The following is a 57671-nucleotide window of genomic DNA, read 5'->3' as shown; positions in this document are numbered from 1 at the left end:
CGGCAACCTGGACCAGGCGACGTCCGCGGAGATCATGGTGCTCTTCGAGGAGCTGCACGCCGACGGGCTCACCCTCGTCGTCATCACCCACGACGGAGCCGTCGCCCGGCGCGCCGAGCGGCGCATCCGGCTCGCCGACGGCCGCGTGAGCGAGGTCGGATGACCGACGGGGGGACGCCGCCGTCCGGCACCCGCGGACGGCGATGGTCGCGGCGCCGGTCCCGGCTGCGCGTTCCGACTCGGTTGCGCCGGTCCCGGAGCGCGGTTCCGACGCCGGGCGTCCGGCCGGTCGACCCGGCCGACCGGTTCCGCTTCTCCGACCTCCTCGGCGAGGCGACCGCCGACATCGGCTCCCGTCCCGGGCGCCTGGTGACGACGATCGTCGGCACCGTGCTGGGCATCGCCGCGCTGATCGCCACCATCGGCTTCGCCCAGACCGCCGCCGGCCAGATCGCCCGGCAGTTCGACCGGACCGCCGCCACCCAGCTCGTCGTCACCCCGGCCACCGCGGACACCCGCGGCGGCGCGACCGTCGCCACCGGCGCCCTGCCCTGGGACGCCGTTCCCCGCCTGGAACGGCTGGCCGGCATCGAGGCGGCGGCGCTGCTGGCGGAGGTGCCGTTGCCCCGCGCGGTCATCGCGGCGGTGCCGGTGAACGACCCGTCGCAACCGCCCACGGCGGCACCACCGGTCTACGCGGCCTCCGCCGAGCTGCTGGACACCGTCGGTGGGCACCTGGCCACCGGCCGGTTCCTCGACGCCGGCCACGACGCCCGCGCCGACCGGGTGGTGGTGCTCGGCGCCCGGGCGGCGGACCGGCTGGGCGTCCAGCGGGTCGACACCCAGCCCTCGATCTTCATCGACGGCATCGCCTACGCCGTCCTGGGGATCGTCGACTCGACCGACGTCCGCGCCGAGCTGCTCAACGCGGTGCTGCTGCCCACCGGCACGGCGCGGGCCGACTTCGGCCTGCGCGCCCCCGGCGACGCGCAGGCCCGCATCGCGATCGGCGCCGGACCGCAGCTGCGCACCCAGGCCGCGCTCGCGCTGGCCCCCGACGAGCCGGAGAGCCTCGAGGTCAACGCCCCCCGCGGTCGCTCCGACCTGGGGCAGGACGTGCAGGCCGACGTGAACGGCGTCTTCGTCATCCTCTCGGTCATCGTGCTGCTCGCCGGCGGGGTCGGGATCGCCAACGTGACGATGCTGTCGGTGATGGAGCGCGTCGGCGAGATCGGGCTCCGCCGCGCCATCGGCGCCACCCGGCGGCAGATCGCCGGCCAGTTCGTCGCCGAGTCCGTGGTCATCGGCCTGCTGGGCGGTCTCATCGGGGCCTCGCTCGGCGTCTTCGCCGTCATCGGCATCTCCGTCGTCCGGGACTGGACCCCGGTCATCGACCCCTGGATCGCCGTCGGCGGCGCCCTGCTCGGGGCCGTCCTCGGGCTGGTCGCCGGCGGCCTCCCTGCCCGTCGCGCAGCAGCCATCGAGCCGGTCGACGCCCTGCGCGGAGGCACCTGACCGCACCCCGGGTCGCCCCCGGTGGCGCTCAGTCCTCGATCACGTCCTGGCCCTCCGCCCGCAGCTGCGCCAGGTGCTCGAGCATCCGCTGCAGCACCTCCGGGTCGTGCCCCTGCCAGTCGTCCACCTCGCGGAGGACGCGCAGGGGGTGGCGGGTGCGGTAGGACTGCGTCGGGTTGCCCGGGAACCGCTTGTCGGTCACGTTCGGGTCGTCCTCGAACGGGCCCAGCGGCTCGACGGCGTAGACGCGCCCGCGCTCGCCGCTCCCGGCGAGGGCGGCGGCCAGCTCGGCCCCCCAGACGGCCGTGTCCACGAGCGCGGTGAAGTAGACGTGGTTCGACACCCGGCCGGCGTGGAAGTTCGACCCGCGGCCGGGGACCAGCTCGTCGCCCACCGCCAGGGCCGCCTTCGTCCCGTGGAAGAACGGGCCGACGACGTGCCCGCAGTGGTCGTAGGTCACCGGCTCGTGGCCGCCGCTGCTCTCGCCCATGGCCGGCTCCTCCGCACGTCCGGTCGATGTCCTCCGACGCCCGCCGCAGGAGCTCCGAGCCTCGCACGCCGGTGCCGTGGCCGTCCCGGTCCTCGGCGCTCGACCTTGACGCAGGGTCAGGGCGCGACGCTGCTGCCATGACCACGACACCAGCCATCGAGATCGCCGGGCTCACCAAGAACTACGGCGACTCCACGGTGCTCCGGGGCGTCGACCTGAGCATCCCCGCGGGCACCGTCCCCGCCCTCCTCGGCTCCAACGGCGCAGGCAAGACCACGACCGTGCGGATCCTCTCCACGCTGCTGCGGGCCGACGGCGGAACGGTCGCCGTCAACGGGTTCGACGTCGCGACCCAGCCCGCGCAGGTGCGGGCGTCGATCAGCCTCACCGGGCAGTTCGCCGCCGTCGACGACATCCTCACCGGCCGGGAGGACCTCGTGCTCGTCGCCCACCTACCCGCTGGTCTTCCTGCCGTTCATCTCCTCGGCGTTCGTGCCGACGTCGGGCACGCCCGGCCCGGTGCGCTGGTTCGCCGAGCACAAGCTGGTCACCCCGATCGTGAACACCCTGCGGGGGCTGTTCGCCGAGCAACCGGTCGGCGACGACGGCTGGACCGCCCTCGCCTGATGCGTCGGCCTGCTCCTTGTGGCCTACGTGCTCGCGATGCGCACCTACCGCCGGAAGATCGGCTGAGCACGACGACGAGGGGAGGCGGCGGCACCGTGCTGACCATCAGCCAGCTCGCGTCCTACGCCGGCGTGACGGTGCGCGCGGTGCGGCACCACCACGCCACCGGGCTGCTGCCCGAGCCCGAACGCGACTCCTCCGGGTACCGGCGCTACGACGCCGCAGCCGTCGTCGAGCTCATCCGGATCTGCACCCTCGCCGAGGCGGGCGTGCCGCTGAGACGGGTCCGTGAGCTGCTCGCTGCGGGGGAGGGGAGTTCGCGGCGGCAGTGGCCGACGTCGACCGCCGGCTGCGCGCCGAGATCCGCGACCGCCAGCGGCACCGGGCACGGATCGCGCAGCTCGCGGCCGGGGAGAGCCTGGTGCTGCCACCGGTGGCGGTCGCCTACCTCGACCGGATGCGCGAGCTCGGCTTCCCGGAGCGGCTGGAACAGATCGAGCGGGACAGCTGGATCCTGATCGCGGCCCGGATGCCCGAGCAGGTGCCGGGCATGATGGCGGTCAAGCACGCGCAGATCGACCACCCGACGCTGCGCCGGCTGTTCCGGCTGTTGGAGCAGCGCGGCTGGACCGGCTGGACCAACATCCGCCGCGCCGGCCCGGGAGGCTGACCCGGGCGCGCCGCACGTCAGCGGTGACCGGCCGGCCGGCGGGGCAGACTGTGGCCGTGGGGGAGCGAGTGATGCGATCGTCGGGAGCAACCGGGCGTCCCGCTGTCACCACGCCGCGCGAGCTGGCTGCCGTCGCCCAGCGGTTGTTCGTCGCGGTCGGGTTCGAGGACACGAGCATCGACGACATCGCGCGTGCTGCCGGGATCGGCCGGCGCACCTTCTTCCGCTACTTCGAGAGCAAGGCCGACGTGCTCTTCGTCGAGTCCCCGGCCGAGCTGGCCCGGCTCCAGCAGGGGCTCGCCGCCGCGGACCCCGCCGAGCCCTGCCCGGCCGTGGTGACCCGCGCCGTCCTGGCGGCGCTGGAGCACCCACCGCAGGACCGGGAGTGGGCGCTGCAGCGCGCCCAGCTGATCCTCGGCGTCCCCGCGCTCGCCGCGCACACCGCGGTGGTGCTGTCCCAGTGGTGTCGGGCGGTGACCGAGTTCGCCCGGACGCGCCCGTGCGAGGACCCCTATTACGCGGAGGCCCTGGGGCACGCGGTGGTGGCCGCGACCGTCGCGGCGCACGCGCACTGGACCGCCCGCCCGGAGACCGAGCTCGCCGACGCGCTCCTCGGCATGCTGCGCCTGCTGCTGCCCGCGGAACCGACCAGCCGCTGACGGCGCGGATCCGGTCCGCGCCTGGTCGGACGAGCACCTCGTCCCGTCACGCATTGCCTTTCGGCACCCAGTGCCACTACCGTCGTCGCCGTCTCGTCCGTGACCCAGCTCACCTGGAGGCACCGTGCTCGACGCGACCGACCCGCCGCGGGGACCCCGGCGACGACGCGCCCCGGAGCACGGCTGGGCCGGACGTGCGGCGGTCGGACGACGACCGCACCCCTGAACTCGGCGCCCGAGCGGGGTGCCGGGGATCGATCCCCCGCCGCCAGGCGAGAGACCGGATCCGCCGACGACGACGTCAGAGGAGAAGGACGAATGGGAAAGCTCGAAGGGAAGGTCGCGTTCATCACCGGCGCAGCGCGCGGTCAAGGCCGCAGCCACGCCGTCCGGCTGGCGCAGGAGGGCGCCGACATCATCGCCGTCGACCACCTGCAGGACATGGCCTCGGTCGGCTATCCACAGGCCACCGAGGACGACATGGCCGAGACCGTGCGCCAGGTCGAGGCGCTGGACCGCCGGATCGTCACGACGAAGGCCGACGTGCGCGACACCGCCGCGCTGGCGGCCGCCGTCGACGAGGGGGTGGCGCAGCTCGGCCGGCTCGACATCGTGCTGGCCAACGCCGGCATCGCCAGCTTCGCGCCGGTCGAGGAGCTGACCGACGACATGTGGGACGAGATGATCGGGGTGAACCTGACCGGCGTCTTCAAGACTGTGCGGGCCGCGGTCCCGCACATCCGCGCCGGTGGCCGGGGCGGGGCGATCGTGCTCACCAGCTCCACGGCCGGCATCAAGGGGCTGGCCAACCTGGCGCACTACGTGGCTGCCAAGCACGGTGTGGTCGGGATGATGAAGACGCTGGCCAACGAGCTGGCCCCGGACATGATCCGGGTCAACTCGGTGCACCCGACGTCCGTGAACACGGACATGATCCACAATCCGGAGACCTACGGGCTGTTCCGGCCGGACAAGCCGAAGACCGAGGTGACCCGGGACGAGGCGGCCGAGTCGTTCAGGACGATGAACGCGCTGCCGGTGGAGTGGGTCGAGCCCGTGGACATCAGCAACGCGATCCTCTTCCTCGTCAGCGACGAGGGGCGCTACGTCACCGGGGTGCAGCTGCCGGTCGACGCCGGGGCGGTCATCAAGTGAGCGGGCGGGTCGAGGGCAAGGTCGCCTTCATCACCGGGGCAGCGCGCAGCCAGGGCCGCAGTCACGCCGTACGGCTGGCCCAGGAGGGCGCGGACATCATCGCGGTCGACATCGCCGGACCCGTGGAGTCGATCCGGATGTACCCGCCGGCCACCGAGGGGGACCTGGCCGAGACCGTGCGCCAGGTGGAGGCGCTGGACCGGCGGATCGTCGCCACCAAGGCCGATGTCCGGGACACGGCGGCGCTGAAGGCGGCGGTCGACGACGGGGTGGCCCAGCTCGGCCGGCTGGACATCGTTCTGGGCAACGCCGGGGTGTTCGAGATCCAGCCGGCGCTGGAGCTCACCGATGACGCCTGGCGGGAGATGATCGACGTCAACCTCACCGGCGTGTGGAACACCTGCAAGGTGGCCCTGCCGCACCTGATCGAGGGCGGGCGGGGCGGGGCGATCGTGCTGACCAGCTCGACGGCCGGGCTGAAGGGGACGCCGAACACGATCCACTACACCGCGGCCAAGCACGGTGTCGTGGGGATCATGCGGACCCTGGCCAACGAGTTCGCGCAGCACTCCATCCGGGTCAACACGGTCCACCCCACCGGGGTGGACACGGTGATGATCCAGAACCAGAAGACGTGGGGGCTGTTCGCGCCCGACGACCCGGCACCCAGCCGGGAGAAGGCCGAGCCGATCTTCGCCTCGACCAACGCGCTGCCCGTTCCCTGGGTGGAACCGGTCGACATCTCCAACGCGATCTTGTTCCTCGTCTCCGACGAGGCGCGGTACATCACCGGCGTGACCCTCCCGGTCGACGCCGGCTACACCGTCAAGTGACCGGGGTGGGGACGGTGGCCGCGCGGTCGCCGTCCCCACCGCGGCGGAGCGAGGAGCACGCCCTGCACACGCACCAGCACAGCGACCCCGTGGTCACCGGCAGCCGGGTCACCGGCGACGACGGCACCTCGGTCCGGGCCGTCCGCAGCCGGGTGGCCCGCCACCTGGTGGGCCGGGACCGGGAACTGGACCTGCTGCTGGCCGCGGTCGCCGCCGGCCGGGACGTCCTGCTGGAGGGGCCGCCGGGGACGTCGAAGTCCACGCTGCTGCGGTCGATCACCGCCGAGTGGGGCATCCCCCTGGTGTTCGTCGAGGGCAATGCGGACCTGACGCCCACCCGGCTGGTCGGGCACCACGACCCGGCCCGGGTGCTCCGTGAGGACTACTCACCGGACAACTTCGTCCCCGGGCCGCTGGTCGAGGCGATGCGCACGGGCGGCTTCCTGTACGTGGAGGAGTTCAACCGTGCGCCGGAGGACACGCTCAACACGCTGCTCACCGCGATGGCCGAGCGGCGGATCGCGGTCCCCCGGGTGGGCACCGTGGACGCGGCCCCGAGCTTCCGGGTGATCGCCTCGATGAACCCCTACGACAACGTCGGCACCACCCGGCTGTCGACCTCCGTGCACGACCGGCTGTGCCGGCTGGCGATCGGCTACCAGGACGCCGACGCCGAGCGTGGCATCGTCGGGCGCCGCACCGGCGTCGAGTCCCCCCGGCTGGTCGCCGACGCCGTGGCGCTCACCAGGGCGACCCGGGAGCGGGACGACGTCCGGCAGGGCAGCAGCGTGCGGGGGGCCATCGACACCGCGCTCGTCGCCGCCCAGCTCGCCGCGGTGCGGGAGGTGGCGCTGCCCGACGAGCCCTCGGTGGCGCCGCCACGCGGGCTGCCGGAGGAGTACACGGCCGTCGTCCTGGACGCCCTCCTGCTGGCACTGTCCGGGCGGATCTTCCTCGACGAGACCGTCGAGACGACGCCGGAGGCGGTGCTGCAGGAGATCTGGGCGGACCACTTCCTGCTGCAGCCGGCGGCCGCCGAGCCTGGTTGAAGAGCCGTCGAGGCCGACTCACCGATCACCCGGCGCACCCGGTCCGGCGCTGCTCGCGGCGCGCGGCCGCTGCGCCGGAGGCCCAAGAAGCTGACCGAGCAGCCCGCGCTCTACGAGCCGGCCCGGGGCGGCGGCGGGCTGGCGCTGTCCTCCGGCGACCGCCGGCGGACCCGGACCGGACCATCTCGGCCGGGCGGCACGGCCCCGGGTACGACGGACGAACCGGCCGACCTGATTCCGCTCGCCGACCTGGCCACCGAGACCTCGGTCGACCAGCGCACTCGCGCCCGCGCCCGGGAGATCGCCCGGCGGCTCTCGGTGCCCAGGCCACCGCGGGACCGTCGTCCGCGCCGCGGCGTCGGGGAGCTGACGAGCACGGCCTGGAGCGGCGGCTCGGACGAGCTGGACCTGGAACGGACCCTGGAGGCGATCGCCGGCAACCCGTACCCGGAGGGCACCGACATTGTCGTCCGGGAGCGGGTCAGGCAGCGCCGCTCGGTCGTGCTGGTGGTCGACGTCTCGGGGTCGATGAAGGGGGAGCGGGTGCGCACCGCCGCGGCGATGGTCGGTGCGCTGGCCGGGGAGCTGGCCCGGGACCGGCTCGCGGTGGTGGCGTTCTGGTCCGATGCCGCAGTGCTGGTGCGGATGGAGGAGCAGGTGGCGCCGCTCGAGGTCCTGGACCTGCTGCTGCGCCTGCCGACCCAGGGGCTGACCAACGTGACCTTCGCGTTGGAGACGGCGGCGCGGCAGCTGGCCGGGGTGCCACCGCGGGACGCCCGCGTGCTGTTGCTGTCCGACTGCGTGCACAACGCCGGGCCGGACCCGCGGCTCACCGCCGCCCGGCTGCCCCGGCTGGACGTCCTGCTGGACACCTCCGGGGAGGTGGACGTGGAGCTGGGCCGAGACCTGGCCCGGGCCGGGCGCGGCCGGATCAGCCTGGTGCGCGACCACCGCGCCGCCGCCGCCGCCCTGAGCGCCGTCTTCGCCGGCTGAGCCCACCCCGCCCGCGCCACCGCGGCTGCCGCCGGGCTGCGATGCGGGGGCGGGCGCTCGGGAGGAGGCGTACCGGGAGGTCGACGAACCGGTCGCCGTCCCGGCCGCGGCACGCGGGACGTGCAGTTCGGGGTCGGTCACGTCGTCGGTGCGCAGCAGCGCGACGTCGGTGCGGTGGTCCGTCGACGTCAGCTAGGGCGTCCGGTCGCCCTGCTTCGGCAGCTCGTACACCGCGCGCCGAAGTCCAGCAGCGGCCGGGTGGGCCTGGCCGGGTCGCCGACCTCCGGCCGGCAGACGTCGTACCCGGCGCGGTCCACGTGGCAGCAGCCGGCCGCCGGGCCCGCCAGGGCACCGCTGGGAGCTGACACCTCTCCACCTCCCGCGCCCCGGACCACTCGCTGCCACTGCAGGTCGCAGGTCCGGCCCACGCCGACGCCCTGCTGCCGCGGCGAGGAGCGTGCTGTCCGTGCCGCCGCCCTGGCGGTCCTGGGCGGGCGGGGATCAGCGCCGGAGCGGTCGGGGTGGTGACCCGTGGCGGCTGCCGCCCGAGGTGCCCGGTGACTCAGTCCAGGTCGGTCCGGGCGTCGGCCAGGTAGCTGCGGACCGCCTGCTCGGGAACCCGGAAGGACCGGCCCACGCGCACCGCGGCCAGCTCGCCGCCGTGCACGAGGCGGTACACGGTCATCTTCGAGACGCGCATGATCGCCGCCACCTCGGCCACGGTCAGGAACGCGGCCACCGCGCGGGGGGCGGGCCGCTCGGCCGCCGGTCGCTGGGGCACGGGGCGCTGGGCCTGGGGCTGCACCGGCGCGGGGCGCATCGCCGTCCGGGGGCCCGGGACCACGGGCCGCCCGTGGGGGAGCTGGGTGGGGCGGTGCGCGGCGTGGGCGGTCGGCCGGGGGAGTGCCGGAGCGGGGGAGCGCTGGGGCAGGGTCACGGGGTTCCTCTCGGTGGCGGGTACGGACCGCGGTGCTGGTCGTTGTGACCACGCTGTGCGTCCGCGCTGGGACCGACAGTAGGTGATCGCCCGCCGTTCTGGGGGTGAGATCGGCAACGAGACGAACCGTTCCCGTTCGTCACTTGTTGACCGTGCGTCTGCGGGCGCCCGCAGGGGCCGGTCTTCCGGGGAGCGGAGCAGGGACGCCGCGGTCCCGGCCGGCGTGTGATGCTCACGGCGAGCTCGCTCTTCTCTGCAACGGCGCGGAAGAACAGAGGTGCCCACGTGATGCTCGGACCCCCGGGTCGCCACGGTCGTGCCGCCGGTGGCTGCCGCGGTGCTGCCGGTGGCTGCCGCCGTGCTGCCGGTGGCTCCCGCCGTGCTGCCCGGTGACCGGTCCGCTCCCGGCCGACCGTGACCCGGACGCCGTCGTCCCGGTGTTCTTCCTGTCCGACAGCACCGGGATCAGCGCCGAGACGATGGGCAACGCGCTGCTCATCCAGTTCCCCGACGTGCACTTCGAGCGCACCCTGATCCCGTTCATCTCCACCGTGGAGATGGCCCGCGAGGTGGTCGCCCAGCTCGACGAGGCGATGGCCGGCCCGGTGGCGCCGCTGGTGTTCACCACCGCGGCGCTCGACGAGGTGCGCGAGGAGCTGCTGAAGACCCGGGCCCCGATCATCGACTTCTTCGGCATGCACATGGCCCGGGTGGAGGAGCAGCTGGGCGCCCGCGGGCTGCGCGAGGCCCGGCGGCTGCACGGGGTCGGCGACGTCCGGCGCTACAACGACCGGATGGCGGCGATCGAGTTCGCCATCGAGCACGACGACGGCCTGAGCCCGCGCGGACTGGACCGGGCCGACGTCGTCCTGCTGGCGCCGTCCCGCTGCGGCAAGACCCCGACCGCGATGTACCTGGCGCTGCAGCACGGCCTGTTCGTGGCCAACTACCCGCTGGTCGACGAGGACCTGGAGACCACCGACCTGCCCCGCCCCGTCCGCGACCTGCGCGACCGCTGCTTCGGGCTGACCACCACGGTCTCCCGGCTGAGCCGGGTCCGGCAGGAACGTCGCCCGGACTCGCGGTACGCCTCGGAGGAGCAGTGCCGCTTTGAGCTCCGCCGGGCGACGGCGATCTACGAGACGCACTCCCTGCCCACGGTGGACACCTCGGCGGCCTCCGTCGAGGAGATCGCCGCCGTGGTGATCCAGACCCTGGCCCGACAGCGGCGCGCCGCCGGCCGGGCCACGAACCGCGACCTTCGACGAAGAGGGGCCACCTGATGAGCAGCGAGATCCGTACCGAGGACAACGTGCGCTGGTTCGCCGAGCTGGGGCTGGGCGACCTGGAGGTGGTGGGCGGGAAGAACGCCTCGCTGGGCGAGATGATCTCCCACCTCGCCGACGCCGGGGTCAGCGTCCCCGACGGGTTCGCCACCACCGCCGCGGCGTACCAGCGCTTCCTCGGCGACACCGGGCTGGCCGCCCGGATCGCCGAGCAGCTGCGCACGCTGGACACCGACGACGTCCGGGCGCTGGCCGCGGCCGGGAAGGAGATCCGCCGCGCGGTGGTGGAGCAGCCGTTCCCGCCGGCGCTCGAGGCCGACATCCGGGCGGCGTACGACCAGTTGGCCGGGGACGACGCGGAGGCATCGTTCGCGGTCCGGTCCAGCGCCACGGCCGAGGACCTGCCCGATGCCTCCTTCGCCGGCCAGCAGGAGACGTTCCTCAACGTCCGCGGCGTCGAAGCCGTGCTGCAGGCCGTGCGGGAGGTGTACGCATCCCTCTACAACGACCGGGCGATCGCCTACCGGGTGCACCACGGCTTCGACCACGAGGCGGTGTCGCTGTCGGCCGGTGTGCAGCGGATGGTGCGGTCGGACCTCGGTGCCTCCGGCGTGATGTTCACGATGGACACCGAGTCCGGCTTCCGGGACGCCGTGTTCGTCACCTCGGCCTACGGGCTGGGGGAGGGCGTGGTGCAGGGGGCGGTCAACCCCGACGAGTTCTACGTCTACAAGCCCGCGCTGCGGGCCGGGCGCCCCGCGGTCCTCAAGCGAGGTGTGGGGGAGAAGGCCACGAAGATGGTCTACACCCAGCACGCCGAGGTCGGCCGGACGACGGAGTTCGTCGACGTCGACCCCGCCGACCGGCGGCTGCTGTCCCTCACCGACGACGAGGTCACCGAGCTGGCCCGCCAGGCGCTCAGGATCGAGGAGCACTACGGCCGGCCGATGGACATCGAGTGGGGCAAGGACGGTCGCACCGGCCGGCTGATGATCCTCCAGGCCCGGCCGGAGACCGTGCAGTCCCGCTCCGGGAACACCTCCGCGCGCTACCGGCTCACCGGCACCGGGGACGTCCTGGTCGAGGGGCGGGCGATCGGGCAGAAGATCGGCGCCGGTGCCGTGCGGGTGCTCAGCGACATCGACGAGATGGACTCCTTCGCCGCCGGCGACGTGCTGGTCGCCGACATGACCGACCCGGACTGGGAACCGATCATGAAGCGAGCCTCGGCGATCGTGACCAACCGCGGCGGGCGGACCTGCCACGCGGCGATCATCGCCCGCGAGCTGGGCATCCCCGCCGTCGTGGGCACCGGCACCGCGACCCGTGCGCTGCGCGACGGCGACCCGGTCACCGTGTCCTGCGCCGAGGGCGACACCGGCCTGGTCTACGCCGGGGAGGTGGGCTTCGAGGTGGCGGAGACCGAGCTGGACGCCATGCCGGAGATCCCCACCAAGATCATGATGAACGTCGGCACGCCGGAGCAGGCGTTCGCGTTCTCCCGGCTGCCGAACGCCGGCGTCGGGCTGGCCCGGCTGGAGTTCATCATCAACCGGCAGATCGGCATCCACCCCCGCGCGCTGCTGGAGCTGGAGACCCTCGATGCCCCGCTGCGGGCGCAGATCGAGGAGCGGATCGCCGCCTACCCCTCGGCCCGGGACTTCTTCGTCCAGCGCGTCGCCGAGGGGGTGGCCATGATCGCCGCGGCGTTCGCCCCCGAGCCGGTGATCGTGCGGATGAGCGACTTCAAGTCCAACGAGTACGCCAACCTCCTCGGCGGGGAGCGCTACGAGCCGCACGAGGAGAACCCGATGATCGGGTACCGCGGTGCCTCGCGGTACCTGTCGGCCGACTTCGCCGAGTGCTTCGCCATGGAGTGCGAGGCGCTGCGGTTCGTCCGGGACGCGATGGGCCTGACCAACGTCAAGATCATGATCCCGTTCGTCCGGACCGTCGCGGAGATCGAGGGCGTGGTGCGCCTGCTCGGCGAGCACGGGCTGCGCCGCGGGGAGAACGACCTCTCTGTGGTGATGATGTGCGAGCTGCCGTCCAACGCCCTGCTGGCCGGCGAGTTCCTGGAGCACGTCGACGGCTTCTCGATCGGCTCCAACGACATGACCCAGCTGGTGCTCGGCCTGGACCGCGACTCCGGCCTGGTCGCCGGCGGCTTCGACGAACGCGACCCGGCGGTGCTCGCCGCCCTGGAGATGGCGATCAAGGCCTGCCTGGAGCGCGGGAAGTACGTCGGCATCTGCGGTCAGGGCCCCAGCGACCACCCCGACCTGGCCGAGTGGCTGGTGGCGCAGCGGATCGAGTCGATGTCGCTGAACCCGGACACCGTCGTCGACACCTGGCTGCACCTGGCGAAGACGTCGGGCAGGACGTCGGGCAGGACGTCGGGCACGACCTGACGGGGCAGTCCGGCGCCGTCAGGTCGTGCCCGCTGCTCAGGCCAGCAGCCGCAGCGTCCGTTCCTGCGGCAGGGTCGCGACCGAGGTGCCGATCCGCAGCCGGTAGTCGCCCGGCTCGTACTGCCAGCCGCCGGCCCAGTGGGCCAGGTACCGGGTGGGCACGGCGACGTGGGCGCGCGCGGTCTGCCCGGCCGGGACGTGCACCGCGGCCGAACCGATCAGCCACCGCACCGGACGGTCGACGGCGGAGTCCGGCCGCTCGGCGTAGACCTGCACGACCTCCTTGCCCTCGCGTTCCCCGCGGTTGGCGACCTCGACGGTCACGGTGACGCTCTCGCCCGCCCGGGCCTCGGCGGGGCAGTCGACGCCGGTCAGTTCCAGGGTGGTGTAGCCCCGTCCGCTGCCGAACCAGTACGCCGGCTCCGTGCCGGACCGGAGCCAGGCCCGGTAGCCGATGTGGATGCCCTCGGCGTACTCGACGACGCCGTCGACGGGCGTGCAGTCGAGCACCGGCACGTCGGCCTCGGCCGCGGGCCAGGTGGTGGGCAGCCGGCCGCCCGGCTCGGTGACCCCGAGCAGGACGTCGGCGACCGCGTTGCCGAACTCCTGACCCCCGAACCAGCCGATCAGCAGGCCGGCGACGTCCTCCCGCCACGGCATGAGCACCGGCGCCCCGGCGTTCACCAGCACGACGGTGCGCGGGTTGGCGGCGGCGACGGCGCGGACCAGGTCGTCCTGCCGCCCGGGCAGGGCCAGGGACTCCCGGTCGTAGCCCTCGGACTCCACCACCGAGTTGGTGCCGACGACCACCAGGGCGACGTCGGCGGCCGCTGCCGCCCGGGCCGCCTCGGCGATCAGGGCGTCGGGGTCGGCGTCGGCGGGCTCGGTGCCCAGCCGCAGCGACAGCGCCCGTGCGTTGAAGCCGGTCCGCTCGCTCAGGTCGAGGACCAGCCGGACGTCGAGCGGTGTGCCGGCGGTCAGGCGCACCTCGGCGGAGGCGGTCGGCGGGCTCAGGAACGCCGCGCCGAGGTCGGTGCCGACCGGGGTGAGGGTCTCGTCGACCAGCAGCTCGCCGTCGACGTGGAGCTGCGCGTGCCCCACCAGGGCGCACCCGAGCCGCACCGTGCCCGACTCGGCCGGGGTCCAGCGGGTGCTCAGCTCGTAGGAGGCGGCGGCCTCGATGGGGGCGTCGCCGCCGAAGTACACCAGGTCGCTCGCCCGGCGGTCCTCGCCGAACAGCTCGCTGCCGTCCGCGGCCAGGAACCGGGCGCGCAGCCCCGGTGCACCGCTGACCGGGTTGGTCAGCTGGGACAGCGGCAGCTCGGCCACCCCGCTCTGCACGACCGCGCCGACCGAGTAGCTGACGTCGACGCCCGGGAGGGCCGCGCGGAGCCCGTCCAGCGGGGAGACGGTCGTCTCGGGGACGACGGTCGCGCTCCCGCCGCCCTGGGTGCGCGCGGCCGCCGCGTTGTTGCCGATGACCGCGACCGAGCGCAGCGCGGCGGCGTCCCAGGGGAGGGTCGGGCGCCCGTCGGCGCTGCGGTTCTCCAGCAGCACGGTGCCCTCGGCGGCAGCCTCGCGGGCGAACGCGACCCCGTCCTCCACCCAGACCGGCTCGACCGTCGGCCAGCCGGCCAGCGCCCCGACCCGCTGGGCCAGGGTGAGCAGGCGCAGCACCTTGCGGTCGACGACGGCCTCGTCGATCTCCCCGTCGCGCACCGCGGCGACCAGCGCGTCGCCCCACGGGCCGTCCGGACCGGGCATCACGAGGTCCTGGGAGGCCTTCGCCGACTGGAGGCTGCGGACCGCGGTCCAGTCGCTGATCACGACGCCGTCGAACCCCCACTCGCTGTTCAGCGGTGTCGCCAGCAGCTCGTTCTCGGTGACCGTGGCGCCGTTGACCGAGTTGTACGCGCTCATCACCACCCAGGCGCGGGCCTCGGTGACGGCCTTCTCGACCGCGAGGAGGTACACCTCGCGCAGCGTCCGCTCGTCGACGCGGACGTCGGCGGTGAAGCGGTCGGTCTCGAAGTCGTTGGCGACGTAGTGCTTCGGGGTCGCCCCGACCCCGTTGTCCTGCACCCCGGTGACGTAGGCGGCGGCGAGCTCGCCGGTGAGCACCGGGTCCTCGCTGAAGGCCTCGAAGTGTCGCCCGCCGAGCGGGGAGCGGTGCAGGTTGATGGTGGGGCCGAGCACGACGTCGACGCCCTTGCGCCGGGCCTCCACCGCGGCGGCGGCGCCGAAACGGCGGGCGACGTCGGGGTCCCACGACGAGGCCAGTGCGGTGGCCGAGGGCAGGTTCAGCGACGGGTCACGCTCGTCCCAGAGCTCGCCGCGGACGCCGGAGGGGCCGTCGGAGACCAGGATGCGGCGCAGCCCGATCCGCTCGATCGGCCAGGTGGTCCAGAAGTCGCGGCCGGTGAGCAGCTGGACCTTCTCCTCGAGCGTGAGCGCGGCGAGGGCATCGGTGACGCTCGTGTCGGGACGTACCGGCGTGTTCGTCATGGGATCCGTTCGGTCGGGGCTGCTCGCGCGGGCGGCGACCCGGACGGTGAGGAGGCGGAGGTGCGTGACCTGGCCCACTCTAGGGCACCTACCGAGCGCTCGGTAAGGGCGCGTGTGCACCACCTCCGGCGTCCCGCTCCGAACCCGCCGACGTGGCTCGGTCCAGCGGGTGACGTCACCTACCAACCAGTCGGTAAGTGACGTGCCGCATGGCATGATCCCGGCACGGGGGCTCAGTGCCCGCACATCAGTCCGTCGGCGGCAAGGGGTCCTGCAGTGGTGGCTGAACGCATCGAGGGGCTGCGCCTGCCGCGGACGCAGCGCCGGCAGCAGATCCTGGCCGCGGCGGCCCAGGCCTTCGCCGAGACCGGTTTCCACGGCACCAGCCTGGCCGACGTCGCCACCCGGGTCGGCGTGTCCCAGCCAGGGCTGCTGCACCACTACCCGAACAAGCAGGCCCTCATCCTGGCCGTGCTCGAGGAGCGCGACGAGGTGCAGACCCGCTACCTGGACGAGTACTTCCGGGACGCGGACCCCAGCGTCGTGGACTGGCTGACGGCGCTCTGTGCCCGCAACGCCGACCAGCCCGAGCTCGTGCGGTTGTACACCGTGACGGCGGCCGAGAGCCTGGACCCGGCGCACCCCGCCCACGAGTACTTCCAGGGCAGGTACCAGCGCATCCGGCGCGCCGTCGCCCGCCGGATCGAGCTCGACCAGGAGAAGGGGCGGCTCCCGGCGACGTTGGTCCCCGAAGACCTCGCATCCGAGATGATCGCGTTGATGGACGGTCTGCAGCTGCAGTGGCTCATGCAGCCACCGGTCGACATGTGCGCTCTCCTCGAGCAGTTCCTCCGGCGGTTGGTGGCCGACGGTGCAGGGCGCGAGGGGGAGCGGTCTGATGGCTGAGGGGGCCAGGGTCGGCCAGCGCGCCGACCGCCGGTTCCCCCGGCGGGTCTACGGGACGGGGGCAGAACCGGACCCCCGGTTCAGCCTGGCCAACGAGCGCACCTTCCTGGCCTGGATTCGCACCTCGCTGGCACTGCTGGCGGCCGGGGTGGCGCTGGAGGCGCTCGACCTCCCCATCGCCGAGGGCGTCCGGCTGGCCAGCGCGCTGGTGTTCATCGTCCTCGGCCTGCTCGCGCCCGTGCAGGCGTGGTTCGGCTGGGTGGCGACCGAGCGGGCGCTGCGGCAGTCGAGGCCGCTGCCGTCCCCGCGACTGGGGCTGCTCACCGCGGTGGGCGTCACCGTGGCGGGACTGCTCGTGCTGATCGGGCTCGTCCTCCGGTGACCCGGGCCTCGGGCCGGGTGTTCGACGCCGGCCTCCAGGCCGAGCGCACGGCGCTCGCCTGGCGGCGCACCGCGCTGGCCATGGCGGTCGGCGCCGTCGGCGCCGGCCGGCTCGCCGTGCCGGTGTTCGGCGTCCTCGCGCTGGTGGTCGCGGCGGTCGGGCTGGTCCAGGCCGTCCTCGTCGCCCTGGCCGCGCGCCGCCGCTACCGGGTCGTGCACGAATCGCTGACCACCCGGGGTGACCTCACCGGCGTCCGCCAGGCCGGCGTCCCGATCGCCGCGCTCGCCTGCTCGGGGCTGCTGGTCGGTGCGCTCGCGCTGGGCTTCGTCCTCTTCCGCTGACCGGTCCGGGCGCCCCCTTGGCGCCTTACCGAATGGTCGGTAAGTTGCCTGCGTCACGTCTGCCGGCTCTCGAGCCCGGCGGTCCGCGGCCCCGACGAGGAAGAGGCGATCGCAGTGCAGCGACCGAACGTGCTGTGGATCAGCACCCATGACATCAACCCCCACCTGGGCTGCTACCGGGGCGTGTACCCGGGTGCTGAGTACGCGGTCACACCCCGGCTGGACCGGCTGGCCGCCGAGGGTGTGGTCTACGACAACGTGTTCGCCAGCGCCCCGGTGTGCGCGCCGTCCCGGTCGGCCATCTACACCGGGTGCCACCCGACCTCGATCGGCACGATGCACATGCGCAGCAAGGCGGTGCCCCCGCCCGAGGTGAAGCTGTTCACCGAGTACTTCCGGGCGGCCGGCTACTACACGACGAACAACTGGTTCACCGACTTCCAGGTGCAGACGCCGGGCACGGCGTTCGACGAGTGCAGCACGACGGCGCACTGGCGGAACCGGCCGACCGACGACACCCCGTTCTTCGCCACCTTCCAGGGCATGATCACCCACGAGTCGCAGATCTACCTGGACGACGACGCGTTCGCGGCGCGGACCAGCCGGGTGCGGCCCGAGGACCGGCACGACCCGGCCGAGGCGCCGCTGCCGCCTTACCACCCGGACACCCCGGTGTTCCGGCAGGCATGGGCGCGCTACGCCGATCTGATCACCGAGATGGACCAGTGGGCCGGGGACTTCCTCGACCAACTGGAGGAGGACGGGCTCGCGGAGAACACCGTCGTGGTGTTCTGGAGCGAGCACGGGCTGGGCATGCCCCGGGGGAAGCGCTGGTCCTACGAGAGCGGGCTGCGCGAGCCGCTGATCGTGCGCTGGCCAGGTGTCCTGGCTCCGGGTCAGCGGCGTACCGAGCTGATCCAGCTGATGGACCTGGCGCCCACCATGCTGGAGGTCTGCGGCATCCCGGTGCCCGAGCACATGCAGGCCAAGCCGTTCCTCGACCGGACCGGCGCCTTCCTGACCCAGAACGAGTACGCCTTCGGCGGGCGCGACCGGATGGACGTGCAGGAGGACACCTGCCGCACCGTCCGGGACGCGCGGTACCGCTACATCCGCAACCTGCACCCCGACCGCTCCGGCATGCAGCACTGCGAGTACCCCGACCACCTCGCCACCTGGGCGGAGTTCCGCCGGCTGCACTCGCTGGAGGGCAACCGGCTGGCCACGGGGCAGGTGCCCGACGTGCTCACCCCGCTGCAGCGGTCGGTGGTGGCGGCCAGCAAGCCCGCCGAGGAGCTGTACGACCTGCAGGAGGACCCGCACGAGACGGTGAACTTGGCCGGCGACCCGGCGCACCGGGAGGTGCTCGACCGGCTCCGGGCAGCACTGGACGGCTGGATCGAGGAGTACGGCGACCTGGGTCAGGTACCCGAGGACGAGCTGATCGAGCAGTGGCGCCCGGGTGGGCAGCTGCGACCCACGGCGGCGCCGGACGTCGTGGTGCGCGACGGGCGGCTCGAGGTCAGTTGTGCCACGCCCGGTGCGTCCATCGGGTGGACCACCGACCCTGCGACCGAGCCGGCGCCGCCGGCCTTCCTCGCCGCCGCCATCGGCTCACCGGAGCAGGACAACCGGTACTGGCGGCTCTACAGCGGACCGGTGGACCTGCCAGCCGGTACGGAGGTCTGGGTCCGCGCATGGCGGCTCGGTCATGCGCCGAGCGAGGACGTCGCCGTCCCGGCGACCTGACGCGCCTCAGATAACGGTTCGGTGACATCGGCGTGAGAAGTCGATGACCTCTTGCCCCTTACCGAATGCTCGGTAAGTTAGCTGCGTCACGTGGTTCCCGTCACGTCGGACCCGTGCCCGCTGCGCCATCCGGGGAGTCGTCGCTCGACACCCGGGCCCAGAACTCAGTGAGGAGTCTGTCCATGCGCAAGTCCACCAGCACCCGTCCACGCCGGACCGGGGTCGCCGCCCTGGCTCTGACGTCGTTGCTGGCCGCCGGCTGCCAGTCCGCGGTCGAGCAGGCCGACGACGCGGCCGCCTCGGGCGACGGGGAAGCCACCTGCCAGCAGGGCGGCACTCTCGTCGCCGCCGCCAACACGCCCCCGGAGATCAGCCGTGTGCTCTCCCAGAGCGCGACCAACCTGCTCTGGGTCCGCGGCGTCTTCGAGCCGCTCATCAACGTGGACACCACGGACCTGGACAACCCCACGCCGGCGCTGGCCACCGACTGGGAGATCAGCGAGGACGGCCTGTCGGCGGTCCTCCAGCTGCGCGAAGGGGTCACCTTCCACACCGGCCGGCCGTTCACCGCCGACGACGTGGTCTTCACCGTCCAGAAGGCGATGGAGCCGGCGACCGTCTCCGACGTGAAGTCGATCCTCGCGAACTGGACCGTCGAGGCCACCGGCGAGCACGAGGTCACCATCACCTCGACCACGCCGCTGACCGACACCCTGGCCAGCACGCTGGCGCTGACCCCCATCGTCGACTCCGAGACCTACGACGGCCTGGCCGACGGCTCGCAGGTCGTCGGCACGGGTCCGTACCAGGTGGACAGCTACACGCCCGGCGCCGACATGGCGCTGACACCCTTCGCCGACTACTGGGGTGACGAGGGGCCGTACCTGGACCGCATCGAGATCACGATCATCCCCGACTCGACCGCCCAGGTCTCGGCCGCACGCTCCGGCCGCACGCAGATCTCCTACGGGCTCACCGTGCAGGACGCCCTCTCGATCACCGAGGGCAACGACCAGTTCGAGCTGTTCGACACCGTCTACGGCACGTACCCGATCGTCCTGGACGGCATCGAGGACCAGACCGTCCGGCAGGCCATCGGATACGCCATCGACCGTGAGCGGATCAACGAGCAGGTGTTCGGCGGTCTCGGTTCGACCGACGGCCTCTACTGGGCACCGGGCTCGGCCAGCTACCCCGAGGACCTCGCCAACGCCTACGAGTACGACCCGGACCGCGCCCGGCAGATGATCGAGGAGGCCGGCGCCGCCGGCATGGAGGTGCCCATCACCACCATCAACATCCCGGTCCTCGCGGCCGAGTACGAGATCATCGCCAACAACCTCACCGAGGTGGGCCTCAACCCGACGCTGAACGCGCTGGCGCCGCCGGACTACCAGCAGCGCCTGTCCAGTGGCTCGGGTGGCACGTACCTGTCGCTGCGCGGCATCAACGGTTCGCCGGCCTTCCTCCTGCAGACCAACGCCGACCTCCGCCTGGAGGGGGCGCACCGGCAGTTCAGCACCCCCGAGTACGAGGAGCTGGCCCAGGCGGTCATCCAGGCCAGCAGCGAGGAGCAGAGCGTCGAGGCGGTGCGCGAGCTGACCGAGTACATGAACGACCAGGCGTTCCTGCACCCGCTGGTGTCGCAGTCGGGTGTCGCGGTGCAGACCGCCGACGTCCAGGACGTGGACGTGGCGATCGGTGGCTGGATCCCGACGAGGACCTGCTTCACCGAGTGAGCGACCGTCCTGGCCGGGTGGGCGCCTGCGTCGGTGGCCACCGGCAGCGCGCACCCGGCCAGGACCACCGCTCTGCGGTCCGGACGTCTTCCGATCCCGATGAGGAGTGCATTCGTGAGCAAGCCCGCAGCCGCCACCAGTCCAGGTGGCGGACGGAGCCATCCGGCCCCAGGTGGCCGAGGGGACGTGCCGGCCGTCGTGCAGCCGACGTCGCAGGGCACCGCCGCCGTCCGTCGGTCCGACGTGGGTCGGGTCTGCTGACGTGATCCGCTTCCTGATCAGGAGGATCCCGTCGGTCGCGCTGGTGCTGGTCGCCACCAGTGTGATCGCCTTCCTCCTGCCACGACTGGTGCCCGGCGACCCCGCCGCGGTCGTCGCCGGCCCGGACGCGTCGGCGGAGACCATCGCGGCGATCCGTACCGAGCTGGGGTTGGACCGCCCGCTGGTCAGCCAGTACTTCGACTGGATCGGCGGTGTCCTCACCGGTGACCTGGGGGAGTCCCTGCGCTTCAACCGGCCGGTGGCCGAGCTGATCGGCGACCGGCTGGCCAGCACGCTGGAGCTGGCCCTGCTGTCGGGCCTGTTCCTGATCGTGTTCGGCATCGGGTTGGGGGTGCTGGCCGGTTCCGCCCGTGCCCGGTGGGCGCGGGTGCTGGTGGAGGGGACCAACACCGGCCTGCTGGCCGCCCCGCCGTTCCTGGTCGGCCTGCTGTTCATCCTGCTGTTCGGCGTCGCCTTCCGGCTGCTCCCCACCAGCGGTGAGGTCTCGCTGCTGGAGGACCCGGGCATCGGGATCCAGTACCTGGTGCTCCCTGCGCTGGCCCTGGCCCTGCCGATGTCGGCGGGGGTGGCCCGGCTGGTGCAGACCCGGATGCTGGCGATCCGCCAGGAGGAGTTCATCGACCTGGCGGTGAGCAAGGGCGTGCCGCCGCGGCGGATCAGCCTGCGGCACGTGCTGCGCAACAGCCTCGGCCCCGCGGTGGTGGCGATCGGCACACGGTTCGGTGACCTGCTCGCCGGGGCGGTGGTGATCGAGGCGATCTTCGCCCGCAACGGACTGGGCCAACTGGCGGTCTCCGGGGCGCAGACCGCCGACTACACCGTCGTCCAGGTGCTCATCGTCTTCGCGGTCTTCATCGCCGTCGCCGGCCAGCTCCTCACCGAGATCGTGCTGGCCGCTCTCGACCCCCGAGTCCGATTGGGCTGATCGACATGACCAAGGCAATCGACACGTCGAGCAACGGACCCGGCGACCTCGCCGGGGACCCCGGCTCGGGACCGGTCCCCACCACGCACCCCGGGCGCCGTCGGCGCCGCACCGGTGGCGGCGCATGGTCGCGGTACGCCAGCGCGCTTCGCACCCCGAAGGGGATCGCCGCCGCCGTGCTGCTGATCCTGCTGGTGGGGGTGGCGGTGCTGGCGCCGGTCATCTTCCCCGGCGGGTACGACCAGCAGGGCCGGGGCGCCCTGGCCGGGCCCTCGGGGAGCCACCTGCTGGGCACCGACGAGTTCGGCCGGGACATCCTGACCCGCACCATCTACGGCCTGCGGACCGACCTCTCGCTGATTCTCACCGCGGTGCCGGTCAGCATGGTGATCGGCACGGCGCTGGGGCTGTCCGGGTACCTGTCCAAGACGCTGGGGTCGGTGACGCAGCGGGTGCTGGACATCATCCTCGGCTTCCCCGGGCTCATCCTCGGCATCATGATCGTGCTGGTCATCGGCACCGGGTGGCTGGCGCTCTTCCTGGCCATCGTCGTCGCCGGGCTGCCCGGCTTCGGCCGCATGGCCCGCGCCGGACTGCTGAGCGAGGAGCAGCGGGAGTACGTGATGGCCGCCCGTGTGCTCGGGGTCAAGCGGTCCACGGTGATGACCCGGCACATCCTGCCCAACGTGGTCGACCCGCTGCTGGTCCAGGCGTCGGTGTTCATGGTGGTCGCCATCTTCATCGAGGCCGGCCTGTCCATCGTCGGCCTGGGCATCAACCCACCGAACCCCTCGCTGGGCGCGATGCTCAACGTCGGTGCCCGGTACGTGCAGACGCTCCCGACCTACGTCATCGGCCCGGGCGTCATGCTGCTGCTGCTGGCGCTGGCCTTCACCCTCCTGTCCGACGCTCTCAACCAGGTGGCGAACCGGCGATGACCCTCTCCTCCAAGCACTCGGGCGCCACCGCGGTGGGCGCCCCCGCCGTCGGGGCCCCAGCTGATGGCGCACCCGGCACCGACGCCCTGCTCGACGTGCGCGGTCTGCGCACGGAGTTCCGCACCGCCGAAGGGGTGGTGCGGGCGGTCAACGACGTGAGCTTCTCGGTGCGCCCCGGCCAGGTCGTCGGCATCGTCGGGGAGTCCGGCTCGGGCAAGTCGGTCACCGCCCGGTCGATCCTGCGGATGGTGCGGTCGCCGGGGCAGATCACCGCAGGGGAGGTCCACTACCGCGGCACCGACCTGCTGACCCTGGACGACAAGCGGATGCGGGAGCTGCGGGGTGAGGAGATCGCCATGGTCTTCCAGGACCCGCAGTCGGCGCTGAACCCGGTGATGACGGTCGGCGACCAGATCGCCGAGGCGCTCATCGTGCACGGCACCGACAAGAAGCAGGCCCGCGCCCGGGCCCGCGAGCTCCTGGGGCAGGTCGGCATCCCCGACGTCGACCGGCGGTTGGACGAGTACCCGCACCAGTTCTCCGGCGGCATGCGCCAGCGGGTGGTCATCGCCGTCGCGCTGGCCAGCAAGCCCTCGCTGCTGATCGCCGACGAACCGACCACCGCCCTGGACGTCACCATCCAGGCACAGATCCTGCGGCTGCTGGGGCAGTTGCGCGACGAGCTCGGGATCGCGGTCATCATGATCACGCACGACATGGGCGTGGTCGCGGAGATGTGCGACGACGTCGTCGTCATGTACGGCGGGCGGGTCATGGAACGCGGGCCGGTGGAGACGATCTTCCGCCGTCCGCAGCTGCCCTACACCGCCGACCTGCTCGCCGCGATGCCGCGCATCGACGAGCAGTCCGCCGGCCGCCGGCTGCCGGCGATCCCCGGATCGCCGCCCGACCCGGCGCACCTGCCGCCGGGGTGCCCGTTCCAGCCGCGCTGCCGGCTGGCCGAGGACGTCTGCGCCGAGCGGGTCCCCGAGCTGCTGCCGCGGGAAGGTGAACGACACCTGGCCGCCTGCCACGTCACCCAGCGCGGGACGGAGATCCCGCCGCTGAGGGCGGACGACGCAGCCGGGTCGGCCCGGAACAGCGAGTCGAGGCCGCTGCTCCGGATCGAGGACCTGAAGGTCGACGTCGCGGGGGACAAGCGCAGCCTGTTCCGCAAGCACGAACCGGTCTACGCGGTGGCAGGGGTCAGCCTCACGGTCTCCAGCGGCGAGACGCTGGGGCTGGTCGGTGAGTCCGGCTGCGGGAAGTCCACGCTGGCCCGCACCATCGTCGGGATCAACCCCGCTGCCTCCGGATCGATCCAGGTCGGCGAGCACGTCGTCGGGTCCAAGGAGGGCGCCGGGTCCCAAGCGCTGCGGGAGACCGTCCAGTACGTCTTCCAGGACCCCTACGCCTCGCTCAACCCCCGGCGCACCATCCGCCAGTCGCTGGAGGAGGCGCTCGCGGTCCGTGGGGTGCCGACCGCGGAGCGAGGAGACGAGGCCCGTGTCCTGGTCGAGCGGGTCGGCCTGCACGAGCGGCACCTCGACCGCTACCCGCACGCCTTCTCGGGCGGGCAGCGCCAGCGGGTCGGCATCGCCCGTGCGCTGGCGGCGCGGCCGAAGTTGCTCATCCTGGACGAGCCGGTGTCGGCCCTGGACGTCTCGATCCAGGCGCAGATCATCAACCTGCTGGAGTCGCTGCGCGACGAGTTCGACCTGGGTTACCTGTTCATCGCCCACGACCTGTCGGTGGTCCGCCACCTGTCCGACCGGGTGGTCGTCATGTACCTCGGGTCGTTCGTCGAGATGGGCGACGCGGAGGCGGTGTACAGCAACCCCCAGCACCCGTACACCGCGGCGCTGCTGGCGTCCTCGCCCGTCCCGGACACCGCCGAGCGGGACCGGGAGCGGATCGTGCTGGGCGGGGACCTGCCCAGCCCGAAGAACCCTCCGTCGGGCTGCCGGTTCCGCACCCGGTGCCCGATCGGCCCGCTCGCGCACCCCGACCGCACGATCTGCATCGAGCAGGCACCGGCGTTGGAGCCGACCCCGACCGGCCAGCTGGCCGCCTGCCACTTCGCGGGGGAGCTGTCCCGCGCGGGGGCGCCGGCGTGACCGGCTCCTGCTGCGCCCCGGCCCGGGGGGCGGACTCCGCACCCCCGGGCCGCCCGGCGCCGGGTCCCGCCCCCGGGGTCGCTCCGGCGGGCACCGTGGTGGGGCAGGAGGCGATGGTGCACCTGCCCGGCGGTGCCTTCCGGATGGGGACGACCGACACGGACGGCTTCCCCTCCGACGGGGAGGGGCCGGTGCGTGAGGTCGAGCTGTCCCCTTTCCTGATCGACCGGTACGCCGTCCGCAACGACGAGTTCGCCACCTTCGTCGAGGCCACCGGGTACGTGACCGAGGCCGAGCGGTTCGGGTGGTCGTACGTATTCGCCGGCTTCCTCCCCGGCGAGCTGCGCCGGATCTCCCCGCGCCCGGACATCACGCCGTGGTGGGCGGCGGTCACCGGCGCCGACTGGCGCCGGCCGGAGGGGCCGGGCAGCTCGCTGGACGACCGAGGCGACCACCCGGTGGTCCACGTGTCCTGGGACGACGCGGTCGCCTACGCCACCTGGGCGGGCAAGCGGCTGCCGACCGAGGCGGAGTGGGAGTACGCGGCCCGGGGTGGGCACGACCAGCGGCGCTACCCCTGGGGGGACGAGCTCACCCCGGGCGGGGAGCACCGGGCGAACATCTGGCAGGGCCGCTTCCCGGTGAAGAACACCGCCGAGGACGGCTTCGCCGGCACCGCCCCGGTCCACGCCTTCCCGCCCAATGACTTCGGGCTGTTCAACACCGCCGGCAACGTGTGGGAGTGGTGCGCCGACTGGTGGGGGACCGACCACCCGACCGGCCGGGTCCGCGACCCGGCCGGGCCGGCGGCCGGCCCCGGCAAGGTCATGCGCGGCGGTTCCTACCTCTGCCACGACAGCTACTGCAACCGCTACCGGGTGGCCGCCCGTACCCGCAACGAGCTCGGCAGCGCCGGCGGGAACACCGGCTTCCGCTGCGCCCGCGACGCCGGCTGAGCCGGCGCGTCGCCCGAAGCCCCAGTGTCCGAACCGAACCGTCCCGGAGGCGACCCATGCGCATCATCTACATCGACGTCGACACCCTGCGCGCCGACCACACCACCCCCTACGGCTACGCCCGGCCCACCACGCCCAACCTGCAGGCGCTGGCCGACCGAGGGGTCACCTTCGACCGCTACTACTGCTCGGACTCCCCGTGCCTGCCCTCGCGTACGGCGCTGACCAGCGGCCAGTTCGGCATCAGCAACGGGGTCATCGGGCACTTCGGGGAGGCCGCCCGGTACCGGCTGGACTCCGGCCACCGGCCGCACCCCGAACGCCCGCTGCTGGGCCAGCGGCTCGGTGACCACGGCTGGTACACCGCGGCGGTCTCGATGTTCGCCGAGCGCCACCGGGCGTACCACTTCCTCGGCAACTTCCGGGAGTCGATCCGCGCCACCAACGAGATCAACGACGAGGACGGCAGCGCGATCAACCGGGTGGGGCTGGACTGGATCCGCCGCCACGCCGACGAGGACGACTGGTACCTGCACCTGACCTACTGGGAGCCGCACACCCCCTACCTCACCGAGCCCGGCTGGACGGAGAAGGCCGCCGCCTCGGGCCCGCCGCCGGCCTGGCCGGACCAGGCTGCGATCGACGGCCACCAGGAGGTCTACGGCCCGCGCAGCGCGGTCGACCTGCACTACAGCGTCGTCCCGCAGAAGTCGCCCACGCCGCACAACGCACCGGACCAGATCCGCACCCGGGCGGACTTCGAGCACCTGATCAACGGCTTCGACGGCACGATCATGTACTGGGACCAGCTGTTCGGGGAGCTGCTGGCGACGCTGGACGAGCTCGGCATCGCCGACGAGACGGCGATCATCGTCAGCGCCGACCACGGCGAGTCCTTCGGCGAGAACGGGTCCTACGGCGAGCACGGCCACGCCAACGAGGCGGTGCTGCGCCTGCCCCTGGTCGTCTACTGGCCCGGCGTCACCGACGACCTGCCCGAGTCGGCCCGGCACTGCGACAGCCTGCTCTACAACATCGACCTGGCTCCCACGCTGTGCGACCTGCTCGGCGTCCCGATCCCCTCTGGCTGGCAGGGCACCTCCTTCGCCGGTGCGGTGCGGGGGGAGGAGATCGGTTCGCGGGAGTACCTGGTGCTCGGCCAGGGGGCGCACACCTACCAGCGCGCGGTGCGCACCCGCGACCACATGTACATCCGCACGTACCACCCGGGCTGCATGAAGGTGGACTGGGAGCAGCTCTACGACGTCACCACCGACCCGCACCTGACCCGCAACCTGGTCGAGGAGCAGCCGGAGCTGGCGGGGACGATGCGCACCCACCTGGCCGAGTGGTGGCACACCTACGCCGGCCGGCCCGGCGCGCTGCCGGATCCGATGCAGACCACGCTGCAGGTGGGGCCGACGTACTACAACGACCCGGTCATGTACGCCGAGCACCTCCGCGCGACCGGACGTGCGCACCTGGCCGACGACCTCGAGCAGCAGCTGGCCACGGCCGTGGGCGCGACCCCGGTCTCCTGGCACGCCTCGGAGCAGTCCTGGACGCCGGAGCGCCGGGTCCGCATGGCGCGGATGTTCGCCCAGCGCGACGACGAGCTCGACTGAGCGGCCGCCCCGGCTCCGTGACCCTCGCAACGACGCCAGAGAGAAGCACTCCGATGCCCCGCCCGGATCTGCATGCCCTGATCGCCCGGCTCGACCTCAAGGCCAAGGTGCGGCTGCTCACCGGCAGCACGATGTACGGCCTGCACGCCGAGGAGGACATCGGCCTCGCCGAGATCCACCTGTCCGACGGGCCGACCGGGGTGCGCGGGCTGACCTTCACCAGCGGGCCCCCGGTGACGCTCTTCCCGAACGCGTCGCTGCTCGCCTCGGCGTGGAGCGACGAGGTGCTGCACGAGACCGGGCGGCTGCTCGCCGAGGAGGCCCGGGCGCAGGACGTCCACGTGGTGCTCGGCCCGACGATCAACCTGCACCGGAGCCTGCTGGGCGGCCGCCTCTTCGAGGCGTTCTCGGAGGACCCCTACCTCTCCGGCCGGCTGGCCACCGCCTATGTGCGGGGCCTGCAGGAGCAGGGCATCGGGGCCTGCCTGAAGCACGTCGTCGCCAACGAGTCCGAGACCGAACGGCACTCGGTGGACAGCGTGGTGGACGAGGCCACGCTGCGCGAGGTCTACCTGCTGCCGTTCGAGATGGCCGTCGCCGACGCCCAGCCGTGGTCGGTCATGGCTGCCTACAACCGGGTGAACGGGGTGTCCGCGACCGAGCACGACGGGCTGCTGAACGGCGTCGTCAAGGGGGAGTGGGCCTACGACGGGCTGGTCGTCTCCGACTGGTTCGCCACCCGGAGCACCGCGGCCTCGGCCAACGGCGGGCTGGACCTGGTCATGCCCGGACCGGTCGGGCCGTGGGGTGATGCCCTGGTGGCAGCGGTCTCGGCGGGAGAGGTGGCGGAGCGGATCGTCGACGAGCACCTGCACCGGCTGCTGCTGCTGGCCGAGCGCGTGAAGGCCCTGGGGGCGCCCCGGCCGGTGGTCGCCGAGCTGCCCCGGCCGGACAGCGACCTGCGCCGCGAGCAGCTCACCCGGCTGGCGGCCCAGGGCATGACCCTGGTCCGCAACGAGCGGGCCACCCTGCCCCTCGAGCGTGGGACCACGGTGGCGCTCATCGGACGGCACGCGATCGACACCGTCTGCATGGGCGGCGGATCAGCCCAGGTGAGGGCGGTGCACCAGGTGAGCATCGCCGACGGGCTCACCTCGTCGCTGGGGTCCGCGGTGAACGTCCTCGACGGTGTCGAGGTGCGCAGCCGGGCAGTGGCGGCCCGGGCCGGGACGGTGCTCGACCCGACCAGCGGCGAGAGCGGCGTGCACCTGCTGCTGCTGGGTGCCGACGGCGAGCTGATCGAGGAGCGGCACGAGCGGACGGCCACCAGCATGATCGGTGTCGACGACGACCTGCCGGCGCCGGTGACCGAGGCCCGTTTCCGGGCGGTGGTCCCGCACGGTGGCGAGATGCAGCTCGGCGCCCTCGGGGTCGGCAACTGGCGGTTCGCCGTGGCCGGCACCCCGGTCGGGGGCTTCCAGCTCCGGCTGTCGACGGAGGACGCCGGCGAAGCGATCCTCCGGCCGCCGTCGGGCACCGTCCTGGCCGAGGTGCCCGACGGCGCGCTGGTCGAGGCCACCGTCGACCTGCGCACGGCCAGCGGGCTGGGCCGACCGGGGCGGATGGCGGGAGCCGGGCTGTTCGGCCTGGTCGCCGGCCCCGCGCCGCGCGACCGCGACGTGGTGCTCCGCGAGGCGGCGGACGCCGCCCGGGGGGCCGACGTCGCCGTGGTCGTCGTCGGGATGACCGAGGAGCAGGAGACCGAGTCGGTCGACAAGTCGACCCTCGCGCTGCCCGGCGAGCAGGACGCCCTGGTCCGGGCGGTGGCTGCCGCGGCCCGGCGCACCGTGGTCGTGGTCAACTCCGCGACCCCCGTGCTGATGCCGTGGATCGAGGAGGTGGACGCCGTGCTCGTCGCCGGGCTGCCCGGGCAGGAGGCCGGCCACGCGGTCGCCGCGGTGCTGCTGGGCGACCGCGAGCCCGCCGGCCGGCTGGTCTCCACCTGGCCGGTCGCGGACGGCGCAGCCCCGGCCTGGTCGGTGACGCCGGTCGACGGCCGGCTGGTCTACGCCGAGGGAGCCTTCCTGGGCCACCGCGGGCACGCCGCCGGCCGGGCGCCGGTGCCGCTGTTCTGGTTCGGGCACGGCCTGGGCTACGGGGACTGGGAGTACTCGGACGCGCGGCTGGTGGCCGGCGCCGAGCGCCCCGGCGTCGCGGTCACCGTGACCAACACCGGTCTGCGGCGGAGCCGGGAGGTGGTGCAGGTCTACCTGCAGCCGGCCGACCCCGAGCAACCGGTCCGGCTGGCCGGCTGGCAGGCGGTGATCGTCGAACCGGGGGAGAGCCGGACCGTGGAGGTGCCGACCGACCTGCGGATGTGGCGCCGGTGGGACGTTGCCACGGGGGACTGGGACCTGCTGCCCGCGGCCGGTCAACTCGTGCTCGCCCGCGGCCTGGGCGACGTCCGCGCGCGGCTGGCCCTCTCGTGAGCGCGGACAGCGCGCCCAGGGTCGCGACCACCTCGGGCACCGTCGTCGGGGTCCAGCGCGACACCGGCGCAGCGTTCCTGGGCATCCCGTACGCGCAGCCGCCGGTCGGGCCGCTCCGCTTCGCCGCACCGGTGCCCGTGGCGCCGTGGGACGGGGAGCGGGCGGCTACCGAGATCGGGCCGACGCCACAGCGGCGCCCGTTCCGAGCGGTCACCATGGTCCCGGAACGGTCGGTGCCCGGGGACGACACCCTGAGCCTGAACGTCTTCACACCGGCGCCCGGAGAGCCCGGAGCGCGGCTGCCCGTCCTCGTCTGGATCCACGGTGGGGGATTCGTCTCCGGGGTGTCGGCGAGCCCCTGGTACGACGGCTCCGCGTTCAACCGGGACGGCGTCGTGGTGGTCTCGCTCTCCTACCGGCTGGGCTTCGACGGGTACGGGTGGATCGAGGACGCGCCACTGAACCGTGGTCTCCTCGACCAGATCGCGGCGCTGGAGTGGGTGCAGGAGAACATCGCCGCGTTCGGGGGAGACCCGGCAGCGGTCACCATCGCCGGGCAGTCCGCGGGCGGCAGCTCCGTCATGTCACTGCTGGCCGTCCCGCGGGCACAGCACCTGTTCCGTGCGGTCATCAGCCAGTCGGGCGCGGACCGCACGCAGGACGCGGCCGCGTGCGAGCAGATCGGACGGAGGATGGCGGCGGCCGCCGGGGTGGCTCCCACGCGCGCCGGTTGGTCCCGGCTGAGCGAGGACGAGGTGCTCGACGTCCAGGCGCCCTTCGGGTTCCGCCCGCAGTCGGGGCCGGTGGACCCGGTCGCGTTCGCGCGCACGAGCCTCTTCCCCAGTGACGACGGGTTGGCCTTCGGGCCGGTCGTGGACGGTGACCTGGTCCCCCAACCGGTGGAGCAGGCCCTGGCACAGGGGGTGGGTGCGGACAAGCGGCTGCTGGCCGGCAGCACCGCGCACGAGTTCACGATGGTGCTGACCCGCGCCCGCGACGCCCTGGCGGGCGAGGACGTGCACGCCGTCCTCGTGCAGGCGGGGCTGCCGGCTGCCGCTGCCGAGGACCTGCTCCGCGGGAACCCGGAGTTGACCGAGCCGGCGCACCGGCTCGCGCAGCTGCGCACGGAGACGACGTTCCGGTTGCCCCTGTTGCGTTGGGCCGAGGCGCGGGCCACCCGCGGCGGCCCGGCGGACCGCACCTGGCTCTACGACTTCCGCTGGTCCGGGACGCCGCTGGGGCTGGCCGTGCACTGCGCGGAGATCCCCTTCGCCTGGGACCTGCTCGACGCCGTGGGAGTGCCGGCGGCACTGGGGCAGAACCCACCGCAGCCGCTGGCCGACGCCATGCACGGCGCGTGGGTCCGGTTCGTCCGGGACGGTGACCCCGGCTGGGCCCGGTGGACCGACGGCCGGATCGGCATGGTGTTCGACCAGGACAGCCACCCTGGGCCGCTGTACGAGGTCGAGCGTCGACTCCAGCAGGCCCTCAGCACCGCCGCCCGACCTGAACGTCCCGCAGCCGACCTCCCCGAGGAGCACGCATGAAGGCCATCGTCCTGATGTTCGACAGCCTGAACCGGCACATGCTGCCGCCCTACGGCGACACGTTCGTCGACGCCCCCAACTTCGCCCGGCTGGCGGAGCGCACGGTGACGTTCGACAGCTTCTACGCCGGGTCGATGCCCTGCATGCCGGCCCGCCGGGAGATGCACACCGGCCGGTACAACTTCCTGCACCGCAGCTGGGGGCCGCTCGAGCCGTTCGACGACTCGATGCCGGAACTGCTGAAGCAGGCCGGCGTGCACACCCACCTCGCCACCGACCACCAGCACTACTTCGAGGACGGCGGCGGCGACTACCACACCCGCTACTCGACCTGGGAGTTCTTCCGCGGCCAGGAGGGCGACCCGTGGAAGGGTGTCGTCCCGCGGCCCACCGACCCGGTGGTCAGCTACCCCGGCCCGCCGTTCTTCCAGGCGATGCGTCGGCAGGACGTCATCAACCGCAGCTACATGCCGACCGAGGCCGATCACAACCAGACCCGCACGGTCGATGCCGGGATCCACTTCCTGGAGACCAACGCCGACGCGGACAACTGGTTGCTGCAGCTGGAGCTGTTCGACCCGCACGAGCCGTTCTTCACGCACGAGGACTACAAGAAGCGCTACGCGCACGACTACGACGGCCCGGAGTTCGACTGGCCCGGCTACCAGAAGGTGACCGAGCCCGCCGACCAGGTCGAGCACGCACGGTACGAGTACGCGGCGCTGGTCTCGATGTGCGACGCGTCGCTCGGACGGCTGCTGGACTTCATGGACGGCCACGACATGTGGGCCGACACCATGCTGATCGTCAACACCGATCACGGCTTCCTGCTCGGCGAGCGGGGCTGGTGGGCCAAGTCGGCGATGCCGTGGTTCAACGAGCTGGTCCGCCTGCCCTTCTTCCTCTGGGACCCGCGCACCGGTGAGCGGGGCACGCGCTGCGGGGCGCTGGCCCAGACGATCGACCTGGCGCCGACGCTGCTCCGCTTCTTCGGCCTCGAGCCGACACCGGACATGCAGGGCCGGGACCTGGCCGATGCGCTGGCCGCAGGCCGCCTGGCCCGCGAGGGTGCGCTCTTCGGGGCGCACGGGGGCCACGTCAACGTCACCGACGGCCGGTACGTCTACATGCGGGCGCCGGCCGAGGCCGCCAACGCCCCGCTGGACGAGCACACCCTGATGCCCAACCACATGCGCAGCCGGTTCGGGGTGGGGGAGCTCGCCGCCTGGGAGCCGGCCGAGCCGTTCTCGTTCACCAAGGGCCTGCGGACCATGCGCATCCCGGCCGGCCCGGCCCGGAACAACCCCTGGCTGCACGGGACGCTGCTGTTCGACCTGGCGGCGGACCCCGGCCAGCAGCACCCCTTGCAGGACGACGACGTCGAGCTCCGGATGCTGCGGCTGCTGGCCCGACTGATGCACGAGAACGACGCACCGGCCAGCCAGTTCCAGCGGCTGGGCATCCCGTTCGACGGCGAGATCGGCGCCGAGCACCTGCTGGTGCGGGCGCAGGCCGACCGGGCTGCCGCCACTGCCGAGCCGCTGCCGCCGCTGGCCGACCTGCCCGCCGCCGACCTGCTGACCGAGCCGCTGCCCCGGCTGCTGCAGGACGACCGGGCGCGGGCGGTGGTGGAGCGGCACGCCCCCGAGCTCACCCAGACGGAGCTGCTCACGATCCCGCCGACCATGGGGTTGCTGGGCATGGCGCGGGCCGCGCTGCTGCCTGCCGCGACGCTGCGGGCACTGGCCGAGGACCTCGCCGTCCGCTGACGGGGTGCCACGGCCCCGTGGTCAGCCCTCCGCCGCGGCGGCGTAGCGGGCGGCGAGCGTGGCGCAGGCGTCGCGCAGCTGCGGTGGGCCGACGACGCGGACCCCCGGTGTCGAACCGGCCGAGCGTCGCGGCCAGCCCGACCCAGGACCAGGCGCCCAGGGTCAGCCGGCAGCGCCCGGGGCCGAGCGGCTCCACCGTCCCGTCGAGCGCGAACGGCGCCACCTCCGTGGCCGGCAGCTCCAGCTCGACCACGCCGGTGCAGGGCCACCCGGCGGCGCCGGTCGAGCCCCGGAACCGGGCGTCGACGAAGGCCGCGACGTCGTCACCGGGTAGGCCGCGGGGGGGTGAAGCGCGGACCGGTGGGGGTGCGCGGGCTGATCCGGTCCGCGCGGAAGGTCCGCCAGTCGGCGCGGTCGAGGTCCCAGCCGACGAGGTACCACCGCCCGGCCCGGCTGACCAGGTGGTGCGGCTCCACCCGCCGCAGGGGTGGGGGCTGCGCCGGGTCGTCCCCGGAGGAGGCGGCGGCGTGGTCGAAGCGCAGCACCTCCCGCGCACGGATCGCGGTGGTGAGCGCCACCAGCACCGCCGGGTCGAGCTGGTCGCCGTCGGCGGGAACAGGCGTGACCTGGACGGCGTCGACCCGGTGCCGCAGCCGGGCCGGCATCACCTGGCGCACGGTGGCCAGGGCGCGGGCCGCCGCCTCGGTGATCCCCGCTCCGCTGGCCGCGGCGACCCGCAGCGCGACGGCGAGGGCGACCGCCTGGTCGTCGTCGAACAGCAACGGCGGCAGCTGCGCGCCGGCCGCGAGGCGGTACCCGCCGTCGGGGCCCTTGACCGCCTGCACCGGGTAGCCGAGCTCCCGGAGCCGGTCCACGTCGCGGCGCACGGTGCGCGGGGTGACCCCGAGCCGCTCGGCGAGCACGGCGCCGGGCCAGTCCCGGCGCGCCTGCAGCAGCGACAGCAGCGCCAGCAGCCGGGAGGAGGTTCCGTTCACGTCGCCGATGATGCCCCGGGTAGAGGACAGAACCTGTCCGCTTTCCTCGCCAGAGTGGCTGCACACCGCCGGCGAGCAGCGCCGGTGGGCAGGACCCAGAGGCGAGGAGCCCGACATGAGCGTCACCACGACCACCCACCTGAACTTCCGCGGCCAGGCCCGCGAGGCACTGGAGCACTACGCCACCGTCTTCGGTGGGGAGGTCATGGCGTTCACGTTCGCCCAGGGCGGCGACGAGCGGGACGCCGCCGACGGGGCCGTGCCCGACCAGCTGAAGTGGGGCGGCGTGCAGTCGCCCGGCGGCTTCTCGGTCATGGCGTTCGACGTCCCGCCGAACCGGCCGTACGACGCCGGCACCGACGCCGTCCACGTCTCGGTGCGCGGCGACGACGCCGAGGAGATCACCCGGTACTGGCACGGGCTGGCAGAGGGCGGCACCGTGCGGGCGTCGCTGGGCCCGGCGGGCCACGCCCCGCTCTACGGCATGGTCACCGACCGCTTCGGGGTGACCTGGGTCCTCGACGTGGTCATCCCGTACAACGGCTGACCCGTCCGGCCGGGGGCGCGGGCCGAGGGGTCCGCTGCCCCCGGTGCGGCCGGTCAGCGGTCGCGCGGGCGAGCGGTCCGCAGCACCGGTGGCGGCGTCGGGCGCGGTCGGCCGCTGCGTGGCGATGACCCGGGCGCCCCAGTGCCCCGCCGTCCGCACCAGCTCCTGGCGTCCTCCGGCGCGCCGGTCACTCCGGCCAGGGCGAGTTCTCGATGACCTCCACGAAGTCGACGTGCCGGTAGCCGGGCACCCGGTGCTCCAGGACGTCGCCGTTGACCGTGCCGAACGTGGTGTCGGGGCGGTGGCGGAAGCCGTCGGCGAAGGCATCGACGATCGCCGTCTTGAACCCGGGACGGGGATGGGCGGCGGTCACCGCGGCGACGTCGGCGGGTGGGAGGTCGCGGTAGCCGATGCCCAGGACGTCGGTCTCCACGCCGGCAGTGACCAGGGCGATCTCCGGCTCCAGCCGCCAGGGCACCTCGGGCGTGGTGTGCAGCGCGATCGCCTCCCAGACCAGCCGCACCCGCGGCTCGGGCACGTCGTGCGCCTGCAGGAACGCCCGCGCCTCGTCCGCGCCGTCGAGCTCGAACCGCTGGTCGTCGCGGCGGTGGCGCTCGGTCAGGCCCAGGTCGTGGAACATCGCGCCGACGTAGAGCAGCTCCGGGTCGGCGCTCAGGCCCAGCCGCCGGCCCTGGAGCGAGCCGAAGAGGAAGACCCGGCGGGAGTGGTGGAAGAGCAGGTCGTCGGTGGCGTCGCGGACCAGCTCCGTGGCCTCCCTGGTCAGGGTGGAGTCGGGGACGGCGACGCCGGCGATGGTCTCGGTCACGGGGTTCCTCTCGGTCAGGCGGTCCGGGGCTTGCCCAGGTACATCACCGCGTCCGCCCGGGCGATCAGCGTCGCGGCGTCGTCGGCGTCCCGGGGGAAGAGCGCGGCCCCCGAGCTGGCGGTCAGCCGGACGGTGACGCCGGCCAGCTCGAGCGGGCGGCCGAGCGCGGCGTGCAGGTGCTGCTGCACGCGGCGGACGGTCTCCTCGGCGGTGACCGTGCCCCGGAGACCCGGCGGCACGCCGTCGGTCGGGGGCAGGCCGGCGAGGACGGCGAGGAACTCGTCCCCGCCGAGCCGTCCGAGCAGGTCGCCGGCGCGGAGCGCCCCGCGCAGCCGGTTCGCCGCCCCGACGAGCGCCGCGTCGCCGACGGCGTGGCCGAAGCGGTCGTTGATGGCCTTGAACCCGTTGAGGTCGATCAGCACGACGGCGACGGTGCTCCCGCTCCGCCGGGCCCGGCGCAGCTCGAGGTCCAGGTGCTCCAGCACGTGCGCCCGGTTGGGGAGGCCGGTCAGCTCGTCGTGGTGCGCGAGGTACGTCGTCCGCCGTTCCCGTTCGACGCGGGCGGTCACGTCGAGCTGGCTGCCGATGTAATGGGTGATCTCCCCGCCGTTCCAGACGGCGCTGACCCGGACCTCGTTCCAGAACGGGGAGCCGTCGCGCCGGTGGTTGAGCAGCACCGCGTGCACGTCACGGCCGGCGAGGAGCCGCCGGCGGATCGGCTGGACCTGGCTGGCGTCGGTGTCCGGGCCCTGGAGGAAGCGGCAGTTGCGGCCCAGGACCTCCGCTTCGGTGTACCCGGTGATGCGCAGGAACGCGGCGTTCACGTAGACCAGGGGCAGGTCGGGCAGCCGCGCGTCGGCGATGACGATGCCGTTGCTCGCGACGGCGACGGCCCGCAGCATCAGGTCGGGCAGCTCGTCCTCGGCCACCCGGAGGACCTCGGTGTCGGCGCGGTGCTCGGTCACCAGCACCTGGGCCGGGCCGGTGGTCATGGGCCGCACCCTGTCCAGCACGAGGCCGGCCGCGTCGAGCACCCGCTGTCGGTCGTAGGTCAGCGCGTAGTCCAGCCGCCGCTCCGTGGCCTCGGCCGGCCCCCCGGACCCGCGGACCCCCGGCGGCACCTCGCGCGCGGCGAGCGCGGCGGCGAAGTGCGGGCTGACGATCGTCACGACCCACTCGGCGGCCAGCGGGTCGTCGGGCTCCAGCGCAGTGCCCACGACTCCCGGGACCGGCTCGGCGGGCATGCCGACGCCGGTCACCGCGGTCAGGGCGGTGACGCTGCCGAGCGTCTCGTACCGGCGGCGCGTGCGCGCGTTCAGCGACGCCGCGTGCTGGAAGTTCGCCAGGACCACGGTCTGCTCGTCCAGCAGCAGGGCCTGCCGTTCGAGCTGGCGGGTCATCGACGCCAGCAGCGGCACGCTGGTGCGCTGGGGCGCCGTCGCCGTGGCGAGGACCGTGTACGGCGTGACCGCCGCCCCCTCCGCCGCCGCCCCCTCCGCCGACGCCACCACCCGGGGGCTCCGCGGCCGGAAGCGCACCGCCCGCATGCCGGTCGGCAGCCGCGGCTCGGGGCGGCCGAACATCCAGCCCTGCCCCAGCCGGGCACCCAGTGCCAGGGCCCGCTCGAGGTGCTGCTCGGTCTCGATCCCCTCGGCCAGGACGACGGCGCCGGAGCGTTCCGCCTCGGCCCGGACGGCGTTGACCACCCCGGCCACCTGCAGCGTGGTGTGCCCCCGCACCAGGGCCAGGTCGAGCTTGATCACGTCCGGTCGCAGGAAGGACACCAGCGCCAGCCCGGCCGGCTCGGCGCCGACGTCGTCCAGCGCCACCCGCCAGCCGATGTCCCGGGCCCGCCGCACCCCGCGGACGAGGTCCGCCGGGCGTTCCAGCAGGTCGCGTTCGGTCACCTCGAGCACGATCTGCACCAGCGCCGGGGTGCGCTCGGCGAGCTCGGCCAGGTCGTCCGCGGAGAGGGTCGCCAGGGTCGCCGGCTCGATGTTCACGAACAGCGTCGTGGGCTCGGGGACGTCGGCCACCCCGGCCAGCGCGGCGCGCAGGCAGGCGCGGTCGAGCGCCGCGGTCGTCCCGGCGGCCGCGGCGGCGGCGAACAGGCGGGTCGGTGACTCCAGGGGCGCGGCCTCGCCGCGCGACAGCGCCTCCACGGCCACCAGCGCACCGTCGTGCAGGTCGACGATCGGCTGGAACAGCGATCGCACCGCGTCAACCGAGCGCAGCGGCCGGGGCATGCACCTCAGCCTCCCACGTGGTCCGGCGACGGGCGCGGCGTCGAGCACGCCACCGGTCCACTGGGTACGGCAGGATCCGGCCGGTGAGCAGCTCATCCGCCGCAGACCAGCGCCTGAGCGACCTCGCGCGGCTGCGCCGGGTCCGCGACCGGATCGACCGGGAGCACGCCCGTCCCCTGGACGTCGAGGCGCTCGCCCGGGGCGCGCACATGTCCGCCGGCCACCTGAGCCGGGCGTTCCGGGCCGCCTACGGCGAGCCGCCCCACGCCTACCTGATGACCCGGCGCATCGAACGCGCGATGGCGCTGCTGCGCCGGGGCGACCTGAGCGTCACCGAGGTGTGCTTCGCGGTGGGCTGCTCGTCGCTGGGCACCTTCAGCACCCGCTTCACCGAGCTGGTCGGCGTGCCGCCCAGCGTCTACCGGCGGGAGGCGGCGGGGGCGACGGCGGGCATGTCGCCGTGCGTGGCCCGGCAGGTGACCAGACCGGTCAGGAATCGAGAAGCACCGGCACCCGTGCCGTCCCTAGCGTGACCGGCATGGACGCCAGGGACAGCAAGGACGCCAGGGACATGGACCTCACCATCCACTCCAGCTTCCTGCCGCACAGCGATCCGGACGCCTCCCTGCGGTTCTGGCGCGACGTCCTCGGGTTCGACGTCCGCCTCGACGTCGGGTACGAGGGGATGCGCTGGATCACCGTGGGCCCGCCCGGTCAGCCCGACACGGCGATCGTGCTGCACCCGCCGGCCGCCGGGCCCGGCCTCACCGACGCCGAGCGCCGCACGATCGAGGAGCTGCTGGCCAAGGGCAGCTTCTTCGGCGTCAACCTGGCCACCCCGGACCTGGACGGGACGTTCGCGGCGCTGGCCGGCAGCGGCGTCGAGGTGGTCCAGGAGCCGACCGATCAGCCCTATGGTCTGCGTGACTGCGCGGTCCGCGACCCCGCGGGCAACCTGATCCGGATCCAGCAGCTGCGGTGAGCAGCCGGGCCCAGCCGGGCGGAGGGAGAGTGCGATGAGCACGGCCACCAGGACCGACGCGCCGTCCCGCGAGCCGCACGCGGCCGACCGGCACGACCTGATCCGGGTGATCGGCGCGCGGCAGAACAACCTCAAGGACGTCAGCGTCGAGATCCCGAAGCGCCGGCTGACGGTGTTCACCGGCGTCTCCGGGTCGGGCAAGAGCTCGCTGGTGTTCGGCACGATCGCCGCGGAGTCGCAGCGGCTGATCAACGAGACCTACAGCGCCTTCGTCCAGGGCTTCATGCCGTCGCTGGCCCGGCCGGACGTCGATCTGCTCGACGGACTGACGACGGCGATCATCGTCGACCAGGAGCGGATGGGCGCCAACCCCCGCTCCACGGTCGGCACCGCCACCGACGCCAACGCGATGCTGCGCATCCTGTTCAGCCGGCTGGGCGAGCCGCACATCGGCTCGCCGCAGGCCTTCTCCTTCAACGTCGCCTCGATCAGCGGCGCCGGCGCGGTCACCTTCGAGCAGGGCGGCAGGACCGTCAAGGAGCGCCGCGAGTTCAGCATCACCGGCGGCATGTGCCCGCGCTGCGAGGGGATGGGCCGGGTCACCGACATCGACGTCACCCAGCTCTACGACGACAGCAAGTCGCTCAACGAGGGCCCGTTCACCGTCCCCGGCTACAGCGCCGACGGCTGGTACGGGCGCATCTACAGCGGCTCCGGGTTCTTCGACCCGGACAAGCCGATCCGCGACTTCACCGACGCCGAGCTGCACGACCTGCTGCACCGGGAACCCACCAAGATCAAGGTCGACGGGATCAACCTGACCTACGAGGGACTGATCCCGAAGATCCAGAAGTCGATGCTCAGCAAGGACCGGGAGGCGATGCAGCCGCACGTGCGGGCGTTCGTGGACCGCGCGGTCGTCTTCACCACCTGCCCGGACTGCGACGGCACCCGGCTCAGCGCGGAGGCCCGCTCCGCACGCATCCGGGGCACCAACATCGCCGAGGCCTGTGCGATGCAGATCAGCGACCTGGCCGAGTGGGTCCGCGGGATCGACGAGCCGTCGGTGGCGCCGCTGCTGGGCGGGCTGGAGGAGACCCTCGACGCGTTCGTGGAGATCGGGCTGGGCTACCTCAGCCTCGACCGGCCGGCGGGCACGCTGTCCGGCGGCGAGGCGCAGCGCACCAAGATGATCCGCCACCTCGGCTCCTCGCTCACCGACGTCACCTACGTCTTCGACGAGCCGACGATCGGCCTGCACCCGCACGACATCGGGCGGATGAACGACCTGCTGCTGCGGTTGCGCGACAAGGGCAACACCGTGCTCGTCGTCGAGCACAAGCCGGAGACGATCGCGATCGCCGACCACGTCGTCGACCTCGGCCCCGGCGCCGGGGCGGCCGGCGGCACGATCTGCTTCGAGGGCACGGTCGACGGGCTGCGGGCCAGCGGCACCCTCACCGGCCGGCACCTCGACGACCGGGTCTCGGTGAAGCCCGCCGTCCGCACGCCGTCGGGTGCGCTGGAGGTGCGCGGTGCGAGCACCCACAACCTGCGCGACGTCGACGTCGACATCCCGCTCGGCGTGCTGGTGGTGCTGACCGGCGTGGCGGGGTCGGGCAAGAGCTCGCTGATCTCGGGGTCGGTGTCCGGCCGGGACGGGGTCGTGACGGTCGACCAGACCCCGATCCGCGGCTCCCGCCGGAGCAACCCGGCGACCTACACCGGGCTGCTGGACCCGATCCGCAAGGCCTTCGCCAAGGCCAACGGGGTGAAGCCGGCCCTGTTCAGCGCCAACTCGGAGGGTGCCTGCCCCACGTGCAAGGGGGCCGGGGTGGTGTACACCGACCTGGCGACGATGGCCGCCGTCGCCACCCCCTGCGAGGAGTGCGAGGGCCGGCGGTTCCAGGCCTCGGTGCTGGAGTACCGCCTGGGTGGGCGGGACATCAGCGAGGTGCTGGCCATGTCGGTGGCCGAGGCCGAGGAGTTCTTCGGCGCCGGTGACGCGCGCACGCCGGCTGCGCACAAGGTGCTGACCCATCTGGCCGACGTGGGGCTCGGCTACCTCACCCTCGGCCAGCCGCTCACCACGCTGTCCGGCGGCGAGCGGCAGCGGCTCAAGCTGGCGACCCACATGGGGGAGCAGGGCGGCGTCTACGTGCTGGACGAGCCCACCACCGGTCTGCACCTGGCCGACGTGCAACAGCTGCTCGGCCTGCTCGACCGGCTGGTCGACGCCGGGACGTCGGTCGTCGTCATCGAGCACCACCAGGCGGTGATGGCCCACGCCGACTGGATCATCGACCTCGGACCCGGGGCCGGCCACGACGGCGGCCGGGTGGTCTTCGAGGGCATCCCGGCCGACCTGGTGGCCTCGCGCGCCACCCTGACCGGGGAGCACCTGGCGGCCTACGTCGGCGGGTGAGCCCGGGCGCGGCCGACAGTGGTGTTTACAACGTAAACATGACTGTCTAGACTGCCTCGGTGCCGCTGATCCTCCACGTCGGTGGGCCCCGTGACGGCCAGGTCGACGACCTGCCGGACGACGCCCTCGCCTCCTCGCTGCTGGTCTACGACGGACCCCGGTGGCTCGGCGTCTACGAGCGGGTGGTGCCCCGGCGCACCGTCGACACGCCCCGCGGTCCGGCCGAGGTCTGGGCGGTGCACGAGTAGGCCTCAGCCGGCCAGGACCACCAGCAGGGTGCGCGGCCCGTGGACGCCCTCGACCCGCTGCAGCTCGATGTCGCTGGTGGCCGACGGGCCGCTGACCATGGTCAGCGGTCGCAGCGGGTCCAGCCGGGCGATGCCCTCGGGCACCCCGCGCACGACCTGGTCGCTGGTGACCACGCAGACCAGCACGTCGGGCAGCAGCGACAGCGCCCGTCGTCCGCAGGCCGGGGAGCCGTCGAGCACGAGCGTGCCGGTCTCGGCGATCGCCACGGCGACGGCGGTGACCGACGCCGCGCGTTCGGCCAGCCGCGGGGCGGGACGCTCGTCGTCGACGTCGCAGCCGGCCGGTCGCCACTCCTCGGGCAGCCCCGGGGCGACGACGACGCCGGACGCCGTCCACCCCGCACCGAGCCCGCGGTCCAGTGCCGCCCGCACGGTCGCGCCGATCTCCCCGGCCGCGCAGCGGAGCACCTCGGCGCGGTAGTCCTCGACCCGGTCGACCAGCAGCTCCAGCAGCTGCTCGTCGGCCGGGACCTCCTCCGCCGTCCGGTAGTCGCGCCGGACGTCGGGCGCCGGTGCCCGGGTCTCTCCGAGCGCGGTGCGGATCCGGCCGAGCACCTCGTCGCGGGCGCTCACTTCCCGTGCTCCTCGGTCCACTGCTGCACGAACGTCCGCGCCGGCGGGGTGGGCAGGTCGCGGCTGCGAGTCCACCCCGAGACCGGCGGCGGCAGCGTGTTGGGCAGCGTCGGCCGGCCCCGGGCGAGCAGCCGCCCCAGCCCCGCCGCCCGCTGGGCGAGGTGCCACAGCCGGGGGTTGCTCATCAGCTTCGACAGCCCGCGGAACGCCACCGCCTCCGCCGTCGGCCTCTCCTGCGCCTCGACGTGCTCGGCGCGCAGGTGCACCAGGATCGAGGGGATGTCGATCGCCACCGGGCAGACCTCGTAGCAGGCCCCGCAGAGCGACGAGGCGTAGGGCAGCGAGGCGTTGTCCTCGACCCCGGTGAGCATCGGGGAGAGCACCGCCCCGATCGGGCCGGGGTACACCGACCCGTAGGCGTGACCGCCGGCCCGCTCGTAGACCGGGCAGACGTTCAGGCACGCCGAGCAGCGGATGCAGTGCAGCGCCTCCCGGCCCACCTCGTCGGCGAGCACCGCCGTCCGCCCGTTGTCCAGGAGCACCAGGTGGAACTCCTGCGGCCCGTCGCCGGGGGTCACGCCGGCCCAGGTGGAGGTGTAGGGGTTCATCCGCTCTCCGGTGGAGGAACGGGGGAGCAGCTGCAGGAACACCTCGAGGTCCCGCCACGTGGGCACGACCTTCTCGATGCCCATCACGCTGATCAGCGTCTCCGGGAGGGTCAGGCACATCCGCCCGTTGCCCTCGCTCTCCACCACGGTGAGCGTGCCGGTCTCGGCGACGCCGAAGTTCGCACCGCTCACCGCGACGCGTGCCCGCAGGAACCGTTCGCGCAGATGGGCGCGGGCGGCCATCGCCAGCTGGCGCGGGTCGTCGGTGAGCCCGGGGTCGACCCCGGGGATGGTGCGGGCGAAGATCTCCCGGATCTCGGCCCGGTTCTTGTGGATCGCCGGCACCAGGATGTGCGACGGCGTGTCCTCGCCCAGCTGCACGATCAGCTCGGCGAGGTCGGTCTCGAAGACGTCGAGCCCGACGGCCTCCAGCGCCTCGTTCAGGCCGATCTCCTGGGTGGCCATCGACTTGACCTTGACCACCTCGCCGGTGCCGGTGGCCTGCACCAGCCGGGTGACGATGGCGTTGGCCTCGTTCGCGTCGCGGGCCCAGTGCACCGTGCCGCCGCGGGCGGTGACCTGGCGCTCGAGCTCCTCCAGGTGCTCGTCGAGGCGGGCCATCGTCGCGGCCTTGATCGCCTTGCCCGCGGCGCGCAGCTGCGCCCAGTCGGGCACCTCGTCGACCACCCGGGCCCGCTTGCCGCGGATCGTGCTGGTCGCGTGGCCGAGGTTGGCCCGCAGCTGCCCGTCGCGGAGCGCACCCCGGGCGGCGTCGGGGAACGACTGCTCCCCCCGCAGGTGACCGACCCCGCGAGGGGCCGTCGGGAGACCCAGGAAGGTCGCGGTCACGCGGTCACCGTCCCGGTGACGAGGGCCTGGTCGTGCTCGGTGGCGGCCAGGATCTCAGCCAGGTGCACCGTGCGGGTGCCCGCCCGCAGCCGGGACAGCCCGCCGCCGATGTGCATGAGGCAGGAGGCGTCGCCGGCGGTGCACACCTCCGCGTGCGTGCCCAGCACGTTGGCCATCTTGTCGGTCAGCATCGCCGTCGAGGTGTCGGCGTTCTTGACCGCGAACGTGCCGCCGAAGCCGCAGCACTGCTCGGCGCCGGGCAGCTCGACCAGCTCCAGCCCGCGCACCGCGCGCAGCAGCCGCAGCGGCCGGTCGCCGACGCCGAGCATCCGCAGCGAGTGGCAGGTCGGGTGGTAGGTGACGCGGTGCGGGTAGTACGCGCCGACGTCGGTCACCCCCAGCACGTCGACCAGGAACTGGGACAGCTCGTGGGTGCGCCCGGCCAGCTCCTCGGCGGCCTGCGCCAGCGCCTCGTCCCCGGCCCGCCGGGCGACGGCGGCCTGCTGGTGGTGGATCGAGGCCACGCACGACCCGGACGGCGCGACGACCACCTCCGCGCCCTCGAAGGCGCGCACGTGGTTGGCGACGATCGACACCGCCTCGCGGCGGTAGCCGGTGTTGACGTGCATCTGCCCGCAGCAGGCCTGGGTCGGCGGGACGACCACCTCCTGGCCCAGCCGCTGCAGCAGCGTGGCGGTGGCCAGGGCCACCGACGGCGTCATCGTGTCCACCAGGCAGGTGGCGAAGAGTGCGACCTTCACCCGAGACCTCCGGTCAGCTCGCGACGGTCGGGCGGAGCCGCCGGACCATGCTGGACTCGCGGACGACGAGCGTGGGCTCGAAGACCGGCTGTTCGTGGACGTGCTCGGCCCCCCGGGTGGCCTCGTCGAGCAGGAGCTGCGCGGCGCGGCGGCCCAGCTCCTGCCGGGGCTTGCGCACCGAGGTCAGCGGGACGGCGGCCGCGGCGGCGAAGTCGATGTCGTCGTAGCCGACGATGGCGAAGTCGTCGGGCACCCGCACCCCGTGGCGGACCATCTCCTGCAGCACGCCGAGGGCGACCAGGTCGTTGGCGCAGACCGCGGCGGTGGGCCGGCGGGCGGCCGGCAGCCCGATGATCTCCGCCGCCGCCTCGCGACCGCCGGCGACGGTCAGGGTCGCGGGGGACAGGACCGTCAGCGCGTCGTCGGACCCGCTGCCCTCGCGGACCGCGGCGACCACCCCGTCGTGACGTTCCTGCACCTGCGGCAGGCCCGAGGAGCTGCCGATGAAGGCGATCCGGCGGTGGCCGCGCTCGAGCAGGTGGTCGGCGGCGAGCCGACCCCCGAGCACGTCGTCCACCGCCACGGCGCAGCGGTCCGCGGTGGCGGCGCGCCGGTCCAGCAGGACGACGGGCGTGCCGCGGGAGCGCAGCGCCTCCACGTGCGGGGACAGCTCGGCGGTGGGCGTGATCAGCACCCCCTGCACGCGCTGCTCGGTGAGCACGTCGAGGTGCGCGGCCTCCTTGTCCGGCCGGTCGTCGGAGTTGAACAGGACCACGGCGAGCTCGGCGGCGTTGGCGACCTCCTCCACCCCGCGGGCCACGTCGGTGAAGAACGGGTTCGCGATGTCCAGGACGACCAGCCCGATCGTCCGACTGCGGCCGGCCCGCAGGTGCCGGGCCGACTCGTTGCGCACGAAGCCCAGGTGCGCGATCGCGTCGAGCACCCGTTCCCGGGTCGGCGGGCTGACCGCGTCGGGACGGTTCAGCACGTTGCTGACCGTGCCGACGGAGACCCCGGCCCGGAGGGCGACGTCTCGGATGCTGACGCTCAGCGCGGGCCTCCCTCGGTCATGTGGGGTCACGGTAGCGGCCCGGATCATTGAAACGTCTCAACCCGGGAAAAGCCAGTCAGAGGTGAGGGCTGGCGCGACCCGTCGGTGATGGTTGACACTTCATAGCAGGCTCCCTATGGTCTGCGCCACAAGCAGTCTGAAACGTTTCACGCCGCCACTCGACGAGGAGGTCCCGTGGCTCGCGCCTGCTTCACGCTCCAGGTCCGCCCCGATCGGCTGGCGGAGTACCGCGAGCGGCACGCCGCCGTGTGGCCGGAGATGCTCCGCGCCCTGCGGGACGCCGGCTGGCGTGACTACCAGCTCTTCCTGCGCGCGGACGGGCTGCTCGTCGGCATCGTGCAGACCGACGACCTGGCCGCCGCGCAGGCGGCCGTGGACGCCGCAGCGGTCAGCGCCCGGTGGGAGGCCGAGATGGCCCCCTTCTTCGAGACGGGGGACGGCCGCGGCAAGGCCTCCCTCGACCTCGTCTTCGACCTCGACGCCCAGCTGCGGGCCGCCGGGGAGCACACCACGACGAACGGAGAGACCCCGTGACCAGCGATCTCCGCGAGCAGGCCCTGGCCGCGCTCGCCCAGCAGACCATCGAGCTGCCGTCCTGGGCGTTCGGCAACGCCGGCACCCGGTTCAAGGTGTTCAGCACCCCCGGCGTCCCGCGCGACCCGTTCGAGAAGATCAGCGACGCCGCCGTGGTGCACCGCTACACCGGCGCCGCCCCGCGGGTCTCGCTGCACATCCCGTGGGACCTCGTCGAGGACTTCGGCAAGCTCGCGCAGCACGCCACCGACGAGGGCGTCTCGATCGGCGCCATCAACTCGAACCTGTTCCAGGCCGACGAGTACAAGCTCGGCTCGCTCACCCACGCCGACCCGGCCGTGCGGGCCAAGGCCGTGGCCCACCACGTGCAGTGCATCGACGTCATGCGGGCCACCGGGTCGACCGACCTGAAGATCTGGCTGCCCGACGGGACGAACTACCCCGGTCAGGACGACATCCGGGACCGGCAGGAGCGGCTGGCCGAGTCGCTGCAGCAGATCTACGCCGAGCTGGACCCCGAGCACCGGCTGATCCTCGAGTACAAGTTCTACGAGCCGTACTTCTACACGATGGACATCCCCGACTGGGGCACCTCGCTGCTGCACTGCCTGGCCCTGGGCGAGCAGGCGAAGGTCGTGCTGGACACCGGCCACCACGCGCCGAACACCAACATCGAGTTCATCGTCGCCCAGCTGCTGCGCGTCGGCCGGCTCGGCGCCTTCGACTTCAACTCCCGCTTCTACGGCGACGACGACCTGATCGTGGGCTCGGCCGACCCGTTCCAGCTCTTCCGGATCATGAACGAGATCGTCCGGGCCGACGCGCTGCGCCCGGACTCCGGCGTCAACTTCATGCTCGACCAGTGCCACAACATCGAGCCGAAGATCCCCGGCCAGATCCGCTCGGTGATGAACGTGCAGGAGGCCACCGCCAAGGCGCTGCTGGTCGACCGCGAGGCGCTGCGGGCCGCCCAGCAGTCCGGTGACGTGCTCGGCGCCAACGCCGCGCTGATGGACGCCTACAACACCGACGTCCGCCCGCTGCTCGCCGAGCTGCGCGAGTCGACGGGCCTGCCCGCCGACCCCTACCGGGCCTACGTCGCCTCCGGCCACCAGGAGCAGATCGCCACCGAGCGCGTCGGTGGCCAGCAGGCCTCCTGGGGCGCCTGACCCGATCACCTCGCTTTCCGCGCCGAAAGCGAACCGCTCCACCTCGCTTTCGGCGCGGAAAGCGAGTTCTCCCGGACGAGACACACAGAGGACAGACATCCCGTGACGAACCCCGTGGTCAGTGACCTGCTCGCCCGCAGCAACCGCCTCGGCGCGGATCCGCGGAACACCAACTACGCCGGTGGCAACACCTCCGCCGCCGGCACGGAGACCGACCCGGTCACCGGGCAGCCCGTCGAGCTGCTCTGGGTGAAGGGCTCCGGCGGCGACCTCGGCACCCTGAAGGAGGGCGGCCTGGCCGTGCTCCGGCTGGACCGGCTGCGCTCGCTCGTCGACGTCTACCCCGGCGTCGAGCGCGAGGACGAGATGGTCGCCGCGTTCGACTACTGCCTGCACGGCCGCGGCGGCGCCGCCCCGAGCATCGACACCGCGATGCACGGGCTGGTCCGCGCCGCGCACGTCGACCACCTGCACCCCGACTCGGGCATCGCGCTGGCCACCGCGGCCGATGGCGAGGCGCTGACCCGCGAGTGCTTCGGCGACCGCGTCGTCTGGGTGCCCTGGCGGCGTCCCGGCTTCCAGCTGGGGCTGGACATCGCCGAGATCGCGGAGAAAAACCCGCAGGCCATCGGGGCGGTCCTCGGCGGGCACGGGATCACCGCCTGGGCCGACACCAGCGAGCAGTGCGAGGCGAACTCGCTGGAGATCATCCGGAGGGCGGAGCAGTTCCTCGCCGAGCGCGGCCGGCCCGAGCCGTTCGGTCCCGTCCTGCCCGGGTTCGAGCCGCTGCCGGAGACCGAGCGCCGGGTGAGGGCGGCCGCGCTGGCCCCGGTCATCCGCGGCCTGGCCAGCACCGACAAGCCCCAGGTAGGGCACGTCACCGACACCGACGTCGTCCTGGACTTCCTGTCCCGGGCCGAGCACCCGCGGCTCGCCGCGCTGGGCACCTCCTGCCCGGACCACTTCCTGCGCACCAAGGTGCGCCCGCTGGTCGTCGACCTGCCGGCGACGGCGCCGGTCGAGGACGTCGTCGCCCGGCTGAAGGAGCTGCACGAGGCCTACCGCGCCGACTACGCGGCGTACTACGAGCGGCACGCCGGCCCGAACTCCCCGCCGATGCGCGGCGCCGACCCGGCGATCGTGCTGGTGCCCGGGGTCGGCATGTTCAGCTTCGGCGCGAACAAGCAGACCGCCCGGGTGGCCGGTGAGTTCTACGTCAACGCGATCAACGTGATGCGCGGCGCCGAGGCGGTCTCCAGCTACGCGCCGATCGACGAGGCGGAGAAGTTCCGGATCGAGTACTGGGCGCTGGAGGAGGCCAAGCTCGCCCGGATGCCGAAGCCCAAGCCGCTGGCCACCCGGGTCGCGCTGGTCACCGGTGCGGCGAGCGGCATCGGCAAGGCGATCGCCCAGCGGCTGGCCGCCGAGGGCGCCTGCGTCGTCGTCGCCGACCTGGACCTGCAGAAGGCCGCGGACGCGGCCGCCGAGATCGGCTCGGCCGACGTCGCCGTGGGCGTGGCCGCCGACGTGTCCGACGCCGAGGCGGTGGCCGCGGCGTTCCGCGCGGCGGTGCTCGCCTTCGGCGGGGTCGACCTGGTGGTCAACAACGCCGGGCTGTCGATCTCCAAGCCGCTGCTGGAGACCACCGAGGCCGACTGGGACCTGCAGCACGACGTGATGGCCAAGGGCTCGTTCCTGGTCTCCCGTGAGGCGGCCCGAATCATGATCGAGCAGGGGATGGGCGGCGACATCGTCTACATCTCCAGCAAGAACTCGGTGTTCGCCGGTCCGAGCAACATCGCCTACTCCTCGACCAAGGCCGACCAGGCGCACCAGGTGCGGCTGCTGGCCGCCGAGCTCGGCGAGCACCAGATCCGGGTCAACGGCATCAACCCCGACGGCGTCGTCCGCGGGTCGGGGATCTTCGCCGGCGGCTGGGGCGCGAAGCGCGCCGCGGTCTACGGGGTGCCGGAGGAGGAGCTGGGCCAGTTCTACGCCCAGCGCACCCTGCTCAAGCGGGAGGTGCTGCCGGACCACGTCGCCGACGCGGTCTTCGCGCTGACCGGCGGCGAGCTCACCCGCACCACCGGTCTGCACGTCCCGGTCGACTCCGGCGTCGCCGCCGCCTTCCTGCGGTGAGCCTGCACGCCGCGGTCGACTTCGGCGCCTCGAGCGGGCGGGTGATGCTGGGCGCGGCCGGCCCCGGCCACCTCCGGCTCACCGAGGCCGCGCGGTTCCGCAATGGCGCGGTGGCTGTGCCGCGGGCGGAGGGCACCGCCCTGTACTGGGACCTGCTCGGCCTGTGGCGGGAGTCCCTGGCCGGGTTGCAGCGGGTCGCCGAGCTGGCCCGGGAGGCGGGGGAGCCGGTGGCCAGCGTGGGCGTGGCCACCTGGGCGGTCGACTACGGCCTGCTGGACGCCGAGGGCACCCTCCTCGCCGCGCCCCGCTCCTACCGGGACCCCCGGACCAACGGGATCGCCGAGCGGGTGCACCAGCAGGTGCCGGCGGCCGAGCTCTACCGGCGCAACGGCCTGCAGCACCTCCCCTTCACGACCCTGTACCAGCTGGTGGCCGAGCGGGAGGAGTCGCTGCTCGCCTCGGCGCGCAGCCTGCTGCTCCTGCCCGACCTGGTCGGTTGGTGGCTGTCCGGGCACCGCGGTGCGGAGGCGACCAACGTCTCCAGCACCGGGCTGGCCGACGTGCACACCGGCCGCTGGGCCCCGGACCTGGTTCGGCTGGTCGGCGTCGACCCGGCGCTGCTGGCGCCGGAGCACGACCCGGGCGCCGTGCTGGCCGGGCTCCGGCCGGCCGTGGTCGAGAGCACCGGGTTGGCCGACGCCCGCCTGGTGGCCGTGGGCAGCCACGACACCGCCTCGGCCGTGGTCGGTGTGCCGGCCACGGACGAGCGCTTCGCCTACGTCGTCTGCGGCACCTGGGGCCTGGTCGGGGTGGAGCTGGAGGAGCCGGTGCTCAGCGAGGAGAGCCTCGCGGCCGGCTTCACCAACGAGCGGGGCGTCGACGACCGGATCCGCTACCTGCACAACGTCATGGGCCTGTGGGTGCTGCAGGGCTGCCTGGCGGACTGGGGGCTGGGTGCCCCGGACCTCCCGGCGCTGCTGGGCGCGGCCGGCGAGCTGCCCGACGGTGGTCCGGTGATCGACGTGGACGACCCGGTCTTCCTGCCGCCCGGCCCGATGGTCCCGCGGGTGCAGCAGGCGTGCGAGGTGGCCGGGCAGCCGGTGCCGGCCGAACGGCCGGCGGTGGTGCGCTGCGTGCTGGACAGCCTGGCCGCGGCGTTCGCCCGGGCGGTCGAGGACGCGGTGCGGCTGTCGGGCCGGGACGTCGACGTGGTCCACGTCGTCGGCGGCGGGGCGCAGAACGCGCTGCTGTGCCAGCTCACCGCGGACGCCTGCGGGCGGCCGGTGCTGGCCGGTCCGGTGGAGGCGACCGCCTTGGGCAACGTGCTGGTGCAGGCCCGCGCTGCGGGCACCGTCACCGGGGCGCTGGAGGACCTGCGCGCGCTGGTGGCGCAGACCTCCGACCTGGTGCGGTACGTCCCCGGCTCGCCCCGCCGGCCGCAGCCCGCGCGGGGCTGACCCCGCTCCACCGGCCCGGTGAAGCCGGGGTCGCCGGGTCAGCGCGGTCCGGCTCCCCGCCGGGCTGCGGCCTCGGCCAGCCCGGCCCGGGTGAACGCCAGGGCGTCCCGGGCCAGCCGGACGTTGTCGGTCCACAGGTTGCGCCAGATCGCCAGGTCGTTGGAGAGCGTCCGGTGCACGACCTCGGAGGAGAAGGACTCGAAGGTGACGGTCCCCGCGTAGCCCACCTCGTCGAGCGCCCCGAAGAACTCCGGCCACGGGACGGAGCCGGTGCCCAGGGCACCGCGGTGCGACTCGCCGATGTGCACGTAGCCCAGCCGGCCGGCGGCCGCCGCCGCCCGCACCGCCTCGGCGAACGAGTGCTCCTCGATGTTCATGTGGTAGGTGTCCAGGTGGGCCATGACGTTGGGCCGGTCGACCGCCGCGATGAAGTCCAGCGTCTCCTGCGTGGTGTTCATGATGTTGGTCTCGTACCGGTTGCAGAACTCCAGGGCCAGCGTGATCCCCGACGCCGCCGCCTTGTCCGCCAGCCAGGCGATCGTCTCCTGGGAGTTCGCCCGGCCGCGCTCGGTGGCCGGGGCGTCGTACTTGCCGAGCTTCGAGTACAGGACCCCGCACAGCGTCGTCCCGCCGCTGTCCCGGAGGACCCCGAGGGCGGCGGCCAGCCGCTCCCGGCCGCGGGCCACCGTCTCCGCGTCCTCGCTGGACACGTCGGTGTCCGCGCTCAGGCCGAGCGAGGCGCTGACCTGGAGTCCGTGCTCCTCCAGCAGCCCGGCCGTCATGTCCCCGTCGAACCCGGTCGGGTCGATCGGGGCGATCTCGATCAGGTCGTACCCGGCCTCGGCGGTGGCGGCGATGGCCTTCCGGGCCTCCTCGGGTGTCCAGCCGCCGGTCCAGACCAGGGCGTGGACGCCGTGGGTCACAGGCATGTGGGTCCTCTCTCCGTGCCCCGGTTCCGGGGTCGTGACTGGGGTGTGGCGGGCGCGGCGGTCACGATGTCCCGCCGTAGCGCCGGACCGCGAAGCCGTTGAGCAGCGCGGCGAAGACCAGGACGAAGCCGAGGGCGAACAGCTGGAACTGGGTGCCCGCGTTGCCCGGGACGGCGAGCAGGATGCCGGCGTTGAGCCACACGATCAGCAGCGTGGCCAGCACCACCCCGGCGACCCGGCCGATGCCGCCGGTGATCGCCACCCCGCCCAGGACGGCGATGGTGATCGCCGGCAGCGCCATGCCGTTGCCGGCCACCCCGGCGTCCGGCCGGGCGGAGGCGAACTGCGCCACGGTGTAGACGGCGACCAGCCCGGACAGCGCCCCGGCGCCGACGTAGGCCAGGAACCGGGTGCGGCGCACGTCGATCCCCGTCCACTCGGCCGCGACGTCGTTGGTGCCGATGGCGTAGAGGCGGCGGCCGTAGGTGGTCCGCGCCACCACCAGCCAGATCACGAGCACGGCGGGGATCAGGTAGGTGAAGACCCCGAGCGGGACGGCGGGGAACCCGTCGGGCAGGAAGGGGAGGTCCACCGCCCGGGCCGTGGAGTAGAGCTCCTGGATCGGCCGGGCGTTGATCGGCTGCTGGTCGTTGATCACCAGCGCCAGCGAGCTGAACGCGTAGTAGGTCGCCAGCGTGGTGATCAGCGCCGGGAAGCGCAGGTAGGCGACGAGGAAGCCGTTGAGCGCTCCGCACAGCGCGCCGAAGCCGACGGCCAGCGCCATCGCGGGGGGCAGCGACCAGCCCCACTCGCCGTAGGCGAAGCCGAAGACCATCCCGGTCAGCGACACGATGGCGCCCACGGACAGGTCGATGCCGCCCCGGCCGGAGGTGATGACCAGCAGCTCCGCCAGGCCCAGGAGGACCAGCGGCACCGCGTTGATGAGCGTCGCGGCCATGTAGGAGCTGTCGTACGGAGCGGCGAGGTAGTTGTTCCGGCTCAGCGTCAGCATCGTCACCACCACGGCGACGAGCAGCACCACCAGCAGGGCGATCCGCTGGGTGAGCAGGATCCGCAGCGTCCGGGCCGCGAGGTTCTCGGGGCGGTCCGTGGCGGCGCCCGGCTGCTGCTTCTCCGGGGCCGGGGCGGTGGGCGGGGTGGTCGAGGTGGTCATGACGCGCTCCTCGTGCGCTGCCGGAGCAGGTCGGCCCCGACGGCGATGATGATGAACAGCCCGACGAAGAGGGAGGACAGCTGCGTCGGCCAGCCGAGCTGGGTGACCCCGGTGGCCACGGTCTGCACCAGCAGCGCGCCGAGCACGGTGCCCAGCACCGACCCGCGGCCGCCGGTGATCGACGTCCCGCCGATCACCACCGCGGCGATGACCGCCAGTTCCAGCCCCGACCCGACGTTCGCGGCCAGGCTGGAGGTGCCCTGGGCGAGGACGAAGCAGGCCGCGAGGCCGGCGAGCAGGCCGGTGACCACGTACGCCGACAGCACCCGGGCGCGGACCGCGACACCGGCCAGCCGGGCGGCGTTCGCGTCGCCGCCGATGGCGTAGAAGTGCCGCCCGCCCGCGGTGTGCCGCAGGTAGTACCAGGCGAGTGCGGCGATCACGATGGTGATGAGGAAGGCGTGCGGGATCCCGAGGGTGCGCCCGGCCTCGCCCCGGCCGAAGAAGGCGAGGGTGCGGGGGATGTCCTCGACGGTCGAGGAGCCGAAGACCTGCAGCCCGATGAAGCGGAACAGGTTCAGCGTGCCGAAGGTGATGATGATCGCGTGCACCCGGCCGTAGGCGATCAGCACGCCGTTGACCAGGCCCAGCACACCGCCGACCGCGACCGACAGCGGCACCGCCAGCACCAGGGGCAGGCCGGTGTCGACCATCGTCTGCGCCGTGACGACCGAGGCGACCATGACGATGCTGCCGACCGAGACGTCGATGCCCCCGGTGATGATCACGATCGTCATGCCGATGCCGATGAGCGCGATCGGCGTGGTCGCGACCAGCAGCGGCACGATCGAGCCGGCGGTGAAGAACGCCGGGGTCGCCAGGCTCAGCACCAGCCACAGCAGCGCGATGACGGCGATGAGGACGGTCTCCTGGCCGGTGACCGGCGGGGGCAGCACCCGGCCACGGACCCCGGTGCCGGGCTCTGCCTTCCCGGCGGCGGAGCTGCCCGCCGGACCGGGTGGGGTGAGCGTCGGGCTGCTCATGCCGGGACTCCTGTCTGCTGGGGCTGCTGCCCGGGGGGCGGTGCCGAGGACTCGTCACCGGCCGCGGCGGTGAGGACGTCGACCTGGTCGGCGTTGGGCCCGAACTCGACGGTCGTGGTGCCGGCGCGGACCACCTGCAGGCGGTCGGCGATCCGGATGGCCTCCAGGAGGTCGGAGGTGACGATCAGCACGGCGGCGCCGTCGTCGGCCAGCTGGGTGATCAGCCGGTGGATCTCCTCCTTGGCCCCGACGTCGACACCCTGGGTGGGCTCGGCGAGCACCAGGACCCGTGGCTTGTCGACCAGCTGCCGGGCCAGGACCACCTTCTGGGCGTTGCCGCCCGACAGCGCCCCGACCGGCGTGCGCTCGCTCGGCGCCTTCACCGCGAGCCGGTCGATCATCGAGCGGGCGACGGTCGTCTCCCGGCGGCGGTCGAGCCACACCCCGAAGCGGGAGAGCAGCCCGAGGTGACCGGCGGAGATGTTGAAGGAGATGGGCTGGAAGGAGAAGAGGCCCTGCTCCTTGCGGTTGGCCGGCAGCAGGGCGATGCCCAGCCGTTGCGCCTCCCGGGGTGATCGCGGGCGGACCTCCTCGCCGTCGACCAGGATGGTGCCGGCCGTGGCCCGGGACATGCCGTAGACGGTGGCGCCGATCTCCGCGACACCGGAGCCGACCAGCCCGTAGAGGGCCAGGATCTCCCCGGCGCGGATCTGCAGGTCGACGTCGTGGAACTGGTCGGTGAGCTCCAGGCCGCGCAGCTCCAGGCGGGGCTCGCCGGGTGGCACCGTCCGCTCGGGGCGGGTGTCCTCGATGGCCCCGCCGACCATCATCTCGACGATCTGGCGGACCGTGAGGTCGTCGATCGGGTGGGTGCCGATCGTCTCCCCGTCGCGCATGACGGTGACCTCGTCGGCGATGACGAACAGCTCGTCCAGCCGGTGCGAGATGTAGATGATCGAGACGCCTCGCTCGGTCAGCCGGCGGACCACGCCGAAGAGCACCTCGACCTCGCGGTCGGTGAGGATCGCCGACGGCTCGTCCAGGATGAGCACCTTCGCGTCACCGGCCAGGGCCTTGGCGATGTAGGCCTGCTGCTTCTCGGCGATCGACAGGTCGCCCGCCGCCACCGTGGCGTACCGGGCCGGCAGGCCGATCAGCTCCAGCAGCTCCGTGACCCGGGCGCTCTGGGCGGCCCAGTCGACGCGTCCGCCCCGGGTGATCTCCCGGCCGAGGAAGACGTTCTCGGCGACGGTGAGCTCGTCGAACAGCTGCGGTTCCTGGTAGACGGTCGCGATCCCCAGGGCCATCGCGTCGGTGGTGGTGGTGATCGACGCGGGCTCACCGTCGAAGGTGATCGAGCCGGAGTCGGGGCGCTCGGCCCCGGCCAGGATCTTGATGAGGGTCGACTTGCCGGCGCCGTTCTCGCCCACCAGGGCGTGCACGGTGCCCGGCTGGACGACCATGTCGGCGTTGCGGATCGCGCGGACGGCGCCGAACCGCTTGGTGACCCCGCGCACCTGCAGGCGGGGCGGGGTGGGTCGCTGGTCTGTCATGACCGGGGCCTCCGTGGTCTGTGGACCGGGTGCGCCGGGGAGGGCCGACCGCGGCCGGCCCTCCCCGGGGTGATCCCGGAGGATCAGTAGTCGAACTCGTCGACGTTCTCGGTGGTCAGCACCAGCGGGTCACCGAGCAGCAGCACCTTCGAGCTGTCGTCGTAGCTGACGCCGGAGATGTCGCCGCCGACCTCGGGGGAGGCGGCGAACTCCTCGCCGGCGGCCAGCTGCATCCCCGCCCACGCGGTCAGGTAGCCGAGGTTCTCGACGTCCCACAGCACGCTGGCCGAGGAGGAGCCGTCGGCCAGGTAGGGCGCCATCGAGTTCGGGGTGCCCAGCCCGACGGTGAAGACCTGGCCGATCCGGCCGGCGTCGCGGACCGCCTGCGCCACGCCGGGCGCGGAGGAGGTGCACTCCCCGACCAGGCCGGTCAGGGTCGGGTCGGAGTTCATCAGGTCGGTGGCCATCTGGGTGGCCACCGACTGGTCCTCCCCGGCGTAGACGACGTCGGTGATCTCCGCGTCGGGGTACTCGGACGCCGTGTAGGCCCGCTGCACCTCGATCCAGGAGTTCAGGTTCTCCGCCGTCTCGCCGCAGGAGACGATGGCGTAGCGGCCGGCGCCGCCCATGGCCTGCATGAGCTGGTCGGTCAGCGTCTGGCCGATCCCCTCGTCGGAGGCCTGCTGGACGAACACCTGGCGCACCGAGTTCGGGGCGTCGGTGTCGGTGGTGCCCACGGCGATGCCGGCGTCGGCGGCCTGCTGCAGCAGCGGGGCCATCGAGTCCGGGTCGTTGGGCGCCACGAACAGGACGTCGACGCCCTGCTGGATGAAGGAACGGACGATGTCGGCCTGCGCGGCGGCGTCGGCCTCGACCGGGCCCTGGTAGAGCCACTCGCAGCCCAGCTCCTCGCAGGCCTGCTGACCGCCGGTGTTCATGGCCTCGAAGTAGGGGATGCCCTGCAGCTTGGGCACGAAGGCCACGGTGGGGGTGTCGCTCCCGCCGCCGCCGCCGCCGCCGTCGCCGCCCCCGCCGCTGGCCGAGCCGCCGCTGCCCTGGCCGCAGCCGGCCAGCACCAGGGACGCCGCGGCGAGTCCGGCCGCGAGGGACGTGTACCGGTGTGCTCTCATGCTCACTCCATCGTGAGGCGGGCGTACCCGCGGTGGGCCGCGTCCCGGGTTCGGGAGCGGGTTCCGGGCAGGGCCCGGACGGAACGGGTCGGCCGGGGGCCACCCGGTCGCCGGGGTCGGTCGGCCGGCGCGCCCGGCGTCGCCGGTGGCCGGGTCACGACCGGTCCTCCAGGTCCACGACGTGCACCCGGGTGCCGGCGGCGGAGATCGCCGCTGCGGCTGCGGGGTCCACGCCGGAGTCGGTGTAGACGGCGGCGAGCCGGTCGACGGGGACGCACGGGTGGATGGAGAACCCGCCGAACTTCGACGAGTCCAGCAGGCCGTAGACCTCGCGGCAGGCGCCGGCCAGGTACCGCTTGGCCTGGGCCTCCTCGCCGGCGAGGTCGAGCAGTCCGTGGTGGGCGGTGATGCCGTGGCCGCTGAGGAACCCGCGGTCGATCCGGCCGCGGCCGGCCAACACGTCGCCGACCAGGCCGACCAGGGACCGGGCGGAGCGGCGGACCACCCCGCCCGGCAGCAGCACGTTGGCGTCGGTGCGCTCGCAGAGCAGGGTGGCGATCGGCAGGCTGTTGGTGACGACCACCAGGCGCCGCCGGTCCAGCAGCTGGCCGGCCAGGTAGTGGCAGGTCGTCGAGGAGTCCAGGGCGATGACGTCGCCGTCGCGCACGAGCGGGGCGACCGCGTCGGCGATGGCCTCCTTCTCCGCCCGGTGCAGCCGCAGCCGGGTGTCGAAGGTGCCCTCGTCGGCGGTGCGCGCGGCGACCGCACCGCCGCGCACCCGCCGCAGGGCGGAGCGCTGCTCGAGCGCCTCGAGGTCCTTGCGGATCGTGACGGCCGAGACGCCGAGCTGGCTGGCGAGCGTGCGGACGACGACCCGGCCGTCCGCCTCGAGCCGGGACAGGATCGCCTCGGACCGGGTGATCTCGTCCACGAGCACCACGCCCTCCCGCCGACTGCGTTGTCAGTGGTGCGGGCTGGTGTGACCCGCGCCGCAGAACTTGGCAGAAGGGCAAGCGAGCGACAAAGCACGAAAAGGTAACGAAAGTGCTCGACGAGCGATTCGAAAGCCCGTCGGTTGCGAAGCAGGTGCGCGAGCCGGGCGCTCGGCGGTGGGGCGTGTCCTTCGCGAGGTGACCAGGGGGTCAGCGCGCCGGGGCCGCCGGGTCGGCGGACCGCAGGGCGCGGGTGATGCCGCGCGCCGCCGTGTGCAGCAGTGCACGACCTGGGCCCCCGGCCGTCGTTGGGGACGACCACCGACAGCGCCGCCGCCACCTCGCCGCGGCGGTCGCGGACCGGCACCGCCACGCCGGTGGCGTCGGGGTGCTGGTGGCCGTCGAGGACCGCGGACTGGGGGGGGGGGGGGGGGGGGGGGGGGGGGGGGGGGGGGGGGGGGGGGGGGGGCGGCCGCGCCGGGGGGGGGTGGAGGGGGCGCGGCGGGTGCCGCAGCTGCTGGCGG

Annotated in this window: 49 protein-coding genes and 2 pseudogenes (1 of these 51 running past the window's edge); 35 read left to right on the top strand and 16 right to left on the bottom strand. The window is 73.5% G+C overall.

Features of this window, described 5'->3' with window-relative positions:
- Both ACI79A_RS09260 and ACI79A_RS09255 read left to right on the top strand, forming a co-directional pair.
- A protein-coding gene (locus ACI79A_RS09260) for an ABC transporter ATP-binding protein (RefSeq protein ID WP_457082274.1) crosses the window boundary here: on the top strand, window positions 1-163 show its 3' portion. 566 nt of this gene lie to the left of the window's left edge; only the last 163 of its 729 coding nucleotides appear in the window; its start codon lies beyond the left edge, outside the window; its stop codon occupies window positions 161-163.
- 80 nt (window positions 164-243) lie between these two features.
- Window positions 244-1515: an ABC transporter permease gene (locus tag ACI79A_RS09255; RefSeq protein ID WP_457082271.1), complete on the top strand. Its 1272-nt coding sequence runs from the start codon at window positions 244-246 to the stop codon at window positions 1513-1515.
- Between the two features lie 28 nt (window positions 1516-1543).
- Here the strand turns inward: ACI79A_RS09255 and arr are convergent, their stop codons facing one another.
- Window positions 1544-2005 carry an NAD(+)--rifampin ADP-ribosyltransferase gene (arr, locus tag ACI79A_RS09250; protein ID WP_457082269.1) on the bottom strand — a complete coding sequence of 154 codons (462 nt, stop codon included), beginning with the start codon at window positions 2003-2005 and terminating at the stop codon, window positions 1544-1546.
- 26 nt (window positions 2006-2031) lie between these two features.
- Here arr and ACI79A_RS09245 point away from each other — a divergent pair.
- From ACI79A_RS09245 to ACI79A_RS09205, 9 genes and pseudogenes are all read left to right on the top strand, one after another.
- A pseudogene (locus tag ACI79A_RS09245) lies at window positions 2032-2451 on the top strand (ATP-binding cassette domain-containing protein); the annotation flags it as partial.
- A gap of 46 nt (window positions 2452-2497) precedes the next feature.
- A complete protein-coding gene (locus tag ACI79A_RS09240) occupies window positions 2498-2632 on the top strand; it encodes a hypothetical protein (protein ID WP_457082381.1) in 135 nt (44 codons plus the stop codon).
- A pseudogene (locus ACI79A_RS09235) lies at window positions 2632-2925 on the top strand (MerR family transcriptional regulator); the annotation flags it as partial. The gene ACI79A_RS09240 and the pseudogene ACI79A_RS09235, both read left to right, overlap by 1 nt.
- A 35-nt stretch (window positions 2926-2960) precedes the next feature.
- Window positions 2961-3302 (top strand): hypothetical protein, encoded by a 342-nt coding sequence (locus ACI79A_RS09230; protein ID WP_457082379.1) that lies wholly within the window; start codon window positions 2961-2963, stop codon window positions 3300-3302.
- Window positions 3303-3373: 71 nt separating this feature from the next.
- Window positions 3374-3961: an acyl-CoA-like ligand-binding transcription factor gene (locus ACI79A_RS09225; protein ID WP_457082267.1), complete on the top strand. Its 588-nt coding sequence runs from the start codon at window positions 3374-3376 to the stop codon at window positions 3959-3961.
- Between the two features lie 318 nt (window positions 3962-4279).
- On the top strand, window positions 4280-5116 hold the full coding sequence (locus ACI79A_RS09220) for a mycofactocin-coupled SDR family oxidoreductase (protein WP_457082265.1): 837 nt from the start codon (window positions 4280-4282) through the stop codon (window positions 5114-5116).
- Window positions 5113-5949, top strand: a complete 837-nt coding sequence (locus tag ACI79A_RS09215) for a mycofactocin-coupled SDR family oxidoreductase (RefSeq protein ID WP_457082263.1) — start codon at window positions 5113-5115, stop codon at window positions 5947-5949. Before ACI79A_RS09220 ends, ACI79A_RS09215 begins: the two co-directional genes overlap by 4 nt.
- A 14-nt stretch (window positions 5950-5963) precedes the next feature.
- Window positions 5964-6998, top strand: coding sequence for an AAA family ATPase (locus ACI79A_RS09210; protein ID WP_457082261.1), 1035 nt, complete (start codon window positions 5964-5966; stop codon window positions 6996-6998).
- Window positions 6999-7316: 318 nt separating this feature from the next.
- Entirely contained in the window at window positions 7317-7991 is a 675-nt protein-coding gene (locus ACI79A_RS09205) for a vWA domain-containing protein (protein ID WP_457082259.1), read from the top strand.
- Window positions 7992-8553: 562 nt separating this feature from the next.
- On the opposite strand, the gene ACI79A_RS09200 is transcribed toward ACI79A_RS09205, so the two are convergent.
- The gene (locus tag ACI79A_RS09200; protein ID WP_457082257.1) at window positions 8554-8772 is read right to left on the bottom strand and encodes a helix-turn-helix domain-containing protein; all 219 of its coding nucleotides are present in this window, start codon (window positions 8770-8772) and stop codon (window positions 8554-8556) included.
- A 545-nt stretch (window positions 8773-9317) separates the two neighbouring features.
- Between ACI79A_RS09200 and ACI79A_RS09195 the strand changes: the two genes are divergently transcribed.
- Both ACI79A_RS09195 and ppsA read left to right on the top strand, forming a co-directional pair.
- Window positions 9318-10211, top strand: a complete 894-nt coding sequence (locus ACI79A_RS09195) for a pyruvate, water dikinase regulatory protein (protein ID WP_457082255.1) — start codon at window positions 9318-9320, stop codon at window positions 10209-10211.
- On the top strand, window positions 10211-12625 hold the full coding sequence (gene ppsA / locus ACI79A_RS09190) for a phosphoenolpyruvate synthase (protein ID WP_457082253.1): 2415 nt from the start codon (window positions 10211-10213) through the stop codon (window positions 12623-12625). Before ACI79A_RS09195 ends, ppsA begins: the two co-directional genes overlap by 1 nt.
- 36 nt (window positions 12626-12661) lie before the next feature.
- On the opposite strand, the gene ACI79A_RS09185 is transcribed toward ppsA, so the two are convergent.
- Window positions 12662-15130 carry a glycoside hydrolase family 3 protein gene (locus ACI79A_RS09185; protein WP_457082251.1) on the bottom strand — a complete coding sequence of 823 codons (2469 nt, stop codon included), beginning with the start codon at window positions 15128-15130 and terminating at the stop codon, window positions 12662-12664.
- A 279-nt stretch (window positions 15131-15409) separates the two neighbouring features.
- Between ACI79A_RS09185 and ACI79A_RS09180 the strand changes: the two genes are divergently transcribed.
- From ACI79A_RS09180 to ACI79A_RS09120, 13 genes are all read left to right on the top strand, one after another.
- Complete coding sequence (locus ACI79A_RS09180; protein ID WP_457082249.1) at window positions 15410-16036, top strand: TetR/AcrR family transcriptional regulator; 627 nt, start codon at window positions 15410-15412, stop codon at window positions 16034-16036.
- Entirely contained in the window at window positions 16029-16418 is a 390-nt protein-coding gene (locus ACI79A_RS09175; protein WP_457082247.1) for a YidH family protein, read from the top strand. The genes ACI79A_RS09180 and ACI79A_RS09175 overlap by 8 nt, the downstream gene beginning before the upstream one ends.
- On the top strand, window positions 16415-16759 hold the full coding sequence (locus ACI79A_RS09170) for a DUF202 domain-containing protein (RefSeq protein WP_457082245.1): 345 nt from the start codon (window positions 16415-16417) through the stop codon (window positions 16757-16759). The genes ACI79A_RS09175 and ACI79A_RS09170 overlap by 4 nt, the downstream gene beginning before the upstream one ends.
- A gap of 114 nt (window positions 16760-16873) precedes the next feature.
- Window positions 16874-18508 (top strand): sulfatase family protein, encoded by a 1635-nt coding sequence (locus tag ACI79A_RS09165; RefSeq protein ID WP_457082243.1) that lies wholly within the window; start codon window positions 16874-16876, stop codon window positions 18506-18508.
- A gap of 182 nt (window positions 18509-18690) precedes the next feature.
- Complete coding sequence (locus tag ACI79A_RS09160) at window positions 18691-20247, top strand: ABC transporter substrate-binding protein (protein ID WP_457082241.1); 1557 nt, start codon at window positions 18691-18693, stop codon at window positions 20245-20247.
- Window positions 20248-20509: 262 nt separating this feature from the next.
- A complete protein-coding gene (locus ACI79A_RS09155) occupies window positions 20510-21454 on the top strand; it encodes an ABC transporter permease (protein WP_457082239.1) in 945 nt (314 codons plus the stop codon).
- A 5-nt stretch (window positions 21455-21459) separates the two neighbouring features.
- Window positions 21460-22392: an ABC transporter permease gene (locus ACI79A_RS09150; protein ID WP_457082237.1), complete on the top strand. Its 933-nt coding sequence runs from the start codon at window positions 21460-21462 to the stop codon at window positions 22390-22392.
- Window positions 22389-24509 (top strand): dipeptide ABC transporter ATP-binding protein, encoded by a 2121-nt coding sequence (locus ACI79A_RS09145; RefSeq protein WP_457082235.1) that lies wholly within the window; start codon window positions 22389-22391, stop codon window positions 24507-24509. Before ACI79A_RS09150 ends, ACI79A_RS09145 begins: the two co-directional genes overlap by 4 nt.
- A 113-nt stretch (window positions 24510-24622) precedes the next feature.
- Window positions 24623-25465, top strand: coding sequence for a formylglycine-generating enzyme family protein (locus ACI79A_RS09140; RefSeq protein ID WP_457082233.1), 843 nt, complete (start codon window positions 24623-24625; stop codon window positions 25463-25465).
- A gap of 56 nt (window positions 25466-25521) precedes the next feature.
- Entirely contained in the window at window positions 25522-27090 is a 1569-nt protein-coding gene (locus tag ACI79A_RS09135) for a sulfatase family protein (RefSeq protein ID WP_457082231.1), read from the top strand.
- A 53-nt stretch (window positions 27091-27143) separates the two neighbouring features.
- Complete coding sequence (locus ACI79A_RS09130) at window positions 27144-29579, top strand: beta-glucosidase (protein WP_457082228.1); 2436 nt, start codon at window positions 27144-27146, stop codon at window positions 29577-29579.
- On the top strand, window positions 29576-31126 hold the full coding sequence (locus ACI79A_RS09125) for a carboxylesterase/lipase family protein (RefSeq protein WP_457082226.1): 1551 nt from the start codon (window positions 29576-29578) through the stop codon (window positions 31124-31126). Before ACI79A_RS09130 ends, ACI79A_RS09125 begins: the two co-directional genes overlap by 4 nt.
- Window positions 31123-32895 (top strand): sulfatase, encoded by a 1773-nt coding sequence (locus ACI79A_RS09120; protein ID WP_457082224.1) that lies wholly within the window; start codon window positions 31123-31125, stop codon window positions 32893-32895. The genes ACI79A_RS09125 and ACI79A_RS09120 overlap by 4 nt, the downstream gene beginning before the upstream one ends.
- A gap of 323 nt (window positions 32896-33218) precedes the next feature.
- On the opposite strand, the gene ACI79A_RS09115 is transcribed toward ACI79A_RS09120, so the two are convergent.
- Entirely contained in the window at window positions 33219-33890 is a 672-nt protein-coding gene (locus tag ACI79A_RS09115; RefSeq protein WP_457082222.1) for a helix-turn-helix transcriptional regulator, read from the bottom strand.
- A 115-nt stretch (window positions 33891-34005) separates the two neighbouring features.
- Here ACI79A_RS09115 and ACI79A_RS09110 point away from each other — a divergent pair, with 115 nt between their 5' ends.
- Entirely contained in the window at window positions 34006-34437 is a 432-nt protein-coding gene (locus ACI79A_RS09110) for a VOC family protein (RefSeq protein WP_457082220.1), read from the top strand.
- Between the two features lie 187 nt (window positions 34438-34624).
- Here ACI79A_RS09110 and ACI79A_RS09105 read toward each other — a convergent pair whose 3' ends face one another.
- Window positions 34625-35263 (bottom strand): HD domain-containing protein, encoded by a 639-nt coding sequence (locus ACI79A_RS09105; protein WP_457082218.1) that lies wholly within the window; start codon window positions 35261-35263, stop codon window positions 34625-34627.
- 14 nt (window positions 35264-35277) lie between these two features.
- Complete coding sequence (locus ACI79A_RS09100; RefSeq protein ID WP_457082216.1) at window positions 35278-37479, bottom strand: EAL domain-containing protein; 2202 nt, start codon at window positions 37477-37479, stop codon at window positions 35278-35280.
- Window positions 37480-37592: 113 nt separating this feature from the next.
- Between ACI79A_RS09100 and ACI79A_RS09095 the strand changes: the two genes are divergently transcribed.
- From ACI79A_RS09095 to ACI79A_RS09080, 4 genes are read left to right on the top strand one after another with little or no spacing between them, the layout of a single operon-like run.
- Window positions 37593-38042, top strand: coding sequence for a helix-turn-helix transcriptional regulator (locus tag ACI79A_RS09095; RefSeq protein ID WP_457082214.1), 450 nt, complete (start codon window positions 37593-37595; stop codon window positions 38040-38042).
- Window positions 38043-38047: 5 nt separating this feature from the next.
- A complete protein-coding gene (locus ACI79A_RS09090) occupies window positions 38048-38491 on the top strand; it encodes a VOC family protein (RefSeq protein ID WP_457082212.1) in 444 nt (147 codons plus the stop codon).
- Window positions 38492-38525: 34 nt separating this feature from the next.
- Window positions 38526-40916 carry an ATP-binding cassette domain-containing protein gene (locus ACI79A_RS09085; RefSeq protein WP_457082210.1) on the top strand — a complete coding sequence of 797 codons (2391 nt, stop codon included), beginning with the start codon at window positions 38526-38528 and terminating at the stop codon, window positions 40914-40916.
- 59 nt (window positions 40917-40975) lie between these two features.
- The gene (locus tag ACI79A_RS09080) at window positions 40976-41164 is read left to right on the top strand and encodes a hypothetical protein (RefSeq protein ID WP_457082208.1); all 189 of its coding nucleotides are present in this window, start codon (window positions 40976-40978) and stop codon (window positions 41162-41164) included.
- Window positions 41165-41167: 3 nt separating this feature from the next.
- On the opposite strand, the gene ACI79A_RS09075 is transcribed toward ACI79A_RS09080, so the two are convergent.
- From ACI79A_RS09075 to ACI79A_RS09060, 4 genes are read right to left on the bottom strand one after another with little or no spacing between them, the layout of a single operon-like run.
- On the bottom strand, window positions 41168-41797 hold the full coding sequence (locus ACI79A_RS09075; protein ID WP_457082206.1) for a LutC/YkgG family protein: 630 nt from the start codon (window positions 41795-41797) through the stop codon (window positions 41168-41170).
- Window positions 41794-43254 carry a LutB/LldF family L-lactate oxidation iron-sulfur protein gene (locus ACI79A_RS09070; protein WP_457082204.1) on the bottom strand — a complete coding sequence of 487 codons (1461 nt, stop codon included), beginning with the start codon at window positions 43252-43254 and terminating at the stop codon, window positions 41794-41796. The genes ACI79A_RS09075 and ACI79A_RS09070 overlap by 4 nt, the downstream gene beginning before the upstream one ends.
- Window positions 43251-44015, bottom strand: a complete 765-nt coding sequence (locus ACI79A_RS09065) for a (Fe-S)-binding protein (protein WP_457082202.1) — start codon at window positions 44013-44015, stop codon at window positions 43251-43253. Before ACI79A_RS09065 ends, ACI79A_RS09070 begins: the two co-directional genes overlap by 4 nt.
- A gap of 13 nt (window positions 44016-44028) precedes the next feature.
- Entirely contained in the window at window positions 44029-45114 is a 1086-nt protein-coding gene (locus ACI79A_RS09060; protein ID WP_457082200.1) for a LacI family DNA-binding transcriptional regulator, read from the bottom strand.
- Between the two features lie 147 nt (window positions 45115-45261).
- Here ACI79A_RS09060 and ACI79A_RS09055 point away from each other — a divergent pair, with 147 nt between their 5' ends.
- From ACI79A_RS09055 to ACI79A_RS09040, 4 genes are all read left to right on the top strand, one after another.
- Window positions 45262-45621 (top strand): L-rhamnose mutarotase, encoded by a 360-nt coding sequence (locus ACI79A_RS09055; RefSeq protein ID WP_457082198.1) that lies wholly within the window; start codon window positions 45262-45264, stop codon window positions 45619-45621.
- On the top strand, window positions 45618-46790 hold the full coding sequence (gene rhaI, locus ACI79A_RS09050; RefSeq protein WP_457082196.1) for an L-rhamnose isomerase: 1173 nt from the start codon (window positions 45618-45620) through the stop codon (window positions 46788-46790). The genes ACI79A_RS09055 and rhaI overlap by 4 nt, the downstream gene beginning before the upstream one ends.
- Window positions 46791-46892: 102 nt before the next feature.
- Window positions 46893-48929, top strand: coding sequence for a bifunctional aldolase/short-chain dehydrogenase (locus tag ACI79A_RS09045; RefSeq protein ID WP_457082194.1), 2037 nt, complete (start codon window positions 46893-46895; stop codon window positions 48927-48929).
- Entirely contained in the window at window positions 48926-50386 is a 1461-nt protein-coding gene (locus ACI79A_RS09040; RefSeq protein ID WP_457082192.1) for a rhamnulokinase, read from the top strand. The genes ACI79A_RS09045 and ACI79A_RS09040 overlap by 4 nt, the downstream gene beginning before the upstream one ends.
- Window positions 50387-50424: 38 nt before the next feature.
- On the opposite strand, the gene ACI79A_RS09035 is transcribed toward ACI79A_RS09040, so the two are convergent.
- The 6 genes from ACI79A_RS09035 to ACI79A_RS09010 all read right to left on the bottom strand — a co-directional run bounded on the left by ACI79A_RS09035 (window position 50425) and on the right by ACI79A_RS09010 (window position 57155).
- Window positions 50425-51315 (bottom strand): sugar phosphate isomerase/epimerase family protein, encoded by an 891-nt coding sequence (locus ACI79A_RS09035; RefSeq protein ID WP_457082190.1) that lies wholly within the window; start codon window positions 51313-51315, stop codon window positions 50425-50427.
- A 61-nt stretch (window positions 51316-51376) separates the two neighbouring features.
- Window positions 51377-52489, bottom strand: coding sequence for an ABC transporter permease (locus ACI79A_RS09030; RefSeq protein ID WP_457082188.1), 1113 nt, complete (start codon window positions 52487-52489; stop codon window positions 51377-51379).
- On the bottom strand, window positions 52486-53532 hold the full coding sequence (locus ACI79A_RS09025; protein WP_457082186.1) for an ABC transporter permease: 1047 nt from the start codon (window positions 53530-53532) through the stop codon (window positions 52486-52488). The genes ACI79A_RS09030 and ACI79A_RS09025 overlap by 4 nt, the downstream gene beginning before the upstream one ends.
- Window positions 53529-55085 carry a sugar ABC transporter ATP-binding protein gene (locus tag ACI79A_RS09020; RefSeq protein WP_457082184.1) on the bottom strand — a complete coding sequence of 519 codons (1557 nt, stop codon included), beginning with the start codon at window positions 55083-55085 and terminating at the stop codon, window positions 53529-53531. The genes ACI79A_RS09025 and ACI79A_RS09020 overlap by 4 nt, the downstream gene beginning before the upstream one ends.
- Window positions 55086-55168: 83 nt before the next feature.
- Window positions 55169-56215, bottom strand: a complete 1047-nt coding sequence (locus tag ACI79A_RS09015) for an autoinducer 2 ABC transporter substrate-binding protein (RefSeq protein WP_457082182.1) — start codon at window positions 56213-56215, stop codon at window positions 55169-55171.
- 154 nt (window positions 56216-56369) lie between these two features.
- The gene (locus tag ACI79A_RS09010) at window positions 56370-57155 is read right to left on the bottom strand and encodes a DeoR/GlpR family DNA-binding transcription regulator (RefSeq protein WP_457082180.1); all 786 of its coding nucleotides are present in this window, start codon (window positions 57153-57155) and stop codon (window positions 56370-56372) included.
- Between the last annotated feature and the right edge of the window lie 516 nt (window positions 57156-57671).

Source organism: Modestobacter sp. SYSU DS0657 (assembly GCF_054050925.1).
This window is presented reverse-complemented; position numbering and strand designations above follow the sequence as displayed.

What these genes read in the sequence shown, in the direction of transcription:
- arr (WP_457082269.1), bottom strand. Translation starts at nt 2,005, where the DNA reads ATGGGCGAGAGCAGCGGCGGCCACGAGCCGGTGACCTACGACCACTGC.
- ACI79A_RS09225 (WP_457082267.1), top strand. Translation starts at nt 3,374, where the DNA reads ATGCGATCGTCGGGAGCAACCGGGCGTCCCGCTGTCACCACGCCGCGC.
- ACI79A_RS09220 (WP_457082265.1), top strand. Translation starts at nt 4,280, where the DNA reads ATGGGAAAGCTCGAAGGGAAGGTCGCGTTCATCACCGGCGCAGCGCGC.
- ppsA (WP_457082253.1), top strand. Translation starts at nt 10,211, where the DNA reads ATGAGCAGCGAGATCCGTACCGAGGACAACGTGCGCTGGTTCGCCGAG.
- ACI79A_RS09185 (WP_457082251.1), bottom strand. Translation starts at nt 15,130, where the DNA reads ATGACGAACACGCCGGTACGTCCCGACACGAGCGTCACCGATGCCCTC.
- ACI79A_RS09175 (WP_457082247.1), top strand. Translation starts at nt 16,029, where the DNA reads ATGGCTGAGGGGGCCAGGGTCGGCCAGCGCGCCGACCGCCGGTTCCCC.
- ACI79A_RS09160 (WP_457082241.1), top strand. Translation starts at nt 18,691, where the DNA reads ATGCGCAAGTCCACCAGCACCCGTCCACGCCGGACCGGGGTCGCCGCC.
- ACI79A_RS09150 (WP_457082237.1), top strand. Translation starts at nt 21,460, where the DNA reads ATGACCAAGGCAATCGACACGTCGAGCAACGGACCCGGCGACCTCGCC.
- ACI79A_RS09145 (WP_457082235.1), top strand. Translation starts at nt 22,389, where the DNA reads ATGACCCTCTCCTCCAAGCACTCGGGCGCCACCGCGGTGGGCGCCCCC.
- ACI79A_RS09140 (WP_457082233.1), top strand. Translation starts at nt 24,623, where the DNA reads ATGGTGCACCTGCCCGGCGGTGCCTTCCGGATGGGGACGACCGACACG.
- ACI79A_RS09135 (WP_457082231.1), top strand. Translation starts at nt 25,522, where the DNA reads ATGCGCATCATCTACATCGACGTCGACACCCTGCGCGCCGACCACACC.
- ACI79A_RS09130 (WP_457082228.1), top strand. Translation starts at nt 27,144, where the DNA reads ATGCCCCGCCCGGATCTGCATGCCCTGATCGCCCGGCTCGACCTCAAG.
- ACI79A_RS09120 (WP_457082224.1), top strand. Translation starts at nt 31,123, where the DNA reads ATGAAGGCCATCGTCCTGATGTTCGACAGCCTGAACCGGCACATGCTG.
- ACI79A_RS09110 (WP_457082220.1), top strand. Translation starts at nt 34,006, where the DNA reads ATGAGCGTCACCACGACCACCCACCTGAACTTCCGCGGCCAGGCCCGC.
- ACI79A_RS09090 (WP_457082212.1), top strand. Translation starts at nt 38,048, where the DNA reads ATGGACGCCAGGGACAGCAAGGACGCCAGGGACATGGACCTCACCATC.
- ACI79A_RS09085 (WP_457082210.1), top strand. Translation starts at nt 38,526, where the DNA reads ATGAGCACGGCCACCAGGACCGACGCGCCGTCCCGCGAGCCGCACGCG.
- ACI79A_RS09060 (WP_457082200.1), bottom strand. Translation starts at nt 45,114, where the DNA reads ATGATCCGGGCCGCTACCGTGACCCCACATGACCGAGGGAGGCCCGCG.
- ACI79A_RS09035 (WP_457082190.1), bottom strand. Translation starts at nt 51,315, where the DNA reads ATGCCTGTGACCCACGGCGTCCACGCCCTGGTCTGGACCGGCGGCTGG.
- ACI79A_RS09030 (WP_457082188.1), bottom strand. Translation starts at nt 52,489, where the DNA reads ATGACCACCTCGACCACCCCGCCCACCGCCCCGGCCCCGGAGAAGCAG.
- ACI79A_RS09025 (WP_457082186.1), bottom strand. Translation starts at nt 53,532, where the DNA reads ATGAGCAGCCCGACGCTCACCCCACCCGGTCCGGCGGGCAGCTCCGCC.
- ACI79A_RS09020 (WP_457082184.1), bottom strand. Translation starts at nt 55,085, where the DNA reads ATGACAGACCAGCGACCCACCCCGCCCCGCCTGCAGGTGCGCGGGGTC.
- ACI79A_RS09015 (WP_457082182.1), bottom strand. Translation starts at nt 56,215, where the DNA reads ATGAGAGCACACCGGTACACGTCCCTCGCGGCCGGACTCGCCGCGGCG.